This window comes from Polyangium jinanense (assembly GCF_028435265.1).
In the GTDB taxonomy this organism is placed as follows: Bacteria; Myxococcota_A; Polyangia; order Polyangiales; family Polyangiaceae; genus Polyangium; species Polyangium jinanense.
In genome coordinates, this window is record NZ_JAGTJK010000014.1 from 1 (window position 1) to 57,671 (window position 57,671).

Sequence of the window (57,671 nt, forward strand, 5' to 3'; positions counted from 1 at the left end):
CTGTCCGCCCCCGGCACCCCGGACCAGGCCCGGCCTGGACCGAGGGCGGATAAACCGCGCGATGCGCGGTTTATCCGACGGGCCCGGGGCAAGACCACGAGCGGCGTTGCCAGCCGAGACGAGTAGACACACCAGCGCTGCGGTTTTGACTGGCGGGATCGTCGCCGGTCTTGACTCGGCCTGTTCGATGAACTGCGCATCGCGCAGTTCATCGACCCCGGGTCCAGCGCTTGCGCTGGTCCGGGTCCAGGGGTGGATAACCCCTGGTCGGGGTCCGGGGTGAAACCCCGGCGCTACGCTACGGGTTACGCCCGGACAACCTCGATGACGACCGGCGGGCGGGGGCGCGCTGCATTGCGCTGCCCGGTCTTCGCTTCGTGCCACGCTTCGAGCGCGCGCACTGCGTTCTTCGGCCCGACCGAGTCCACGAAGGCGCGCGCCGCGCCGAATGCTGACCAATCGCGCTCCCGGTGCGTCACGGCGTAGGGGCCTCGGTCATCGAGCCCGCCCTCGTCGAACGCCTGGAACACCTCGATCATCCGGCCGTCACGAACGCTCTTGCATCCGAACTTTGCGAGTTCCTCGCCGGTCGGCAAAGGCCCCACGAGATATGTCTCCGTGACGAGCGTCGCGCCACAGAGAATTGCCCCCGATACCTTCGAGATGGCGTCGAGCCATGCCGCCGAGGCGGCTGCCATCTCGTCCTCTTCGCCGCCCCCTTCGAGCTCTGCCACGAGTGCCTCGAGGTCGTCCCGCTCGATCCGGCCCCACCGCCGTACCCACTTCTCACGACCGCGGCGGGGCTTACGTTGACCATCGGTCGGATCGGCTGATTTGGATCGCATCGCGGGGTCTACCTGCTCCTCTGCACGATCCGAGCCCCCGGGGTCGGGGCGAAAGCGCCACACGGGGACGAGCTCGGAAGATCGGGCGGGCGAGCCTCTAGCGGGAATTTTTGACCACCGCAAGTGTTCTTTCACGGACGGGACCTTCTCGCCCGGGACACACTCGTTCTTCCCATCCGCCCGGGACCATGTGTAGAACGGCCGCCGCCCGATGCGTACCTCCTCGTTCGAATGGATCGCCGATGACGGCAAGCCGATCTTCGTGCACGTCTTCTCCCCCGACGAGGGCATGCGAGCCCTGGGCGTCGTCCACGTGTCGCACGGCATGAGCGAGCACGGCGCCCGCTACACGCGCCTCGCCGAGGCCTTCACCACGCGCGGCCTCGTCGTCGAGGCCCACGACCACCGCGGCCACGGGCGCACCGCCAAGTCCGGCGACGAGCTCGGCTACTTCGGCCCGGGCGACGGCTTCGGCCGCGTCGTTGCGGACCTGCGAGGCCTCCTCGCGCGCGCCCGCACCGCCTACGCGGGCCTTCCGCAGGCGCTGCTTGGCCATTCGATGGGCTCGCTCATCGCGCAGGGCGTCCTGCCCGAGGAGGGCAAGAAGCTCGCCGCCGTGATCCTTTCGGGGACCAACGGACCGCCGAGCATGATGGCGCGCGCGGGCGTGCTCGTGGCGAAGGCCGAGCGCGCGCGGCTCGGCGAGCGCGGCAAGAGCGCGGTGATCCAGGGGATGTCGTTCGACGCGTGGAACCGCACCTTCAGCCCGAACCGCACGCCCTACGACTGGCTGTCGCGCGACGCGGCCGAGGTCGACAAGTACGTCGCCGACACGCTGTGCGGCTTCCCGGCGACCACGACGTTATGGGTGCAGCTCCTCGGCGCGATGCCCTCGCTCGCGCACCCGGACGCTCTCGCGCGGATCCGGAAGGACCTGCCGGTGTTCGTGGTCGCGGGCTCGGAGGATCCGGTCCACGAGCGGACGAAGAACCTGCGCGGGCTGCTCGACGCGTACGCGAAGGCGGGTCTTTCCGATGTGACGTACCGCGTCTACCCGGGCGCGCGTCACGAGCTGTTCAACGAGACGAATCGGGACGAGGTGACCCGCGACGCTGCGGAGTGGCTCGCCCGCAAGCTCGCCCGGTAGTCAGCGCACGAGCACCGCGTCCCCCTCGATCACGATGTCGTCGAAGGACCGCGCGGTCGGGTGATCCGCGAAAGGCGAAGCGCCGTCCCGCGCGAGCCCGACGCGGAGCAGGCCGGCGGCGCGCGCGGCGTCGAGCTCGGCCTTCACGTCCGACAGGAAGAGCACCTCGTGTGGTGGGGCGTCGAGCGCGGCCGCGATGCGCGCGTAGGACGCGGGATCGGCCTTCTTGCCGGTCGTCGTGTCGAACCAGCCGTCGAAGAGGCCTGAAAGATCCCCCTCGATCGTGTGCCCGAAGAGGAGCCTCTGCGCGAGGACCGACCCGGACGAGAACACCGAAAGCCCGATCCCGCGCGCCTTCCACCGCGCGAGCGCGCCGGGGACGTCCGGGTACACGTGCGATCGATACGCCCCCGCGTGATAACCTTCCTCCCAGATCATGCCCTGGATCGCCTTGAGCGACGTCGCCTTGCGATCCTCGTCGATCCACCGGAGCCAGAGCGCGACCACGGCTTCGTCGGACAGGTCCGGTTGCCCCGCCTCCGCCCGCGCCGCATCGAGCGCCGAGGTGACGCGCGCCTCGCCGAGGTGCGTCCGGACGAACGCCGGGAGCGCCCTTCGCGCGTGAACGAAGAGCGTGTCCGTCACGAAGGCGATCGACGTGGTGGTGCCCTCGATGTCCGTGACGATGCGCCTCACCACGGCGCGCCTCGCTCGAGGGTGTCGGCGTCGGGGAAACGCCGCGCGATCTCGTCGCCCGTGAAGTTTCCGATCCAGCCCGCGGGCGTGCCGAAGAAACGAATCGCGCAGAAGTCGGGCTGCGTGCCCATGTCGAACCAGTGCCGCGTGCCGGCGGGGACCGAGATCAGATCGCCCCGCTCGCAACGCACCGCGAGCACCTGCCCGGCGAGGCGCAGGTAAAACACGCCGGCGCCGTGCACGAAGAAGCGGACCTCGTCCTCGTCGTGCGTGTGCTCCTCGAGGAACTTTCCGCGCGCTGCCCGAGCCTTCTCGGCCGAGCTCGGATCGTTCGGCGCCGGCGAGAGGCGGGCGACGTCGACCGAAGGATAACCGCCCTCGCGGCAGAGTGTTTCGATGGGCTCGCGGTAGGCCGCGAGGATCTCCTCCGCGGTGGCGGAGGGCGTGAACGAAAAGGAAGCCTCCCAGGCCTCGAAGCGGACGCCCACGTCGCGCAGGATCGCCGCGATCTCGGCGTGGTCCTGCGAGGCGCGGACGAGCGCTCCGGGAGCGTTTTCCCGAAAAACGTGGATCGAGCTCACCCCTGGAGGATCGACCCAAACCGATCCTCGCTGCAAGCCCGTTCACGCGCTCAGTAATTCACCTGAATCTGCAAGCGAACGAGACGCCCGCTCTCCTGCGGGTAAGGCGGCTCGGGGTAGGTGCGCTCGGCGATCGTGTAGGCGGCCGTGGCCTCGACGGCCGGGATGGGCTGCCACTCGAGGCCCATTTCCAGCTCGCGGACCTTGTAATGGGGCGCGTTCGTCTCGAACTTGCGTCCGCCGTCGTAGAGCACGCCGCGCACGTAGGGCAGGAAGCTTCCGATCTTGGCTATGGCCATGACGTACCCGCCGTGGAGCGGCCGCTCGACGACGCGATCGCCCACGAGCTCCGGCCCGCGGCCGATGTTGTATTCAGCCTGCAGGCCGATCGGCTGCGGATACAGGACGAACGAGGCGTGGGCGCGGATGTCGCGGATCTCGTCGGGCGCCGTGACGTCGTCCGAGGTCTTCACGACGAACTTGCCGGCATAGCCACCGGCGCCGATCTCCACGATCTGCTTGCCGATCTGAAACGGCCAGGTGACACGACCGACGACGTGCGGCGTGTCGTTCCGCTCCTTCTGGTTCGCGGTCTGGCCATTGTAGACGCCGAGCGCGACGACGCCGTAATCACCCGAGCCCTTGAGCCCGTCGTCGACGAGCGACTTGAACCGCTTGCGAATGCGCTCGGGCGCCCAGTAGAAGAAGAGGCCGAGATCCCGCTCGTCCTTGACCGCGCTGTTCAATGCGTCCGAGCGATCGAACGGCGCGCGGTTCTGGCTCGACTGCATGTTCTCGAAGCCGTACGGCACCTTCGACTGCCCGACGCGGAAGCGGAATTCTTTTTTCTTGTCGAGGGCGATGTCCGCGTACCAGTCGCGCAGCGTGGGGACGTGGTACTGGTCGGAGACGACGCTCGCGAAATCGGGCTGGATGTACACGAAGACGCGCTCGTGCACGTCGCCCTGCAGGATCAGGCGGGCGCGGCGGATCAAGAAGCCGCCGTCCTTGCCGATCGAGCGGTCGCCCTGGGTGTTGACGAGCCGCTCGTTCGTCACGCCGAGCTGGTTGTACCGGACCTGCGAGTAGCCGCGGATCTTGATCTTGTCGTACCAGTGCTGCGAAGCCTTGCCCGCGCTCTCGCCGGGCTTCGGCTTTTCGGACTTGGCCGCGGGCTTCGGCGCGGGTTTGACCGCGGCGGGCTCCGCGGGCGGGATCGTGGCCAGCGCGATCTCCGATCGGGGCGCGGCGGGGACATCCGCCGCGGCGACACGCGGGAGCAGAGGAAGACAAAAAACCGCGCCGAAGACCGAACGCGCGGCCAGACGTGCGAGCGACATGGGAAGGATTCCGGGGGCGTCCCGGCCTTTCTCGTGTGCGCTCCACGCTAGGCGACTCGCGTGACGAACTCGTTACGACTCGGTCGCGACGATGTTACCGTTTCGTTTGCTTCCATTACAGAACTGCGAAGATTCCATGACGGAAAGAGACGGCGCGCCGGGAGAACGGCGAGGCGCGCTCACCGCTTGCCGTGCAGGACGCACTCGAGGAGGAACTCGATCGCCTCCACGTGCCGCGCCGCCTCGGTCGGCGTATCGCCCCACGTGTAGAGTCCATGCCCCGCGAGGAGGTAGCCGTAGACGCAGTCGTCGCCGCCGAGCTCCGCGTCGACCTGCGCGGCGAGGCGCGGGACGTCCTGATCGTTCGGGAAAATGGGCAGGCGGATCGAGGTCTCGTGCGTGTTCACGCCGACGAGGGCCTTGAGCATCTCGAAGCCGGAGAGGACGACGTACCCCTCCGCGACGAGCGCGCGTGACAGGACGGTGGCAGCGACAGAGTGCGTGTGCGCGACGGCCGTCACGCGCGCGCGGCGCCGGTAAATCTGCGCGTGGAGCGGCGTTTCGGCCGAGGGACGGCCCTCGGTGAGGGCGTTTCCTTCGAGGTCGACGACGAGCAGGTCCTCGGCCCGAAGCGCGCCCTTGTCGAGGCCACTCTTCGTGATGACGAAGCGATGCGCGTCGAGGCGGACCGAAAAATTACCGCTCGTCGCCAGGGCCCAGCCTCGCGCATGGCAACGACTCGCGAGCGAGAGCAAGGTGGCCGCAGCGGACTCGGGGAGGCGATGTTCCTGCACGCTCGACCCTACCCGGCCGGGGCAACGCGAGCAAGCCCTGGCATGCCCGGCGCCGGGGAGCTCCTCGCTTGTCAATCCCGGTCGACTTTGCTGGCCTCGCTGCGTCCACGCAGAGATTTCCACAGGAATGGGGCGGCCCCCGGTCGCTCGGCCGCTCTTGCCGATTTCCACGCTCGAAGCCCTCCCAAAGCGTCGCATTCCGTGGCTCGCCGCGTTGTTCCTCGGGATCTCCCTCGCCGGTGTCCACCTCGATTCGCCGACGATGGACGAGCCGGTCCACCTCGTGCGGGGCCTGTTGTACGGGTGGATCGGCGACACGAGGCATCGAATACGAGCACTTCCGCTGCGGCGAGCGCCCCGGCCCCGGCGTCGCTCCTCCCCCCTCCCCCGCCGAGCCTGAGCATTGGTCTCATCGCGAGGCGTCGCGCCGGGGCGCTGCCCCGGGCCCCGCGGGGGCTGTTCGCCCCTCGACCCGAACCAGGGCAAGCCCTGGACCGTTCGTGGAAGAACTGCGCGAAGCGCAGTTCTTCCAACAGGCCGCTGGCAAGACCATGGAGGTGCGTTCCACGCCGGCGACGGGCACGTTGCCGTTGAATCGTCAGCGCCGCAGTCTTGATGGGCAGGGTCGTCGTTGGTCTTGACCTGGCCTGTTCGATGAACTGCGCATCGCGCAGTTCATCGACCCCGGGTCCAGCGCTTGCGCAGGCCCCGGGTCCAGGGGCGGATAGCCCCGGTGGGGCCTGGGGCAACGCCCCAGCGAAGCGGCTCCCAGATGAGACCCATGCTCAGCCCGCCGAGCAGCGCCTCCCGACGACGAGGACTGAATCAGCAAGCGTCCGCACGAGATCGCTTGACAGGTCGACCTTGGCCCTGTATCGATATTGAACATCACTTTCATTTTCAACGAGCACCGACACCCGAGCCCAGACCCCAGGAGCACGACCATGTCTTGTCCCGCGAAGGCCTCTCCTTGCGCCCCCGTGACGCTCTCGCGCGGTCCCGTCGCCCGCGTCGACCACTGCCCGCAGTGCAACGTGATCTCGATCCACCTCGGCGCGACCTCGATCCGGCTCGAACCCGCGGCCTACGAGGCGCTCTGGGGCACGCTCTCCCACGCGCTGCGCGTGCTGCGCGGCCTCACCGAGGCGCCCGAAGCCGCGCCGACGATGTGGACGTCGTCCGGCGGAAGCGCCTAGAAACCTAGGTCGTCCGACATCCGCCGGCCCGTGGGCTTCACGGGCGGCGATGCCGGCGCGGTCGGCTTGCGCTGCCCGGCCCACGGGTCTTCAAGCTCCAAGCTCCGGGTCGGAGCCACAGGGGGCGAAGGCGGCGGAATCGACGGAGAAGCCGGAGCGGCCCCCTCCACCGCTTCGAGCTTCGTCCGCCCGTTCTTCACCGTCGCCTTGATCTGACCCGCGTCGATCATCGCCTGCGCCCGCGCCACGATCGTCTGCGGCGACTCGGCTGCCGCGCGCGCGCGCTCGCGCTCGATCCCCGCCCGCTCGAGCCGCTCGAGGTTCTGCGCGACCTCGTCCTGCCTGCGCGAGACCAACTCCGCCTTCGCCGCGGCCTCGCGCCCGACCTCGCCGATGACGCCCGCGAGGTAGGAGAGCTGCTGCCCGACGTACATCTGCCGCCCCTCGAGCGCCGCGAGCCGCGCCTCGGTCGCGCGCGTCTCGGCCTTGAGCTTCTGCACCTCGGCGAGCGCCATGTCGCCCGCGGTGTTCTCCACACACCCGACACACGCGAACGAGAGCGCCCCCGCGAAGGGCACGAGGAGGCGAACGAGGATCGCAGAGTGGTGCTTCGAGGACATCGGCGACGTGATGCTAACCCGCCCCGAGCATGCAAGGAAAGGCTTCGTGCTGGCTCGCTCACGGCCCTTCCCTTTACGCCTCGACGCGGGTCGGGCATCCTCGGGGCCGGCGCGCTCCGTGGATGCACCCCGCGGCGCTCGTCACGAAGACCCTTGGAGACCCTCGACCCGGCCCTTTCGAGCCTGATCACGCGCCCCCCGGAGCAGAGGCGCATCGGCCCCTTCGTCCTCGTCGAGCAGCTCGGCGCGGGCGGATACGCGCCGGTCTGGCTCGCGCGCGAGACCTACGGCAAGGCCGAGCTGCGCACGGCGGCCGTCAAGCTGTTCTCGCTCGACGTGAACGCGAACGATCGGAGCCGCATCCTCGAAGAGGCGCGCGCGCTCTGCCGCGTCGAGCACCCGAACGTGGTGCGCTTCTACGCGCTCGCCGTCGACGAAGCGGCCGGGGTCATGGGCCTCGCGATGGAGCATGTCGCCGGGCGATCGCTGGAAGACCGGATCGAGGCCGAAGGAAAGCTCTCCGTCGACGAGACGCTGCGCGTCGGCGTGGCCATCGCCTCCGCGCTCGCCGCGGTGCACGGTGCAGGCCTCGTGCACCGCGACGTCAAGCCGAGCAACATCGTCGAGGAGGCCGGCGGCGCGTACAAGCTCATCGATTTCGGCATCGCGTCGGCGTCCTCGACCCCGGCCGCCGTCGAGGACGTGATCCCGGCCGGGCCGGACAGTGGCATGACGCCACGCGCGCTCGCCGCGACCGCGCGGATCTCGGGCCGCATCACGGGCACGTACGGCTACATCGATCCCGCGGTCTTCGGCGCGGGCGCGCCGCCCTCGGCCGCGAGTGATCTCTACGCGCTCGGCGTCACGCTGCATCGTTGCCTCTCGGGCGCGCTGCCCGCCGAGCGCATCGGCGACGAAGGCGCGCTCGATCCCGGCGTGCTCACGGGGTACACGCGACCTCTGCCGCTCGCCGCGCGCATCGAGGGCGTCCCCCGCGCGCTCGCCGCGCTCATTGATCACCTGCTCTCGCCGCGCCCCGAAGACAGGCCTCCGCGGGCCTCGTGGGTCGCGCACCACTTCGAGCAGATCCGTCGCGATCTCGCGGGCCGCGCGCGCGTCCTGCCCGACGAGGACGAAGGCCCGTTCCGGGGCCTTCGCCGCTTCGAAGCGCGCGATCGCGACGTCTTCTTCGGCCGCACGCCCGAGGTCGCGGCGGCGATCGAGCTCTGCCGCGGCCGCGGGCTCGTCGCGCTGGTCGGCCCCTCGGGCAGTGGGAAATCCAGCCTCGCGCGCGCGGGCATCTTGCCGGCGCTCGCCGAGGGCGGGATCGTGGGTTGGCCCGAGGTGTGGGACACGGCCATCGCCGAGCCTGGCCGTGATCCGCGCGCCGCGATCGCCGCCGCGCTCGCGCCGTTCCTCCCGAACGCCGCCACGCTCGCGCCGGGCCCGCTCTGCGAGGCCATGGCTCGGCGCGCGAGCGAGGAGGAGCGGGGCATCGTCCTCTTCGTCGATCAACTCGAAGAACTCGTCACCACCTCCTCGGGCGAGAGCCGCGAAGAAGCGGCGGCCCTGCTCGTGCGCATCGGCACGCAGCCCTTGCCCGGCGTGCGCGCGATCGTCGCGGCGCGGAGTGATCTCTTGCATCTGCTCCTCGCGATGGGGGATCTCGGCAACACGATGGCCCGAGGCCTTTGCCGCGTGGAGCCGCTCTCGCCGACGTACTGGCGCGACAGCGTCGAGCGCGCGCTCGCGTCGTACGGCTACGCGCTCGAGGACGCCGCGCTCGCGGAGGAGCTCTTCGCGGGGATCGACGCGACGGCGGGCGCGATGCCGCTCGTCGAGTTCGCGCTGACCGAGCTCTGGAACGCGCGCGACAAGGGAAAGAAGCTGCTCTTGCGCTCGGCGCTCACGGCCGTGGGCGGCGTCGAGGGCGCGCTCGAGCGGCATGCCGAGGCGGTGCTCGCGTCGATGGAGCAGGCCGAGGAGGGCTCGATCGAGGCGGCGCGCGCCGTCTTGCTCGCGCTCACGACGGCCGAGGGAACGCGGCGTGTGATGAGCGTGGACGAGCTCGCGGCGATCGCGGGGACGCGGGCGCGCCGCGTGATCGAAGCGCTCGGCGAGGCGCGGCTCGTCGTGCCGGCCGAGGGGCCCGGGGCCTCGGTCACGCTCGCGCACGAGGCGCTCCTCTCGCGCTGGGGGCGGCTCGCGTCGTGGATCGCCGAGGCGAAGGGCGATCGGATGCTCGCCGAGGAGATCGAGCATGACGCCGCGCGGTTCGCCCGCGACGCGGAGAGCGCCACGCTCTGGCGAGGGCGAAGGCTCGAGTTCGCGAAGGAGCTCCAGCGGACGAACACGGTCCGGTTGTCGGCGGCGGCCGAGCGGTTCATCCAGGCGAGCGTGCGCGTCTCGCGGCGCGGCAGGGTGCTCGCGGCGACCGCGGGGGCGATCGTCGCGGCGTCGATCGTCGTCGGCGGGCTCGGGTACGTGCGGGCGGTGCGCGCGGAGGAGCGGGCTGCTCAGGAAAAACTCGAGCGCGAGCAGATGGAGCGCGCCGAGGCCGAGCGGAACGACAAGGAAAAGGCAAAACTCCTGGAAGAGGTCCGCGCGACGGCGGCGCTGAACAAGGACCTCGAAGAGCGCATCCAGAAGACGCTCTCCGGGCCCACGCAGCCCGACCCGCAGGCCGCCACGTCCCCGTCCACGAACCCCGCGTCCCAGCCCGTCCTCGCGAACGTGGCGCAGGGCGGAAGCCCGATCCCGAAGCCGGCCTCGCCCACGCCGGCGGCCACGACGTCGACCCCGACGCCGGCGAGCACGTCCGCGCCGGACGCGACCGCGTCGACCCCGACCGGCGCCCCGGTCCCCGCGACCTCGAAGGCGGACGCGAAAGGCCCCGTCACGAAACCGGACGACGAATTCTAGTGATGCGCGCCTCCCGAAACGCCCTCGGAATCGGCCTCGCGATGCTCCTCGGCGCCGCCGCGCTCCTCGCCCCGCGCCCCGCGTCGGCCTGCGGCCCCTACCCGCCGCCGCGCACACTCTCGCCCGCGGACAAGGCCCATGCGCAGAAGCTCTTCCAGGAGGGTCGCGCGCTCGAAGGCGAGGGCAAACTCGAACGCGCGCTCGCCCGCTACCTCGCCTCCCGCGACATCCTCCCGCGCAAATCGAACACGAAAAACGCCGCTGTTTGCCTGGACAAGCTCGGCCGCGCGGCGGAGGCGATCCCGCTTTACGAAGAGGTCCTCGATCGATTCCGCAGCGAGCTCACGCCCGAGGAGCAAAAAGCGCTCATCGACGACGTGCGGCGCCTGCGCGGCCTCGTCGCCACGCTCCACGTCGTCGACGGCGAGGGCGCCCTCTACGTCGACGGACGAGAAATCGGCCCCCTGCCGCGCGAATGCCCACTGTACCTGCCCGCCGGCCGCCACACCGTGCGCGTCAACCGAAGGGCCGTGCTGCTCGATCACGACCTCCCGGCCGGCGAATCGCTGCGCATCGTGGTCGGCGCGGGGCAACCGCCCCCGCCCCCTGCGCGCTCGCAGGGCTGGTTCGCGCAGGCCTTCGGCGGCCCCACGCTTGGCGGCTCCATGGATAGCAATGCCGAGCGCGACGCCCAGAGCGTCTGCACGGACCATTGCCCCTTCGCGAGCGGATTCCTCACCGGCGCGCGCGGCGGCTACATCACGGCGAACAACGTCTCCGTCGAGCTCTTCACCGGCTTCTTCTCCGTCGAATCGACGTTCGAGCGCACGCTCACGCGGGACGTCCCGGTCCCGGACGGGATCTCGACCGTCACGTACACGCTCTCGCACAGGCTCTCCCTGCGCGGCCCGTTCATGGGGCCGGCGGTCGGCTATCGGCTCGACCTCGGGCCGCGGTGGAAGGCCGTCTTCCGCGGATCCCTCGGCCTCGTCGCCGCGCAATCCTCCGATCCGGTGAGCGGCGTCGGCCGCGACGATCGTGGCCATGCCTCGCCGCTCATGTTCACGGGCACGAGCACCGTCCTCCGCTCGGCGCCCACGTTCCTCATGCCGGAGGTCGGTATCGAGGCGAAGTTCGGCGGAATCCGCGTGGGTTTGTCCCTCGGTTACATCCTTTTCCTGGCGCAAGGAAATATCTTCAATGGTCGCGCCTTCGACGCGCAGGCGTCCTGCCCGCCCGCCGGCGACAATGGCGTCGCCTGCGCGCCGGAGACCGTGGCCGACGTGTCCGGGCAAGGGCTGCAGACCGCGCACGGCCTCATGCAGCTCTGGATCCCTCAGCTCACCTTCGGCTTCTTGCCCTGATCGCCGCGGCCATCCCGACGATCACGAACAGCCACGCGCCTCCCCCGTCCTCCTCGCCGCCCCCTGCCGCACACGAATACATCTGCGGCGGGCCGTCCGGCACGAGCGTGGGACCGCAGAATCGTTCCTTTTTGCAGACGAGGCTCGCCGGGCAATCGACATCCGACGAGCAACGCTCGTAGCACTGCGAACGACGGCAGACCCCATCGACGCCGCACGCGGTCCCGTCCCCCTGGCATTGATCGGGGAGCTGCACGCAGAAGCCCTCGCCGCTGCACGTATACGTATGACCGTCCGAAAGCCGCGGATTGCACTCGTCGATCCCAGGGATCCGACTGCACTTGCACTTGCCGCCGTTGCACGACCCACTCGGACAATCCGTGTCCTCTTCGCAATGCGGCGGCGCCGGCAAGCAATCCTTGTCCGGGCAGATGTACCCGCAGTCGCAGAGCTGCGTGGGGTTGTTCTTGCAACGCCGGATCTCGCCCTCGCAGAGCCCGCCGCTGCCGCCCGCCCCACCCGCCGGGGGCGTCTCCGGCCGGAGCGACGCAGGCTCAGGAGCGCCACCCGCGCCGTCCCCATACGCGCCGAGCAGCGCGCCCAAGCTGAGGAGCCCGAGGATCACCCGCTGGGAGAAGCGCCCCCGTTCCGCCATCGCCCCCCCTTACCTCTTCCTCGGCCGCGGCAGATCGTACTCTTCCAGCCGGGACACGAGCGTCCGCCGCGAGATCCCCAGCATCTCGGCCGCGCGCGTCTGGTTGTGGGCGCATTTCTCCAGCGCGTCGAGGATCCGCTGCTTCTCGTCGAGCCGCTTCTGCGCCTCGCTCACGTCGAGCTCCGTGATCCGCTGCGTCGCCATCGGCACCTCCGCAGCGGGCGTCACGGCCCTGCCCGACGGCGGCCCCGACGACCGCGCGATCCGCGGCGGCAGGTGCTCCGGGAGCACGGTGTCGCCCGCGCAGAGCACCGCGGCCCGCTCCATCGCGTTCTTCAGCTCGCGCACGTTGCCCGGGAACGCGTGCCGCTCGAGCAGCTCCCGCGCCTCGTTCGCGATGGAAGGCACGCCCTTGCGCTCGAGCTTCTTCCACGCGTCCTCGAGGAAAAACGCGGCAAGCTGGGTGATCTCCGTCTTCCGCTCGCGCAGCGGCGGCACGACGAAGGTGATCCCGTTCAGCCGGTAGAAGAGGTCCTGCCGGAACGTGCCGCGCAAGGCCTCGGCCTCGAGATCCCGGTTCGTGGCCGCGATGAACCGCACGTCGACAGGCCGCGGCGCGACCGCGCCGATCCGGAGCACCGCGCGATCTTCGAGCACGCGCAGGAGCTTGACCTGCACCGAAGGCGAGAGCTCGCCGATCTCGTCGAGGAGCACGGTGCCGCCGTCAGCCGCTTCAAAAAGCCCCTTCTTGTCCTCGGTCGCGCCGGTGAACGAGCCCTTCTTGTGCCCGAAGAGCTCGCTCTCGAGCAGGGTCTCGCTGAGCGCGGCGCAGTGCACGGCCACGAACGGCTTGCCCCGCCGCGGCGAGGCCTCGTGAATGGCCCGCGCGAGGATCTCCTTGCCGACGCCCGTCTCGCCGAGCAAAAGCACGTTGAACGGCGATCCCGCAGCCCTGCGCGCCTCCTCATGGAGCGCGCGCATGCCAGGATCCGCGACGACGACGTGGCTCGTGGCCCCACGCCGCGCCTCGTCCGTGGCCTTCGGCCCCTCCTCGTGCCGCGCGCGCCGGACGACGGCGATGACGGAGCCAAGGACGATACAATCCCCGAGCTCGACAGCGAACGTCTCGCCGGGCATGCGATGCACGCGGCGGGTCTCGACGGCGCTGCCCTTGTCCTCGCTCTTGCGCACGAACGTGCCGTTCGCGCTGCCCTTGTCCTCGATGCGAAGCGAGGGCCCAACGTGGAGCACAGCATGCCGGCGCGAGACAGACGCATCATCGATACGCACGTCGTTGCCCTCTCCACGCCCGATGGTGACGCTGCCCATCTTCGGCAGGACGGTCGCCGCGGCCTCGTCCCCCGCGGCATACACCACGAGCTCGAGCGTCCCTCGTTGCTCCTGCCGATCCACCTGACCCATCCTGTTCGTGTTCTCCGAAGAAGCAGGCTACGAGAAAACGAAGGCCGGAGGAAGCGGCGCGTCAGCATCGAGAGGCGTCGCGCCGGGGCGCTGCCCCGGACCCCGCGGGGGCTGTTCGCCCCTCGACCCGAACCAGGGCAAGCCCTGGACCATTTGGGGAAGAACTGCGCGATGCGCAGTTCTTCCCACAGCCCGGTGGCAAGACCATGGAGGTGCGTCCACGCTGGCGACGGGCACGTTGCCCTGTTCGATGAACTGCGCATCGCGCAGTTCATCGACCCCGGGTCCAGCGCTTGCGCTGGTCCGGGTCCAGGGGCGGATAGCCCCGGTGGGGCCTGGGGCAAAGCCCCAGCGCGGCGCCTTCCCGTTGTTTAGCGAGAGGTCCCTACCGCTTCGGCGTCAGACGAAGACGGCCGAGGCCCGGAGAGCAGCGTGACGAGCAGTCCTCCGATGGGCGTGAGGATCACGGAGAAAATCAGCGCTCCCCATACGCCGATACGTCGTTCCCTCCCCAGGAGACCCACGGCGAGGACCTTGATGACCGGAAAAACGTAATCGAAAAAGAACGAGGACGTCTTCATGCCTGCCCGAGGGGCTGCTTCTCTGGGTGCTTCCGGGTCAGGTCCACGATGCGCGCCATCCTACTACAGGATGAAGTGGGCGTGTGGTAGTTCGTCCACCGTGCTTCAAGCGCTCCTGTTGTTCTTCTTCGTCATCGCCATGGGGCTCGAATGGCACGTGGGCCGCACGCGTGGGCGGCAGGTCTTTCGCGTGTCGGACGCGACGTCGAACTTGCTGCTCGGCATGGCGCAGCTCGCCCCCGCTGTTCTCCTCTTTGGCTTCCTGCAGGTCACCTACGAATTCATCTACAAGCGTTCTGCCGCCTTCGAGATCAAGGCAACCTCGCCGATCGCGTCGATCGGGCTGCTCATCGGTGTCGACTTCTGTTACTACTGGTTTCATCGTTTCTCGCACCGCGTGCATGTCGCCTGGACCTCGCACGCGCTGCACCACCAGGGTGAGGACTACAACCTCACCCTCGGGATCCGTCAGCACCCGACGCAGGGGTTCTTCGAGCGTGCGTTCTACCTGCCTCTCGCGTTCATCGGGTTTCCCCCCGCGATGGCCGCCACGGCAGTCACCATCAACGCGGCCTACCAGCTCCTCCTCCACACCGAGCTCGTCGGCAAGCTCGGCCCGCTCGAGTGGGTGCTGAACACGCCTTCGCATCACCGCGTCCACCACGGCATCAACCCCCGCTACCTCGACAAGAACTTCGGGGGGATGCTGATCATCTGGGATCGCATGTTCGGCACGTTCGCGGAGGAGGATGAGCAGCCGGTGTACGGCACGGTCGAGCCGGTCGCGTCCTTCGACCCGGTCCACTGCATGTGGGCCCCGCTGGACGGTGCGATGGAACGCGCGTCGCGTACACCGGACTCCCTGGATGAGCTTGGTGTCTGGATCATGCCCCCCGGCTGGCGGCCGAAGAGCATGGCGAAGGCCGACACCCAGGTCAGCCTCGATCGGCCCAAGTACGACGTGAAGCTCAGCCGCGAGGCGACGCTTTACTTGATGGCCATGACGGGGCTCACGATCGCGATGATGATGCGCTACCTCTTCACCAACGACCAGAACCCCCGGCCGCTGGCGACGCAATTCGTGTTCATCACGTGGGTCGCCGTCGCTCTCGTCGGGCTCGGCGGCATCCTCGAGGGGCGCCCATGGGCGAAATACGTCGAGGCGCTGCGGCTCGTCGCCACGCCGTTCGTCGTGATGACCCTGGTTTGAGCCTTCGCCTTCCCTTCACAGTCTCCCCAAGCAAAACCGGTTTACATCTCCCCTTCCCTCCACCGTCCCCCTCTGTAAACCATCTTTCATTCACCCTTCCCTCCACCGTCCCTCTCTGTAAACCATCTTTCACTCCCCCTTCCCTCCTCCGTCCCCAGTTGTAAACCATCTTTCATTCCCCCCTCCCTCCACCGTCCCCCTCCCCGATCCCGTTCTGTTCGTGCCTTCCCTCCCCCGAGCCCTTGTGCCTCCAACGAACATCCATGTACAGTCCCTCACTCTTCATCCCTACATCCAGCCGGAGCCCCCCTCATGGCCGACCCCGATCTCCAGAAAGCCTACGGCAAGTATCTCCTCGCGGCGAAAGCCCTGCCCGCCGCCGACATTCTCCCGTATCGCCTCGACCCCGATCTCGCCCTCGTGAACGTCACGACCTGCATGAAGGTCGTCCACGACCACCAGGCCGCGATTCCCACGCACTTGCCCAAGATCGACCTCGCCTCCCTGCTCGCCCTGCCCGAGCTCGCCCTGGCCACGAAATACGCAGCGCTCATCGCCGCGCAAGAAGCGCCGAGCGAATCGCAGGTTCTGGCAAAGCTATCCCTCGCGCGTGACCTGCGCGTAAAACTCCTGTCCGCAGCCAAGGCCATCGCCGAGAATGGGCTCGTCCCTCAGGCCGAGGTCGACGCCATTGCCGCCGGGCGCGGCGTCCGTGATCGCGCCGAGGACTGCGTGTCCCTAGCCTCCCTCTTCCGCAAACACGCCGCGGCCATCAGCGGCAAGCACCCCGTGACAGTCGCGCAAATCGACGAGGCCGCCGAGGTCGGCTCCTGGCTCGTCGCGAACCTTCGGCCCGCGGACGCCCCGCCCAAACCCTCGACGGGCCCGACCGAGGCCGTGGATCTTCGGAATCGCTTCGCCACCTTGCTCGCTCGAGCCCACGCGCGCCTTCAAGTGGTCGCCCATTACTTCCACGAGGACGATTGGGAAGAACGAGCGCCCGCACTCGGATCGAGGCGGCTGAAGCCAAAGAGCAGCGACAGCCAAGAGAGCACGACCGCCGCGCCAGCAGGCTGACCGGTTTGTCCCCGGAACGGGACTGTCCAGTGTTGGCAGGCGCGACCCCAGGGCCCTAGGTTCGGGGTATGCCGGGGCAACCCAATCAGGCGCTTTTGCTCCGCACGCTCGAGCGTCTGCTCGAAGTCCCGTCGGCCGACCTCCCGACGGCGCTCGCGTTCGCCTGCGACGCCGTCGCCGACGCAATGCACGCCGACAAAGTAGACGCGTTCCTCCTCGATCCGACGAAGAACTCGCTCGTCGCCATCGGCACGAGCAATCAGCCGCTCTCGAGCCTGCAGCGGAAGGTGGGGCTCGACGTCCTGCAAATCGCAAACGGCGGGCGCGTCGTGCAAATCTTCGAGACGAAGGCGCCCTTCCGCACAGGTCGGCTGATGGAGGATCCGGGCGAGCTGAAGGGCGTCCGCGAGACGCTGAAGATCCAATCGAAGGTAGGCGTCCCGATCGAGCTCGGCGGCGAAGTTCGCGGCGTGCTGATGGTCGCCTCGTTGAAGCGCGATTTCTTCACCGAGGACGACGAGCGGTTCGTCGTGTCGATCGGTCGCTGGGTCGGCACAATCGCCCACCACGCCGAGCTCGTCCAGGAGATCGGGCGCAACGCAGTCGAGCAAGGGCGGCGCGCAGTAGCCGAGGAGCTCATGACGGTGCTCGCCCACGATCTACGCAACTTCCTTTCGCCCATCAGCGGCCGCCTGCACCTGCTCCGGCGTCGCGCCGAGCAAGAGCAACGCGCAGCCGACGTGCGCGACAGCGAAGCAGCCCTGAACGCAGTCGGGCGACTGGCACGGCTCATCTCGAACATCCTCGACGTGGCGCGGCTCGACCAGGGCGTCTTCCGTCTCGACCTCCAGCCAGTCGATCTCACAGCGTTATGCGCCGACATCGCGCGCACGCTCTCCACGCCGACGCACGAGGTCATCGTCACCGCACTGGACCAGGAGGTCATCGTCCGCGCCGACCCCTCCCGCGTGAGCCAATGTCTCGAAAACCTCGTCTCCAACGCCATCCGCCATTCGCCGCGAGGCTCCCCCGTCGTCATGTCCATCAGCAAGAAACATCTGGACAACGGCGACATCGGCTGCGTCGAAGTGGTAGACGAGGGGCCAGGCGTGCCCGCCGAAATCCTCCCACGAATCTTCGACCGTTTCTATGCAGGCAAGACCTCGACCGGCCTCGGCATGGGCCTCTACCTCGCGCAGCGCATCGCCGTGGCCCACGGCGGCAATCTCTCCGTCGAGTCACCCCCAGGCAAAGGCGCGCGCTTCTGGTTGAGCATACCCATTTACACGGACGATTGACGAATCGTCACGGCGCGAGCGTCAGGGAGCGATCGGCCCGTCTCTGCTGAAGTGTCAGGGAGCGTTTCTCGAGCCGGTTGCATAGGCTTTCGGCGCAGGGGCAAGATGGGACGCTCCACCACGTTCACCCGGGATACATGGTTCCAGGCCCTCACGCTCGGGGTCGTGTATTTCGTGGTGGCGAAGATCGCCAACCAGTTCGCCTTCCCGCCTCATCCGAGCTCCGTGCTTTGGCTACCGAGCGGGCTCACCCTCGCCGCCTTGCTGCGGAGCCCACCCCAGCGTTGGCCCGCGCTGCTTTCCGCCGTCTTCATCGCCGAGGTCGCCTCGGTCCTGGTCCATGGCTTCCCCATACCTCTCTGGGTGTCCAGTCTGTGGGGCCTGGCCAATTGCCTGCGCGCAGTGGTCGGCGCGTGCCTCATGCGGCATTTCGTGGGCACCGACATACGGCTCGCCCGCCGCTGGGAGATCGCCGGGTTGCTGCTCTTCGGAGGCCTTTTGAGCCCCCTTGCCAGCGCCACCCTCGGCTCGCTCGGCTACACGTTCTCGAGGGCGCCTTCTTCCTTCCTGGGTGACTGGATGAACTGGTGGCTGAGCGACGGGCTCGGCACCATCGTGGTTGCCCCGCTGCTGCTCACCTGCACGCCCGCGAGCCTTCGCCCGAAGTGGTGGCGCCGCCTCGCGGAGCTTTCGGGGATGCTGGCTCTGACCGCGCTGGGCGCGCACGCCATTTTCAGCGATCCCGCGCCCGAAGGTGTCCGCGCTTCGCTCGCCTACGTGAGCTTTCCCTTCGTCCTGTGGGGGGCGCTGCGCATGGGTCCCATCGGCGCGGCGAGCACCTCGGCCGTGGTGGGGATGGTCGCGCTCTGGCACACCACCCTGGGGAAAGGTCCCTTCGGCGCCCTGGCTGCGTCGTTGCCCGAGAAGGTGCTCGCCCTCCAGATGTTCCTGGCGATCGTCAGCCTGACGGCCCTGACGCTGGCCGCGGTCGTCGCGGAGCGATGGCGGACGGAGGAGCTACAGCACTTGCTGGTGGAGGCAGGCACGGTGCTCGCGTCGTCGCTCCATGTCCACGAGACCTTTCCGCGTGTGGCCCGTCTGGTCGTGCCACGGGCGTGCGCAGGTTTTGCCGTATGGCTTGCGCGCGAGAATGGGCAGAAGCCGGAGCTCATGGGTCAGGCAGGGTGGAGCGCCGCCCGGCAGGCGCGTCTCACGGGTCACCTGCCGCCGCTGCCGACCACATCGAAATGCTGGAGCACCCCGGAAGGCACGGCGGTGCTCGTTCCGTTGCGGGTCCAAGGGCAAGTGCAGGGGGCGCTCGTGCTCATGAGTGATGACCGAGCCCGCTTCGCTGGAAAAGCGGTCCTCGCGCTGGCCGAGGATCTGGCTCGCCGGTGCGGCATTGCGCTGGAGATCGCACGCCTCTTCGCGGAGGCGGAGCAGGCCATCGAGGCGCGGAACGAGTTCATCGTCCTGGCCGCCCACGAGCTGCGCACGCCGCTCACGTCCCTCACCCTGCACATGCAGAGCTTCGACGCGCTGCTCCGCCGAGAGGGCGCCTCGGAATCCGCGCGCGAAAAAGTCCGGGCGATGTCGCGCCAGCTCGCGCGGCTAGGTCAGCTCGTCGAGCGCGTGCTGGACGTGGGACGCATCACCACGGGCCAGATGGAGATCCACCGGGACGGGGTGGATGTGGTCGAGATGGTGGAGCAGGTGGCGGGCGCCTTCGCTGAGGATGCGAGCCACGTCGGGAGCGAGCTCCGGGTCGAGGTCGAGGCGGGCTTGACGGCGTGGTGGGACCGAGGCCGCATCGAGCAGGCGCTCGCCAACCTCCTGACGAACGCGCTCAAATTCGGGGCTGGGCGTCCCATCGAAATCCGCGCCTCTCGCGAGGGAGGCGAGGTGCGCATCGAGGTGAAGGATCACGGCATCGGCATCGCCCCCGACGCGCTTACGCGCATCTTTCAGCGCTTCGAGCGGGCGGAATCGTCGCGCAGGTACGGGGGGCTCGGCCTGGGGCTGTTTCTCACCCAGCGAATCGTCAAGTCCCATGGTGGGACGATTCACGTGGAGAGCCAGCTCGGAGAGGGAGCGACCTTCGTGCTGCGACTCCCGGTGGGCTGAGCATGGGTCTCATCTGGGAGGCGCTGAGCTGGGGCGTTGCCCCAGGCCCCACCAGGGGCTGTCCGCCCCTGGACCCGGACCAGCGCAAGCGCTGGACCCGGGGTCGATGAACTGCGCGATGCGCAGTTCATCGAACGAGCCGGGTCAAGACCAACGACGACCCTGCCCATCAAGACCGCGGCGCTGGCGGTTCACCAGGCGACGTCACCAGCGTGAAACGAGCCTTCGCGGTCTTGCCACCGGCCTGCTGGAAAAACTGCGCTACGCGCAGTTTTTCCACCTGAGGTCCAGGGCTTGCCCTGGTTCGGGTCGAGGGGCGAACAGCCCCCGCGGGGCCCGGGGCAGCGCCCCGGCGCGGCGCTCCTCGATGAGACTCAGCCCCCGTCACCGCAAAATGAATTCGTCCCGAGCGGCGGGAAGGACTCCCCCGGCTTCCAGTCGAGCGCGCATAGAAGCAGCGCTGGATCACACTTCACCTTGAAATCGGGGTGGATGCCGGAGCCGAAGGGCCTGCCCTGGTCTGGATTGGCCTTGGCGCAGCAGCGCGTGTCGTCGGGCATTCCCGTCCCTTGACCCATGGCGTCCACCGCCTCGCAACCGACGGCGGGGAACAGCGCGCTCGCGATGTATGTCGTGGTGCACGTCTCGCGAGCGCCCGTCACGGGATCTTCGCTCTCCCGCGTGATGGTCACCTCGCCTGTCGCGGCGTTGCCCGGCGTCGCGAATGCCATGTGCACGCGCACGTCGCGCCATTCGTAGGCGAGCCGCGTCTCGGGATAGATCGCCGGATTGCCGTCCGCGTCCGTGTAGGCCGTCTCCGGGATGTGCTGCTCGGCGACGGAGAGGTCCGAGGCCGCGCAGAAATCGTTCGCGTCCGGCCGCGCCGTGTAATTGCCGAACGAATATTGCTTGTGGTTCGGGTCGGGATCCGTCGCGCTCGCCGTGGCCTTCGCCGTGTCCGCCAGAACGCCCATCGAGGATGCCTGGATCGCGACCGTCGCCCGGAGGGCATCGATTTCTCTGTCATCTCCCTTCGGCGGATTGTACACGGACATGCCCACCCGTTCCCCTGGCAGCATGAGGCAATCGTTACCGGCCTCTTTCGGGAAGTACTTCACGGCATAGGCATCACTCGCAACCTCGCACAGGATCGGCGGCTGCTCGCACGACGTGCCGAATGCGGCCGTGAACAGGAGCGCAGAGGCCCCGAGGGCGATCGACTTGAGGGAGTCGTGGCGATTCATCATTCGTCTCCTCGTTCACGCGATCAGAAGGTCAACCGGACGCCCATGCGGATCGTCCTCGGGCTCTGGTACGATGTGGGGCTGCCGTAGTTGGGGTTTCGGTTGGCGGGATCAAAGGGCGAGCCGTCCTCGAAATTCACGAGTTTGTACCCGCAACCAGCGCTCGTGGCGCATGCCGACTCGCCCTTCTCCGGCAGATCCGACGCGGTTCCGCCCTCGATGGGCCGGACGTACCCGTACGTGAAGGATTGGTCGCGGCTCGTCTCGGCCTGGAAATTGAACAGATTGAACACGTCCACGTTCACGGAGAGCGTGCTGTCCTTGCTGATCTTGTAGCCGATGGCGAGGTTCGAATCGATGCTGTGGACCCAGGGCAAGTTGCCCCCCGAACCGCGCGGCAGGATGAACGCGGCGCCCCGGCCGTAATAGGGATGCGCGCCGAGGACATCGAGCGGAGCGCCCGACGTGCCGGTGTAGCTCATTCCGATGTTGATGCGAATGTTCTTCGGGAGCGCGAACTCCTTGGCGCCGTAGACCTTGGCCGTATGACGCCGATCCCCGGGGAGCGGGCCATCGCGGTTCGGCAGGAGCGAGAGCAGGTCGAAGTCCGAAAGCGTATGAGGGGACGGATAGTTGCCCGAGGCGAGCCCGGGATAGTTCCCGCGGAGAAACGACGCCGTGTAGCTGGCGAGCGCGAGCCACCCCTGGGAGAACGACTTCTGGAAGAACAGCGTCAACGCATCGTAATCACGTCGCGCTTCGGGGAAGTCGGAGGCCGCGCCGTGCCCGGGATTGCCCACGAGAAACGATGTCCCTTCATCCCGGCTCATGTTCTCGATGACGCGATGGATCGACCGGTGCGTGTAGTTGAGGCCCACGCGCGCATCGTCGAAGACCTGGTACTCGCCGCCCGCCGAGATCTCGTCCATCGACTGCGCCTCGATCTCCGGATCCACCGGCGCGCGATCACCGTAATAAAAACCCCATTGCCGGTTCGGCGAGTACGGCGTCCCGATCGTGAGGCGGTTCTTCGGGTCCAGGCAGGCCTCGACCTTGGTGGGATCGGTCGGGTCGCACACGGATTTCGACACATTGGACACGGTGAACGGTCGCTGGACGAACAGGCCCTCGGCGAGGCCCAGGGGCACGTTTTCGTAATAACGCGCGTAGCTGGCGAAGATCTTCGACCGGCCCTGACCGGTGGGATCGTAAATGGCTCCGACGCGCGGAGACCACTGGTTCGGCAGCACCATGCCCACCCCTTCGCTGCTCGACATCAACTGCGCGTCGTACCGCAAGCCCGCATTCACCGTGACCCGGTCCAGGAACGTGAAGCTATCCTGCACGAACCCACCGACGATGGTGGAGTGCGTCGTGGGAGACTGCAAACTCGGCACGTACACGTCGTCCGGGTTCGTCAGGTTTCCGATGCGCCAGACCTGCCAGGCCGAGCCGTCGTACGTCTCCGAGAACCACACGTTTCCGGTATTCGCCCGAGCGAACAGGCTATTTGACACCTCGAGGTCGATCCCCGCCTTGATGACGTGTTGCCCGAGCGCGTTCAAGAGGTACGTGAGGACGGCTCGACCCTGAAAGCGGTTCGTGATGGATTCGTTGACGTTCCCGGGTCCGCCGGTCAGGTAGGCGCGCACGGGGCAATAGATGACCTTCGTCGATCCCTTGGGCTCGCAGCCGCTCCCTGCCGGGAGATTCTCGAAATCGGCGATGGTGTGCGGGCTACTCCGCGTCCACGAGATGCCGGGCACGGTATCGAGCCCCTGGCCGCTGCCGATCCCCGACCCGTCGACCGGCAGGCGGTTGGAGTAGGCGTGGTGATATCCGAGCGTCGTGTCGAGCAGGAGCTTCTTGTTCAGGAAGGACGACGAGAGCTTGAGCGAAACCGTATTGATCCTCTGCTCTTCCTTCCGTCCGAAGGCCGCGTATTCTCCTTCCAGCAAGCTCGTGTTGATCGTCGTGGTCGTGCCCGTGACCCCGTTGAGCGAGATGCGCCCATCACCGCCGGACGACGTGGGCGAACCGAACACGGAGAGCGTCAGCGTGTGCGAGGGGTTGATGAGCCAGGTCAGCTTGCCGATGTATTGAAGCGTCTCTTTGGACGCGATGTATCGACGCGTCCCTCCTTCAATGGGCGAGGTGAGCTGAAATCCGTACTCATCGCGAAGGCTGATGGGGTTGCCCTTCGCGTCCAGCACCAAGGATCCATCGGGGTTCGTCTCGTACCGCAAACGGTTGAGCGAGCGCACGATGTCGAGGTCCTGCATGGCCACGTTCAAGCCCGCGTAGAACCACAGACGATCCTTCATGATGGGTCCGCCCAGCTCGAAACCAAAATCACGCATTGCGCCGAGCTTCTGGTCCACGGCGACCACCGTGCCCGCCGCGCGCACGGGCTTTCGTTGTCCCTCGAATGCGCCCGGCGTGAAGCTGCCGAAGACCGACCCATGAAACTCGTTGCCACCCGACTTCGTGACGACATCGAACACGCCGCCGGTCGTTCGTCCGTACTCGGGCATGTATCCGCCCGTGGCGACGTTGACTTCCCGGACGAACTCGAGCGAAAGCGGCGTATCGTTGATGCCGTCCGACGCGCTGCCCACGGAGACGCCGTCGATCTGGAATCGGTTTTCGGGGGCCGACGAGCCATTGATGGCAAAGCCGATGGGGGTCGGCTGCGCGCCGGGCGCGAGCGCTGCGAGGCTCTCGAACGATCGCACGGCGGACGCTCGACCTCCCGGGGGTGCCACCGCGAGACGATGTGAAAGGTCCGAATCGACGATCAAGCCTGTCGTCGTCGATCCGATGTCGATCGTCGGGGCTTTGGCGACGACCTCGATCTCCTCTCGCAGCTCGTCCGGCATGAGCTCCAGGTTTGCGCGGAGCGTGCTGCTCGTGCGGAGCGTGATCCCGCCGCGCGCGAGGGGCTTGTGCCGATCCCCGTCGAGCCGGATCGTGTATTCGCCCGGTGGGAGCTGAGGGACGCGATAGTTGCCGGCCGCGTCGGTCACGACGGTCTGCTCGCCCTGCAGCGCGGGAGAGGTCACGGTGACAACGATGTTTGCGATCGGCTTTTTGGTTGACGCGTCGAGGACGGTCCCGGTCAAGACCGAGTTTCCAGCGGCGAAGGCGGGGGGCGCGACGAGCAGCCCGAAGCAGGTCGCTCCCAGGAGAAAGCATCGTGTGGCTCTGGAGATCAAGCGCATGTCAATCCTCTATTTTTGGTGCACTTCAGGGAGTCTTCTGCTTCGAGCATTCGGTCGACTCGCTCCCCCCGAGCAACACCCGTACCATGCTCGATGCAGCCTATCATGCCTGCGCGTCGAGACGACGACGTCAGGCGCGCGAGCGCCGGTGTCACGCGCGCGTGACACTGACACGACGCGGTGACACCTCCGCTTCGACGACCGTCGCACGGACGTGACAGTTTGCATCGGCGATGGGCGTCCCCTCTTCACGACGCGCGGGGAAATGCGCACGGCATGGTCATTGCTGTCCGACCTCGGCCCCATCGAGGCCATCTCGACTTCCCCCCGAGGCATTCGCAACCATGAGCATCACGTCCCGCATCCTCTCTCGTCCCATCGCCGTACGCGCCGCCGTGCTCGTCGCATGCGCTTCCGTCGTGGCATCGGCTGCCTATCGATGGTCCGATGACCTCGTCGAAGGCATCGCGCACGCGCAGACCGCCCCTCAAACGAGCACGGACATGCTGACGGGCTTCGATGCGGACGCCATGGCCACGTTCGTCGCCGACACCACGAGCTGCCCGGCCATCCCCGCCAGCGGGCTTTCGGGCCTCTTCAAAGAGCGATTCTACTTCCTGAGCGAGATTGGCTGCGAGAACCTCCCCTGCTTCCTCGCCAAGGTGAAGAATAGCGTGCACGCGAATGCGACCCTCATCGTCGACGAGCAGTGCACGGTTCATCAGCCGATCCAGATCCCGGCCCGCTTCACGCTGGCGGGCGTTGGTCCCGCTGGCCAGGGCGTACTCGCCTTCGAGGATCTGCCCGACCATGCGCCTGCGCTCAGCGTCGAGTCGGTGCTCCCGAGTGGTGTCTCCGAGAATGTCATCCGGGACCTGTGGATCGTCCGAGCGAGCGGCGGCACCTGGAACACGGGAATCAACGTGTCGGGTGGCAATATCGTTCGGCTCGAGAACGTCCGCGTCTCGGGCTTCGCCGTGGGGCTCTTCGGCAAGAGCGCGTATTCGGTGGTCGTCGAGGGGTCGACGTTCTACGGGAACGCGTTCAACGTCATGATCCACAGGGATGCCAATCACTGGCGCTTCCGCGATAACACCTTGGGCCTCGCCACGTTCTACAGCGTCAAGGTCTTCGGCCCCTCGGACGGCCCGGGCACGTGGAACAACGATCATCTCTTCTCGGGCAACCGCTTCGAGGGGAGCCTCGTCGGCGCCATGATGCTCGGCTCCTACGCGACCATCGTCGAGAACAACCGCTTCGAAAGCAATGGCTACAACGGCGTGTACATCACGGGGTCGGCAACGGAGACGCGGGTGCACTCGAACGTCTTCTCGACGGACGTGGTCAACGACCAGGGCCAGGGAACGAGGTGCGACTTGAACATCCCGAACAGCGCTTGTCCAGACAACTGAGGCGCCCGGCTCGCGCCCGTGAAGGAATCACGGGCTCGGCGGTTCGAGCGGCACCCGTATCGGGGCCTTCGTCACTCTCTCTCCGCCACCGTCGATGCCGCATGCGTTGCCCGGGAGACTCCCCCAGCCCCACAGGGAGTGATCTTCGCCGAGCGCGAACGTGCAATAGCTGCTGGACGCGATGTGGACGATCTTCGGCAATCCGGGGACGAGCACGCCCGAGGGCGAGCTCCTTTGCACGTCGCTCCCGAATCCCCCCGAGTTGCCGTCACCGAAACAGTAGACATTGCCTTGTTTATCGAGAGCGCAGCGGTGCTTGAAGCTGCCAGCCACCTCGACGATGTCCGAGAGCCCCTGGATCCGGGTCGGCGGGAAATACCCTCTCGTCCTGAGGGGCCGGCCCACGGTGCCGCGCTCCGCGCTCCCCCAGGAGAAAACCTCCCCCTTTTCGGTCCAGGCCGTGGCGTCATGGTTGAACGGCGCGACGTCGACGACCCCCGAGATCCCTCGTCCATCGGGGAAGATCAGATTGCGGGGCGGCGGGAGCTTCAGCTTGGCCGCGACCGGAGCTACCTTCGGGCCGTAGTCGTGCTCCTTGCCTGCCGCGAGAGACGCGAGCGTATCGCTGCCGAAGCACCGCACCTCACTCGTCGCGAGCAACGCGCAGGCCTGATGGTGCGACATGCGGACACGCTTGACGCCGGCGAGCCCTTCGACCTTGCGCGGATCCGGCGCGGCCCCGGGCTGCGTCAGGTCTTTCGCCATTCCCCACCGGAGGACGTCTCCGCCGCGGGTCCAGACCAGGGTGGTGTTATCCGACACGACCACCCCCACGGCGTCCTGAATCCCAGGGACCTGCGTGGGCCGCTTCGTTTCGGTGCCGATCGCGCTCGCGCCCAGGCCGAGCTGCCCGCTCTGGTTATTGCCCCAGCAAAATACGCTTCCCGCGGCGTCCACGGCGCACACGTGCCAGACGCTCACCGCGACATCGACGACGTTCGAGATCCCCGGGACCCGGGCGGGGCTCGTCACGTATCCATGCCAGTCCTGCTGGAGACGGTCGTTGCCCCAGCAAAAAAGCTCACCCGACCCGACGATGGCGCAGGTGGCGGAACGGCCGAGCACGAGCTTTTTCACGTCGCGAATGCCCTGGACCCAGGCCGGCGTCGTTTCGTCACGGGTATGGCCGCGGCCGAGCTGGCCGGAGGCGTTGGGCCCACCCCAGCACTGGAGCATGCCGTTCTCGAAGATGGCGCAGGCGCGATCATTGTCGTTGCCGACGACGCGCGTCACATGCCCCGGAGGAGCGAGCTTTGGCGAGGGTGGCGGTACGTCCGGCGGAGGCGAAGGCTCCGCAGGCGTTGCGGGGGCCGAAGGCGACGTCCGAGGCTCTGGTGTGGTCTCGGCGGGACGCGCTTCAGCGACGCGTCTCGGTGCGGACTCCGACGTCGCTCCACACGAAAGGACGAGCGGGAGCGTGACGAGCACCCTGGGTAGCGATCGCATTCTCATGAGGAAGGACCGGAATCTACCCGAAGGGTCGGCGCTCATGCAACCGCGGCGCCCCCGCAATGAGGTCAGATGCGAAGACGCAGCCGGCTTTTGCCTGGGTGCTTTGGGCGAGGACGGCCGAGCAGGCGCCTGCCCGCGTCGAGCAGGTGCTCGCGCAGGGTATCGTCGTCGACGCCTGCGAACTCGGGAGCGCCGCCGGCCATCGCGAGCCCCGCGGACATGACGTGCACGGTGATCGCGTCGGCGAGGCCCGGATCGGCACCGGCGAACACCGTTCTCAATTTCGTCTTGAGGTCCTCGTCCCGCGCCTGCAACGTCCGCTTGATGAGACGCTGAAGCCCGGGGTCGCTGTTGAACAGGCCGACCAGCGTGCGCTCGCGGACGATGAGGTCGACGAACCCGGCGAGCGCGTGATCGATCTGCGCGCCCCGGCTCCGTTTCGTGCGCGCTTCATCGAGGATCTGATCCATCTCCTGCAACGCGGGTGCGGCCACGGCCTCGGCGATCTCGTCCTTGGACTTGAAGTGGTAGTAGAGGGCGGCCTTCGTGACGCCGAGCTCGTCGGCGATCATCTGCATCGACGTGCCCTCCATCCCGTGTTCGCCGAACAGCTTCAGCGCGGTGGCGAGCAGTCGTGATCTCGTGTCGTTGACAGCGGTGCCGGCAGTCATGGCCCTCCTCGGGAACCGAGACAGTACCCCGCTCCTCGTCGTTCGGCATGCTTTCCGATCCGCCCATCCAACTTACCGTTTGGTAAGTCACATCCTGACCGATCGGCTTGCCATGAACTTACCGATCGGTTAGTGTGGATCTCGAACCGAGGAGGACCCATGACTGCCGACGCCATTCCGCTCGCCATCACCAGGACCTGCCCTTTCGCGCCGCCTGCGCAGCATCAACAGCTCCGAAAAGAGGCGCCCATCGCCAAGGTGAAGCTGCCTTCGGGCGCGACGGCTTGGGCTGTCACGAGGCACGAGGACATTCGGACGATCCTGTCCGACCCGCGGTTCAGCGCCAGCCGGCGCAATCCTGGCTTCCCCCACCTGACCGAAAAAACGCCGCCGCCCCTGACTGCCAAGCCGTTCCTGATCGAGATGGACGGGCAAGAGCACTCGGCTGCACGAAGGGCCGTGGTGGGAGAGTTTTCCGTCAAGCGGATGGCCGCGCTCGCACCGCGCATCCAGCAAATCGTGGACCAATCTATCGACGCAATGCTGGCCGGGCCCCGCCCGGTCGACCTGGTGCAGGCGCTCTCCCTGCCGGTGCCATCGCTCGTGATTTGCGAGCTGCTCGGCGTGCCTTACGCGGATCATGAGTTTTTCCAGGCACGCTCCGCCAAACTGGTGGGTCGTACGCCGACCATCGAAGAGAAGGCGGGCGCCTTCTTCGAGCTCGTGGGTTATCTGAACAAGCTGGTGACCGACAAGGAGGAGAATCCGACCGACGACTTGCTCGGCCGCCAGATCGTCAAGCTGCGCGAAGAGGGTGCTTACGATCACGAGACCATGCTCAACCTGGCCTTCATTCTCTTGATCGCGGGTCACGAGACCACGGCGAACATGATCTCGCTGAGCACGCTGATGCTGCTGAAGCATCCCGAGAAGCTCGCGGTCCTTCGGCAAGATCCCGAAAAAACCCTGGCGGCCGTCGAGGAGCTCTTGCGTTACTTCACCATTGCGGAAGCCGGCATCGGTCGGGTCGCCACCGAGGACGTGGAACTCGGGGGTGTGCTCATCCGGGCCGGGGAAGGCGTCGTCGTGCTGGCCAACGTGGGCAATCGTGATCCGGAGGTCTTCGAGAACGGAGACGAGCTCGAGGTCGAACGTGGCGCCCGGAACCACATCGCCTTCGGCTTCGGCCCACACCAGTGCCTCGGTCAGAACCTGGCCCGGCTCGAATTGCAAATCGTGCTCGATACACTGTTCCGGCGGATCCCCGAGCTACGCCCTGCCGTGCGCGAGGAGGAGCTGTCTTTCAAGGACGACGCCACCGTGTACGGCATGTACGAGTTCCCGGTCACCTGGTGAATGGCCTTCCCGCCCGATCGATCGGCGCGCGCCCTCGTGCTATGAGGCCGCCGCTGGAGGCACTCCCGGATGGGAACACCATCGAACGCGCAGAAGGAAGAAGTACTGAAGATCGCGGCCGAGGTCGCTACGGGGAAGCGGGACAGCGCCGATCTGCCACACGGCATCACGCTCGGCGAGCCGATCTCCGGCGAGGAGGCCAAAAGGTTGCTCCTCCAAGAGCTCGAGGCCCAAGCGAAGGCCGACGAAAAGCGGGCAGCGCATCTCCGGGTCGCCGAGGCCCTCTGGTCGAAGATGGAAGCCGAAGGGGTGCAGGAAGGCACGCGGGGGCGATTCGAAGCTCTCTTCGTCTCGAGCGATCGAGAATCGGCCGCATCCCTCGCCGCCGAGCTTGGTGGTGACGAAGACTGGGAGGCCAAGGTCTCGGAGGACAGCACCGGGCAGCTTCAAATCAAGGTCCTCACCCGACCTCTCGTGCTCGGCCTGGAAGTCGTGGTCGAACTCGCGAACCAGATGGACATCCACGCCCGCGAGTTCGGCTGCGACTTCGTCAGCCTTCAGCCGACGCCCACGAAAGCCCGGCGTCCCTGGTGGAGATTCTGGTCGTAACGGCTTTGCGTGGCAATCAGCGGGGAGGTGCCTGGATGTCTCGCGTCCCCCTCGCCGTCAATTGTCCATCAGACAGTCGATGTCACGGCCCAGGCTGAAGCACGAGGGACAGACCCCATCGAGGCAGAAATCCGTCTTGGCGTCCTCGACCCACGACGGGATTCGCGAGCATGTCGCGTCAGGCCGAACCACGAGCGCCCCCACGATGGTCCCCCCTGCCAGCGTACAGCGATAGGCGCGGGGCGTATTCGTCACGTAATTCCGCAGTCGGGCCGTACGCACCGAGAGGCAGCCGAGCTTTCGCCCGACGTTCCAGCACGACTGGCAGGAGCCTCCCATACAGTACAACTCCGACGCACCCGCGATGTGCGTACTGTACCGGGTACACGTCCCGTCCTCATTCGCGATCAAGGACGATCTCCGTGCCCCCGCCATGCTGCACTGATAGACCCCGGTCGTGATCCTCTCTTCAGCCTCGACAATCGCTCCCTCGTCGGACTCCCCTGCCCCGCCTGCAGGATCCATCGCCGTACAGCCGCCTACGAGTGTAAAAATGCCCATGAGCGCGAGCCCGGCCCCGATGGCGCGCCTCGCGCGATGCGTGTTCCTCATCGTCGCCTCCATGGTCGATCGTGCGCTGAATGTCGATCAACTCGACAATCGCTCGACGTTCCAGCTTTTTTCGTTCCGAAGGGGGACGCTTCACGCCCCCCCTCCTCGACGCCGCCAGCGAGCTCGTATGACCTGGCCTCAGTTTTCCAGAATACAGCCAATATCCCGGGCGAGGCTATAACACGAGACGCAGGCGCCCTGCGGACAGTACCGATTGGAGGCACCGGCCAGCGTCGTCGTGAATCGCCTGCACGTCTCGTCCGGCCTGACCAGGAGCGACCCCATCACGCTCCCGCTCCCCAGGGTGCAGCGGAAGATCCCGGTATCGATGGCGGATGCAGCTTCCCCGGTGGTCCCTTCCTCCGCGGCTGCCCCATCACGGCTGGGATGCGCCAGCGCGCTGCCGCTCATCATCGCGAACGACGCAACCAGGGCGAGCCCAAAACCGGTCTTCAGGATTCGAGACATGGAATGGATGGACATACCTTCTCTCCTTGTGATCGAGGCATGGTTCCCCACGAGCCGATGACCTCTGGCGTGTTCATGGGACCGCCCGCGACGTAGAGAAAGCCCGCCCGGAACGAATCGTTTCCGCCCGAGTCACTGCTTTGTATTGCCATCCGAGATCCGCACCAGGAGCTCCGATGGCAACGCAAGCCCTCTACGGAACGTGAAATTGGGGTCGGTGCCTCACACACGCAGACGGAAGGAATGCCCCGGCTGTCGTCCCGCGAGCCGCCAGCGCGAAAGCGGGATTGTAAAAACGCTAAAGCTCCGGCGGTCGATACATCGGACCGCCCGAAGCCCGCGCGGTCGCCGTCGCGGGCGTGCTCGGATCACGCTTCGTCGTCGCCGTATTCTTTCCCGCCTTCGACGAGGCGGGCGCCACACGCGCGGACTCCGTCGCCAGAGGAGCGGGCGCCTCGGGGGGGCTCGCCGGGGGCGGCGGCGCGGCGGCGGCGCTCGGCGTCGTCGCGGCCGCCGGGGAATCGATGGACGGCGCCGGTGTCGACGACGCCGCAGGCGCGACCTCGTTTGTCCGCGGAGGACGAAGCCCCCAGAATGCGCCGGCGGCGAGCGCGACAGTCGCGACGACCGCCATTGCGAGCGTCGCCGGCCGCATGCGCCTGCCCCGGCTCTCCTCCGGCGGCACGATGACGGCCGACGCGCTCTCCGCCGCCTTCACGTCGGAGGGGCTCGAGACCCGCGCGCGCCCGGAGCTCGGATTCTCGATTCGTGTCGGAACGAGCGCGGCCTGGCCCTCCTCGCTGCTCTTCGAGCGCAATTCGACGAGCGGCGTGTGGATCCCCTGGGCCCGGATGAACGACGCGACGGCGCGCGGCGTCGCGAGTTTCATTCCCATGCTCCGGACGGCGTCGTCCAGGGCTTCGGCGAAATCGGCCGCCGTGGCATATCGCACGTCCGGATTCTTCTCGAGCCCGCGCATGCACACGGCGTCGAGCGCCTCCGGCACGTCGGGGTTCACGGAGCGCGGGGACGGCGTCTCGCTCGCCACGACCTTCGCGAGCATCTCGGCCTCGCTGTCGCCGCGGACGAGCCGCTCGAGCGCCATGAGCTCCCAGAGCAAGACGGCGGCTGCGTAGACGTCCGTCCGCCGATCGACCGGCAATCGACCGGCCTGCTCGGGCGACATATAACCGATCTTGCCCTTGAGCTGCGAGCCGTGCGTCGTAGAGATACGCGCCTCGGCCCGCGCCACGCCGAAATCCGTGATTCTCGCGACGCCGTCCACGCCGATGAGGACATTCTGCGGCGAGACGTCGCGGTGCACGAGGTGGAGGGGCAAGCCCCGCGGGTCGGTCAGCTCGTGCGCGGCATGCAGCCCGGCGAGCATGTCCAGAAATACGCGGAGCGCGATGTCGAGCGGAAGCGTGGCCCCCTGCTTGTACAGCGCGCGCAAGAGCTGCTGCAGGGAAGCCCCCTCGATGTACTCCATCACGATGAAGACGCCGCGATCGTCCTGTTGGACGTCGATCGTACCGACCACGTTCGGGTGGCGGATCTGCGCGGCGAGGCGCGCCTCGTCGAGGAACATCGCGACGAATTCGGGTTCGTCCGCGAGGTGCGCGTGCATCGTTTTGATCGCCACGAGCCGCTCGAAGCCGCCCATGCCGAGGGCGCGCCCGAGGTGCACGGTCGCCATTCCGCCCGATGCGATCAATTGCAGGATCTCGTATCGCCCTCCCCGCAGCTCCATCGCCTGCTCCTCAAGGCTCGTTTCCCCAGACGAGGACGCCCTTGGAATAGAGCGTGACGTTCGCCCAGTCGGTGAAGGAGGTCTTCGTCGGATCGAACGAGTAGTCGCCCGCCTGGTTCACGGTCGTGAAGTTCTGCGTGTGCAAGCGCGCCTGGATCTCCCCGCTGTCGGAGTTGGCGGTGAGGATACCGGCGTCGGTCGTGAACGATATTGCGGCGTACGTGTCGGCTTTCACGCCCGACGTGTGGCCGAACGCACCCGACGTATGAATACAGTTGAACGGGGCGAAGTCGCAATCGTAAACGAAGCTCCCCCCGCCGTCGTGCGTGAACCAGTAGCGGATCTCGAAGTCACTCAGCGGCACGTTCTCCTGGGTGCCGTTCACGATCTTGAAATGCGGCTGTATTTGTATGTCGTCGACCTTCGGATTGGCGTTCTTGTACTGCAAGCGAAAGCCGGTCGGGGGCGCGCCGCCTGCGCCCCCTCCACCACCGCCCATTCCACCGATGCCCACGCCCCCCGCGCCGCCATCTCCGCCGGCGCCGCCGGCGGAGGGACCCGTCGCCCCGGGCTCGCCGCTCGATGCAAGCCGCGGATCGTAGCCCTCCCAATCGAAGCTACACGCGCTGACGCTGCCGAAGGCCGCGAGGGCGGCGACGACGAGCCGTGGAGACGACGCGGGACCACGCCTACGGATCGAATGCATTCCCCCTCCTAAAAAGCGACCGTGCAGTGGACGCCCGCGCCCCCCGGCGACATCGTGAAGCCCGCGCCCACGACGGGGCTTTGGGGCGCCACGATGCTCGTGCCGGAAGGAGCCGAGCGCGCAGCAGGGCGAGCGAACGACGGCCCGCCGAACAAAATCATGAGCCCCCCGCCGACGATCCCCGCCGCACCGATGGCGAGGCTGGTATTGGCGGCCGTCGTCAGCGCCATGCCGCTGTCGACGACGTCGGCGTATTTCAGATCGGTACAGCGCGTCGCGTGGCATTCTTCTTCGAGCGTCGCGAACCGGCTCCGGGCCATGAGCCCCGTGACGCCGAAGATCGCCATCCCCGCGACGCCGATGCCCGCGACGACGAACCCCGCCGTCCGCACCGCGCCACCCGTCCGCAGTTCGTCGCCGCCCGGCGGCTTCGGGCCCTCCACGCGCACGGGGCCCGTCGGCTCGATCTTCTTGGGCCCGACGTCCGGGAACACCAGCGAAACCCGCTCACTCGCGCCCGCCTCGACCGTCTGCTCCTGCCGCGCGACTCTCCCGTCCGCGCGCGTCGCCGCGACGACGACCGTCCCGGGGTCCACCGCGAAAGCAACGCCGAACTTTTCCGGCGGCACGCGCGATCCATTGACCGTCACCTCGACGCCCGCGGGATCCGCGATCTCGACGACGAGTTTTCCCACCTTCGACTCGAGGAGCGCGACATGCTTCGCGGCGGCGTCTCGTGTCGGTACATATTTCGGCTCGGTCTCCGCGCGCTTCGTGGCCTCGCGCAGCGTCGCCGACATCTCCTCGTAGGCCTCGGCCGTCCTTCCGAGCGCGACGAGGCAATTGCCGATCATGATGCGCGCGTTCGGGCTGCCCGACGCGTTATAGGCGTGGCGAAAGCCGACGAGCGCTTCGGCGAAATGGCCCTGATCGAAGAGCTTTTGCGCCGACACGTAGAGGTCCTGCGCGGAGGGCGGGCCCTGCGGTTCCCCGGCGACCGCGGGCGCCGCAGCGCTCACGAGCAGGGCGGCCACGAGCCACGGGAACACGCGATTGCGGCTGCAGGTCATTGACCTCTCCCCCCTGGAAGCTGTAGCGGTTCGTCGACGGGACCCCTCGACGCAGGGTCGTGGCCGCCCGACCGCGAAGAGCACGCGCCGGAGGATGGTGCTGCCCCTCCGGATGCTGCGATCACGCGCAGCGCCGCGTCTGTCTCCCCGCAAAACCCCATCGCCGGAACGTACAGTACATGAAAGGTTCGTCCGTCGCGACGGTGTTCATGGTAAAATATCTTTGTTTACTGAGCGGCGAACGTTGCGCGGAGCGTCAGTGGCGAAGGCGGGATCGGGGCGGCGTGGGCCTCGGCCCCCTCGTCACTCGGCGGCATGCAGAGAGCATGTTGCTCTAACGGTTTCCAGCTTCCGTGAAAGGATGCGGGCGCGACAGATCGAGCCGAGCCCGCCGTGACGAGGTCGGGTCGGACAACCCGCCTCCGCATCGCTCCCCTTTCCGCATCGCTCCCCTCCGCCAGGGCGCCTTCGCCGGATCATGGCGCCTTGCGGCCCTCCCCGACGCGCATCAAGTACGTCTGCGAAAAACCGGAACGCCAAGGGAGTTCGTCATGGCCGAGATCATGATCAGCATCCTCGATGGATCGACGTTCGTCACGTCCAGTCGAACGGGGGACATCGACGCCACGCCGGATCAGCCGCACGGACTATTCTACAAGGACACGCGCCACCTCTCGCGCTGGATTCTCCGCGTCGATGGAAAGCCCCCCGACGTGCTCACGGCGGACAGCGTGGAGTATTACTTTGCCCAGTTTTTCCTGTTCCCTCGCACCGCGAGCATCTATGAGAATCCCTATGTCTCGATCATCCGGCGCCGTCACGCAGGCGAAGGCTTCCGCGAGGAAATCGAGGTCATCAACCATTCCACGAAGCCGATCGCGATCAAGCTCCACATCGACGCGGCTGCCGACTTCGCCGACCTGTTCGAGGTCAAGGACGCGCTCGCCAAGAAGGGGGAACTGTACCGCGAGGTACGGGAACACGAGCTCCTGCTCGGCTACCGGCGAGAGGGCTTCGTACGGCAAACCCTCATCGGCTCGAGCCAACCCGCCGAGGTGAGCGAGGTCGGTTTCGTCTTCGAGCTCGAGATCCAGCCGAAATCCTCGTGGACGACGATCATGTCCGTACGCCCGCTTTCCGGCCACGTCACGGCGGCCGACCCTTCGAAGACGCAGCAATGGCTGAGGCCAGACCGGCGCGAGGACGTGACGCGATGGATCGAGAGCGTGCCGCTCGTGAGCAGCGAGCCTCCCATCATCCAGCAGGTGTACATGAGGAGCATCATCGACCTCGCGGCGCTTCGCTTTTACCCCTACCCCGACATTTTCCCGCAATACGCGCTTCCCGCCGCCGGATTGCCATGGTTCATGGCGCTCTTCGGCCGCGACAGCCTGATCACCAGTTATCAAGCGCTGCCCTTCCTCCCCGAGCTCGCCGCAACCTCGCTCGTCGTGCTCGGCGGGCGGCAGGGCCGCGAATGCGACGATTTCCGCGATGAGGAGCCGGGGAAGATCCTGCACGAGCTGCGCTTCGGGGAGCTCACCGCCTTCGCCGAGCGACCACAGTCGCCCTATTACGGCACCGCCGACGCGACGCCGCTCTTCCTGATCCTGCTCGACGAATACGAGCGATGGACCGGCGACGCGGCGCTCGTACGCCGGCTGGAAAAGGTCGCGCGCGCCGCGCTCGACTGGATCGACCGGTATGGCGACCGCGACGGAGACGGGTACATCGAATACGAGCGGAGGGCCAATACCGGCCTCGAGAACCAATGCTGGAAGGACTCCTGGAACTCGATCCTGTTCGCGGACGGCACGCTCGCGGAGGGGCCGCGCGCGACCTGTGAGCTCCAGGGATACGCGTACGACGCCAAGATCCGGTGTGCGCGACTCGCACGATCGATCTTCCGTGATCCAGCCCTCGCCGAGCGATTGGAGAGCGAGGCGGCCGACCTCAAGGCGCGTTTCAATCGAGATTTCTGGATTCCGGAGCGAGGCTTCTTCGCGCTCGCGCTCGATGGGCGAAAGCGCAAGGTCGACAGTCTCACCTCGAATATCGGACACCTCCTGTGGAGCGGGATCGTCGAGGACGACAAGGTCGAGTCGATCGTCCGCCACCTCATGGGCCCGGCGCTTTTCTCCGGCTGGGGTGTCCGCACCATGGCCGACGGCGAAGCAGGGTACAACCCGATCGAATACCACAACGGTACGGTCTGGCCCCACGACAACGCCATCATCGCCGCGGGCCTGGCACGTCATGGTTATCGCGAGGAAGCCAGCCGCATCTGTACGGCTCTCTTCGACGCCGCGAGGTTTTTCCGCTTTCGCCTGCCCGAGGTCTTCGCCGGGTACGAGCGTAAAAGGACCGGCTTCCCCGTCGAGTACCCCACGGCGTCGAGCCCGCAGGCCTGGGCCTCCGGAGCGCCCCTGCTCGCCATCCGCGTCCTTTTGGGTCTCGAGCCGAAGGGCGACGAGCTGACATCGGCGCCCGCCCTGCCGGACAACATCGCTTCGCTCTCGGTTCGCCGTGTCCCAGGGCGATGGGAGCCCGCCGATGTCCACGCGGAGCGTCCGGACGCCCGGACGCCCATGGATGTGCTTCGGGATTGGCTCGCCGAGAGGGAGGCGCTCCGGAAGGCAGCTTGATGGCCTCCTACCCGCCGAGGCAGCGCGCGGTCATGCGGCCTTCTGGCCCTGCTGCAGCGCCGCCTCGAGCTTCTCTTCTGCGTCCTTGGAGAGCGAGGTCCGCAGCACCGTTCCGCCGTACTTGGCGAGCTCGGGGATGACCTTGTCGGCCGTGACCTTGCGGGTGAGCGTGAAGATCGCCGAGCTCCCTGGTTTCATCTGCTCGGCGAGCCGCTTCATGAAGGCATCGTCGATCCCATAGTCCGATGCTTTGCCCGTGAGCGCTCCGGTCGCCGCTCCAACGGCCAGGCCGAACACGGGGGCGAGGAAAAACAGGCCGATCAACATACCCCACAATCCGCCCGACAACGCGCCGGCAGCCGTGAGATCCTTGCTCTGGTGGAGTCGGACCTTTCCTTCCGGCCCCTTGGTCACATAGCAGGCGTCCTCGAGATCGACGAGGTTTTCGCTGCTCATTCGGTTGATGGCCAGCATGACCTCGGCTGCGCGGTGTTCGTCCGGGTATGCGATGACAACCAGATCGCTCATGACGTGCTCCTTTCGAGGCTCATCAAAGCAACGGCCGTGCCCGATCTTCATTTCGTCGAGGCACGTCCGGGACGAGGGCGCCCGGCGTTCGCCGGGAGAAACACCGCTGCGGTGAGGCCGATCAAACCGAACAGGCCCACCGCTGCCAAAGCCAGACCCATCGCTCGGTCCCGGGCCTCGGCATTGATCCTGGTCACCTCCTCCACGACGGCCTGGGGTTTGCCCTGCAGCGCCTTGCGGACCTCCGCGTCGCTCACGGCGCTGACGCTGTGTTCGAGCGCCGCGGACAGCCGCTGCTTTTCGCCCGCGGACAGGACCGTGCTCTCGGCGACGCGAGAGGCAATCCCGGCGTGGAGGGCCGAGATCAGCACCGCGCCGGCGATCGCGGTGCCGAGCGACGAACCGAGATTCGACACGCTGCGCGAGATGCCGGAGATCTCGCCCTGGTCCTCGTCCGGTACGCTCGACTGCACGAGGTTGACCGACGCCGTAAGCATGATACCCGCGCCAAACCCGATCAAAAAGAGCCCGGGGATGAAGGTGAGGACGCTGGATGTGGCGTCGACGAGCAAGAGCAAGAGGGCGATGCCCGAAAGAGCCGTCACGAATCCAGCGCGAATGATCGAGCGCTGGGGGTACTTTCGTGTCATCTTCTCCATTCGCGTGGATGCAATCAGGATCCCGAGCGTCGCCGGCGTCACGAGGACGCCGGTTCGAATGGCGTCGTACCCCCGGCTGACCTGCAAGAAGACGGACACGACGAAGAACGTGCCGATCATCATGAACCATTGCACGTGCTGCGTGACGAGCCCCAGATTCACGGTCCGGCTCTCGAACAGCCTCGTCGACAAGAGCGGTCTGCCCGAGCGCTCCCGGCGCCGCACATGCAGGAAGAAAAACACGAGCAGCGTGATACCCATCGTCGTGAACAGGACGACCGGCGAGACGTCTCCTCGCGCGAGGACCACGGCCGCGCCGATCACGAAATCCTTGCGCGCGCGGAGCCAGCCGTACGTTCCCGCTTGGAGAATGCCGATAACGGTGAGGGCGAGGCCGGCCGCGGACAGCACAGCGCCCAAGAGGTCGAACTCGCGTTTCGGAAGATCGGCTTTGGGCTCGACAATCCGACGGCTCGCGTAGAGGATCACGAGGGTGGTCAATGCCTCGGCGAGGAACGAGGCGCGCCAGGTGATCGTCGTCGTGAGGAACCCGCCAATGAGCGGCCCGCTGGCCGAGCCGAGCCCTCCAGCGGCGCTGACCAGCGCGAACCCCTTCGCGCGCGAAACCGGGTCGGCGAACGAGACCGTGATCAAGATGTAAATCGGAGGAATCATGAGCGCCGAGCCGATTCCTTCCAGCAGCGAAAAACCGGTGATCATGACCGCCAGCGCGGGCGAGAGCGCCGTGACGAGCGCGCCTATGCCGTACATGGCGATCCCGAGCCTGAAGCAGCGCTTGCGTCCCCAGAGGTCGCTGAGCTTGCTCCCCGGGATCATCAGCGCGGCCATGGTCAACGTGAAGAGCGTGATGACCGTCTGAACACCGGTCACCGTCGTCCCGAGGTCCTCCGTGATCCGGCTGATGGCGACGTTCATGCTCGAGGCGTCGTAGCTCGCGAGGAACTGCGCCAGCGCAAGGGGCACGAGCATCGACCGCGTGGCGCGGGCATCGAGCTCGTTCAGCCCGTTCGCGTCGCCACCACGCCCGGGGTTGAAATCCTTCGGCTCGGGGGCCATGCCTCTTCCCTCCTCCGATCTCCGGAGCAGCGCCGCCGCACGCGGCTCGTAACGCTGGCCGGCGCCCGTCGCAAGGCCGGTTTTTCCTGGCTTACGAGCGCATCGAGCGGCCTCCGCGCGGAGGCGAAGAAGGCGGACCCATCCGAATCGGGCTCAGCCTGGAGCGTCCGTCGTGTGATGCATGAGCGCCCTCCAGACGCCTTCGCGCTGCTGCCATACCGCGCTGAACGCGAGGAGTTTTTCCAGACGCACTCCACCCCGTAGCTCGACCCGCCCCAGGTATACCCCCGTGATCAGCGCGATGCGCTCGGCGACGATGCGCACGTCGAACCGCCGGAACTCCTCGGTATACGACGTCACGTCCTGGATGAGCACCCAATAATCCTTTTTGCCGCGCTGAGCGCCGGTGGAATCGATGTACTCCCAGCTCTCGTCGACGTGCCGATCGAAATACCCCGCGTCCTTGGCGCCCACGGCCGCCGTCCACTGGTGCATGAGCGCGAGGAGCTCTTCTTTTGCTCGTTCGGGGCGAAGAATGTCTGTCATGGCGTGTCCCTCCGACGCATCCTACCGCATCGGGCCGCCCGATGGCGGCCAAAGGGGCATCCCTTCACCCGCGGACGAGCACGAGCGCGCGGGACAGGATCATGAGCCCGAGCGCAACCAGGACGATCGGTAACGCCACGCGGCCCCAACGTTGGATACGATGTCCCAGGAGCGCATTGTGGACGAGATGATGGCCGACGGCGCAAAAGACGCCGGTCATCACCATGAACACGCTTGCGTAAAGCGGGATGAGCTTCGGTGCGCTCGAAAAGAGGGGAATGTACACGCCCAGGTTGTCTCCGCCATTCGCTACCGTGACACCGGCGACGGCGAGCACCTTGGAACGCAGGATCCCGGGGCGCGGTTCGGGCTCCGAGGCATCCGCGTCTTCCTGGCCCCGCCAGAGGGCCCACAGGCCGCGAAGCCCGAGCCCGAGCGGCAGGAGCCCGAGCAGCCCGATGAAGCCCTCGGGCACGACGAGCGCGAAGAGCGCGCACGCAGCGCTGACCGCAACGAGAGCGGCGATGCCGAGGAACTGGCCGGCGACGACGTGACGCGGCTCGAAGCTCGGATCCGAGAAGAATGCCGCGAGCAGCAAGAGATCGTCGACGTTCGTGGAAACGAAGACGACGAGGGCCACGCCGAGCGCCGAGAGTACGTCACCCATGCGGGAGCCGATCAGCTCGACATCTCGGCGCTCGTCGCTCGCAGCGAGGCTCGCTCGCGTATCGAATCGGCGAGCCGATCCTCGATGTGATGGTCCACCTCGATATCGATGTGCCTCGCCTCCGGAATGACGGCGCGTACGGCCACCTCGATATCGTCGATTTCCTTGCTGATGGCGAGGAGCGCACCATCCGCCACGACCCGCAGCGTCCTCTCGCGCTCCGCGCCGGACAGCGCGCCGGGCTGCGCGGGCAACGTCAGATCGAGCCGGGCCGCGAGGAAAGCCGCGTCGAACGTGACCTCGGCCTTGAGCTTGTAGACTTCCGGCGTGATCCGCCGGCTCTTCACATCACGCACGCCGCGGACGCTCGGCCGCTCGCGTAGCACCCGGACGAACGCCTCCTCCACGCCGTCGGGCACGGCCATCCCGATCAGCAATTCGCGATTCTGGGTGACGAGGTGGATCGCGACGAACCCGAGGAGCAAGCCGACGAGGATGGAGGCAATCGCGTCCCAGACCGGGCTGCCCGTGTAATACGAGGCCACGATGCCTATCGCCGCCAGGAACAGGCCCAGCACGGCGGCACCGTCCTCGAGCAGGATGGCCACCGACGCCGGATCCGCTTTCTCGCGCACATACCGAAAGAAAGGCATGCTCCCGCGCTGCGCGGCGATGCTCCGTGCGGCGAAGACGAGCGCGCTTCCTTCGATGAGGAACGAAAGGCCGAGGACGACGAATGTCACCACGTTGACCGAGGTCGCGTGGGGATGACGTAGCCCCTCGATGCCGTGATACACGGTGACGCCGCAGCCGACGAAGAAGATGCCGGCGGCCGAGAGCAAGCCGAACACGAAGCGCTCGCCGCCGTAGCCATAAGGGAATTCTTCGTCCCCTTGTCGCGCGCCGCGCTTCAGCCCGATGAAGAGGAGCAGCTGGTTGCCCGTGTCCGCGGCGCTGTGGATGGCCTCGGAGAGCATCGCGCCCGAGCCGGACAGGAAAAAGGCCACGAACTTGAGGAGCGTCACGAGCGTGTTCGCGGCGAGCGCGGCGATCACGGCAGGCAGGGAGGAAGGAGTCGCCATCGTGGGTCCCCTGCATCCCAGCGCGGGACGGGCCCCGGGTCAAGTCATGCCTTACTGGCAGCGTGTCGTCATGCCATCGTCGACGCACGTCTTGGCCGAGTCCGCGCAGTCGACCGCCACCACGAAGCGGGGGGCGTCCGCGGGCTGGATGAGCTTCGGGCGGCACGTCAACCGGACGTTTCCGTCGCACGATTCCTCGAACGTGTCGTCGCACGAAGCTTGCGGCGCACGCGCGCAGTAAGCCTCGCCCTCCGTGGGCTCGACGCAGATTTCGTTGGGCGCTTCGCAAGGCGTATCGTGCACCTTTCGGTTGACGACCTGGTCCGGCCCCTCGCCGCAGGTCTCCAGGACGTTGCCATTGCATTGTTTCCTGAAACTGCACTCGTTGCCGCACCCGTTCATCACCAGGAGCGCCGCCGCCGTCAGAAAGATGCGCTGCATGATCCGAGAGATGGCCCAGAGGGCAACCGTACACAAGCGCTTTTTTGCGCGGACCCGTGCCCGCCACGGAGGAGCTCGGTCGGGCTCCCCGAGGGCCGCTCTCGATCACCCGACAAGCGAATGGAAATCTTCCGGCTCGTTGGAGGCGGGCCCAGGGTAGAAAAAATGCAGTGCTACCCAGGGCGCAGGAAGGGGAACGGACGATGATTCTCGTGACCGGAGCGACAGGGAACGTTGGCAGCGCAGTGCTCGAGCAGCTCGTCGAGGCGGGCCAGAAGGTCCGCGCGCTCGTGCGCGACCCGGCCAAGCTGGGGGAGCTCGGCCGGAAGGTGGAGGTCGTGAAAGGCGATCTCGCGAAACCCGAGACGCTCGACGCCGCGTTCGCGGGCGTGGATAAGGCATTCTTGCTCTTCACGGGGGACGATCTGGCGAAGCTCGCAGCCAACGCGGCGGAGGCGGCGAAAAAGGCAGGCGTCACGCACATCGTGATGCTTTCGTCGTCGACCGTCGTCCAGGCGCCCGAGATGCAGATCGGTCGCTGGCACGTCGAGGCCGAGGCGAAGATCAAGGCATCGGGGCTCGCCTGGACGATCCTCCAGCCGGGAGCCTTCGCGTCGAACACCCTCAACTGGGCCGGCTCGATCAAGAGCCGTGGCGCGGTCTTTCAACCCACGGGCGACGGGAAGGCGGCGCCGATCGATCCGCGCGACATCGCGGCGGTCGCCGTGAAGGTCTTGATTTCACCTGGACACGAAGGGAAGTCCTACATGCTCACCGGGCCGGAGGCGCTGAGCGCGGCGGAGCAGGTGGCGAAGATCAGCGCGGCGATCGGAAAGCCCGTCGCGTTCGTCGACGTGACCGAGGACGCAGCCCGCGAGGGAATGGTGAAGGCGGGTTTGCCCGAGCTATTCATCCGCGCCATCCTCGAGGCGCACGCAATGGTCAAGGCCGGGCTTGGGGCGCACATCACGAATACGGTCGAAGAGCTCCTCGGGCAGAAGGCGCGGACCTTCGACGATTGGCTGAAGAGCCATGGAAAGGCGTTCCAGTAGGCCGAACCGCGCCGCAAGGGGCTAGCCCGCCGTGGCGGGCCTGGAGAGGATCTTCATGGCGTGCCGCAGCCCCTCGCGGACGTCCGCACGGGTATCGACAGCCGACAGGTCGATCCCGAGCGTGACCATCGTCTGCGCCACGGCCGGCCGGATGCCGGTGATCACGCATGCCGCTCCAAGGAGGCGTATCGCGTCGACGATCCTCAAGAGCGCCGTCGCGACCGCCGCGTCCACGACGGCGACGCCGGCGAGATCGAGGATCACCACGGCGGCGCGGTGCGCTCGCACCGCCGTGAGCATCTCCTCCGCGAGCTGGGCCGCGCGTGGGCTGTCGAGCGTCCCGATGATCGGGGACAGGAGGACGCGGTCATGCAGGGGAAGGACGGGCGTCGAGAGCTCCCGAATGGCGGCGTCCTGGCACCGTATTCGCTGAATCGCCTGCTGGAGCTCGGTGGTCTGCGACATGAGCCTCTCGTTGACCTTCGCGAGCTCGGCGCTTGCCGCATACGCCATCGCCGCCTCCTCCTCGGCTCTTCTCGTCGCGGCGTGGATGGCGTCGAGGCTCGGGATCGCGAGCAGCTGCGGCAGGACCCGATACCGCAGCAGCACGGCCGTCGAGATGGATACGAGCGCCGTGGCGACCTTCACCTCGCCCGTCAGCCAGTAGAGCGGCCGCCAGACCACGAGGACCTCGAGCGCATGCCCCACGCCGCAGAGGACGATGAAGGCCGCGAAGCAAATGAGGGTCCAGTTGACCGGGATGTCCCGCCGAGCGCGCCACAACATGAGGAGACTCATGGGAATCCAGGCGTACGAGAACGCGATCACGAAATCAGACACCACGTGAAGGCCGATCAAGGTTCTCGGCCATACGTCCGATCGTACACACCCGAGCACGGGCGAGAACGTGGGCAACAAAAACACCACGATCGCGGCGGCCGTTCCCAGGCCGATGGCAAGGAATCGATTCATCGCAGTCCCCCTCCCCCTGTCGATGCTCCCCACGGCCATGATTGCCTTGCCGTTTGCCGGATACAAGAGCTCCGTTGTGGTGCCTGGACTACCCAAAGCCCATTTTTCCAAAGTATGTTGCCGTCCCGGTCGATATCCATTTCGAGCAGAAACCCGAGCGCGAGCGCCCTCGGTTCGCACCTCGCCCCGCCGTACGATGCGGCTTGCCAACGGAATACTCTTTCGCCAACGCGTTGGCGCCGCGGCCTCACGCGCCGCACGTCGCGTGCACGATGGACGCCATGACGAAGCTCCGGATCGGCATCCTCATCGGCACCACGCGCGCGACGCGGTTCGGCCACAAGCCCGCCCAGTGGATCTTCGATCTGGCCTCGCGGCGTGACGACGTCGACGCCGAGATCCTCGACCTGCGCAATTTCCCCATGCCCTTTTTCGACGAGGTGGCCTCGAACGCCTGGGCGCCGAGCAAGAACGAGGTCGCCCAGCGCTGGCAGAAGAAGGTGGCGGAATTCGACGGCTACATCTTCGTCACGCCCGAGTACAATCGTGCGCCGCCCGGCGTGCTCAAAAACGCGCTCGATTACGCCTACGTGGAGTGGATCCGGAAGGCCGCCGCCTGCGTGGGGTACGGGAGCGTCGGCGGGGCGCGCGCCGTCGAGCAGCTACGTCTCATTTGCGTCGAGCTGCAGATGGCGCCGACCCGGACCGGCGTTCACATCCAGGGCGCGGACTTTTTCGCGGCGAAGCAGGGGAAGAGCCTCGCGGAAATCGAGCACCTGCAGAAAAACGCCACCGCCATGCTGGACGAGCTCGTCTGGTGGTCCTTGGCGCTCAAAGCCGCGCGCGAGAAGGCCTGAACGGAGTCATTCGGCGGCGCCTGTGGGACGCGCCCACTCGACGATGTGGAACGGGACCCCTTGCGGCGATTTGAGCAGCGCGAAACGACCGACACAGGGGAGCTCCTGCACCGGAATGCAGAGCGACGCGCCGAGCTCCACGCCGCGACGCACCGTCTCGTCGGCATTCGTGACCGCGAAGGACATGCCCCAATGCGGCGGGACGTCCCCCACGTGCGGCAGGGCCTGCATCGCGCCGGCAACGGGGACACCGTCGAGCTTAAAAAGTGTGTACGTCATGCCGGGCACCGGCTGCTGCTCCTCCGGCGTCCAGCCGAAAAGCGTTGCGTAAAACGCCGTCGCTCGGCCGACGTCGCTCGTGATCGTCTCGAACCAGCTCGGCGCGCCGTGCGCGTGGCTGTCGACGTCCATGCCGGCCTCCTTTTTCGGCTGCCACACGGCGAAGACGGCGCCGTTCGGGTCCGTGCACATGGCCATCCTGCCATTTTCGAGCACATCGAATGCCGGCTCGGCGCGCCCGCCGAGCGAGGTGACCTTCGCGACGGCGGCGTCGGCGCTCTCGACCTTCACCATGACCCCGATGACCGGCGGCGTGCCTTGCGGCATGTTCGCCGCTGCAAGATCCATCAGCGCGCCGGCCGTGCGCTCCCCGACAAGGATGAGCTGCCCCCCGGGGACACCCGGCATCTCACCGTACGTCCAGCCGAACAGCGCGCCGAAGAACGCGCGCGCGCGCTCGGCCTCCGGGGTCATCAGGTTGATCCAGCAAAAATCGTGCGTCTTGCGCGTACCCGTCGTCATCGTGGTCTCCTTGTCCACGTAGACCGGGCCCGCGCCGAGAACTCATCGATCGCGCGAAAAAAAATTTCTCCGAGGCACCTAAGCTCGTCCGCCGAGCAGGTGCGTGCGCATCTCGTCGAGCATCTTGCCGAGACGCACCGCCGCCGCTTCCACGGCTGCGCAATCCGGCGGATCGGGCCTCTCGAATGCGTCTCGTACCGTGGTTGCCAGGATGTCCGCCTGCCGCTCCAGCGTGGGCGCCTCGTGCGGCTGCAGCTTCGTGAGCAAAAACGAACCCGCCAGGATGGCCTCGATGGAATGCGCCTGGTCGGCGAGCGAGCGATCCAAGCGCAAGAGCCCGTGCTCCCTGAAGGCCTGCAACATCCGATGGAGCAGGTCCGTGAGCCCGAGGGCGCGCGCCAAGGACGGCGTCGATCGGTCCGGCGCGAGCGCTCCCAGAATGTCGGTGTCCTCTCCGAAAATGGCCCTGGCGAGCGGGCGCCCGGCGTGGAGCAGGAACATCGAGCGAAGCATCCGGTGCGGCAAGACCGTCCTCGGATCCCCTCGCATGTCGTCGAGCTGCGCACCGAGCATGGAAGCCATCTCACGACGCAGCAGCTCCATGAAGAGCGCTTCCTTCGACTTCCAGTGGAGGTAGATGGTGCCCTTTCCTACACGAGCACGACGCGCGATGTCGTCGATCGTGACCCGCTTGTAGCCCCACCCGAGAAGAAGCTCCTGTGCTTCCGCGAGGATCCGCTCGCCGCGCGCTCGGTGTTGTTCGTCATCGCACGCTGCCATCACGCCGTACTCTACAGCGGTCCCCGACCGAGAACCAAGAGGTGCTGGTACCGGATGACCAACTTTCCCAGATGGTCAGAGAGTACTGGACGTCCAGGGTCGGAGCCCGTAGCCTCGGAATCGTCATGCGTTCGTAACGAGATCGTCACCATCAGGACGAGGTGAAGGCAATGAAGGTCCATCCGATGTTCGCCGATATCAGGTTCGAGCCGCCCGGGCCCGGCCCCTGGGAGATCGAGAAAACGCATTTCACGCGCCCTGGCTCGCGATTTGGCGCCGACGCGCTGACGAGGGGCCTCCCGGTAGGGTTCGCGAAGGGAATGGAGCGATACGGGCTTCCCATGAAAGGGATGACCATGGCCATGGTGAATGGCTTCGCCTACGCTCAGATGGTGCCGCTCGGCATCCCTGCGGGCCTGGCCTCGCGCCTGGGCAGCGGGCCGCCGCCGAAGCCCGTGATGTGGCTCCTCTTCCGCCTGCATCCCGACATTCGTGCGCGCTTCGAGCGATGCGAGCGTGTCTTCGAAACGAAACTCTGGCGCACGGACCTCCAGCACTGGGATCGGGTCGACAAACCGCGCGCCATCGAGAAGCACCTGGCCCTCCAGGCGATCGATCCGGCGACGCTCGATCTCCAGGCGCTTCGTGCGCACGTAGAGCGCGCGCGGGCGCACATGGCGGAGATGATCACGCTCCACCACACGTACAACTTCACGGGCATGCTGCCGACGGGGGATTACCTCGCGCACGTCTGCGAATGGACGGGCGTGAGCACGGGGGAGGCGCTCTCGCTTTTGCGAGGAACGTCGCCGCTCGCCCGCGGAATCGCAATCGACGAGCTCGAAGCGCTGGCGAAGGCGCTCCGCGCGAGTGAGGAGGGCCGCGCGGTGCTCGCTCGGCGGGGCCATGCGCAGAGCGTGCTCGATGCGCTCGTGGCGATGCCGGGCGAGGTCGGGGTGGCGGCGCGTGGGTATCTGGATCTCGTGCGCTATCGGTCGATCGGCTACGACGTTTCGGACAAGACGGCGGGCGAGCTGCCGGACATGCTCGTCCGAGCGATTCGAGCGACGGTCGAGCAGGATCGCGGGCAGGAGGCGCTCGCCGCGCGCGACGAAAAGGAGCGGGAGATCCGCGCACGCGTGCCGGCGGGACGACGGGCGCAATTCGACGAGCTGCTCGGCGAGGCGCGACTCGTGAACCGGCTGCGCGACGAGCGAGGCATTTACGCCGATAGCTGGGGGACGGGGCTCGCGCGCAGGGCCGTGCTCGAGGTGGGGCGCCGGCTCGCCTCCGCCGGGAAGGTCGAGGATCGCGAGCACGCCGCAGACCTCACGGTCGACGAGATGTTCGCGCTTCTCGAAGGCCGAAGCGGCCCCTCCGCGGCAGAAATCGGCAAGCGCACCCTTTATCGCGCGACGATGACGCTCGAACACGCGCCTCCGTGGTTGAATGCGCCGCCCGGCGAGCCCCCGCCCCTCGACGTGTTCCCAGCCGCAGCGCGCCGCGCGATGAAGGCCATGAACATGCTCATGGCCGACATGACCGCGGACCATGCGGACGTGGGAAAACCGCCCGAGACCGAGAGCTCTGCCGTGCGCGTCAAGGGGCTCACCATCAATGCGGGCGTGTACGAAGGAACGGCGCGTGTCGTCCTCGACCCTGCGGATTTCGGGCGAATCCAGAAAGGCGACGTGCTCGTGACGCGGTCGACGTCGGCTTACTTCAATGTCGTGCTCCCGCTGCTCGGCGCGATCGTGACGGATCGAGGCGGGCAGCTCTCCCACGCGGCGATCGTGGCCCGCGAATATGGCATTCCCGGTATCGTCGGCACGAAAGAGGCGACGACGACGATCCCCGACGGCGCGCGCGTGCGCGTTGACGGCGCGACCGGCGAAGTGACGGTCCTCGCCGCGGCGCCCTCGTTCGTGGCGGAGGTGGCGTTATGATCGCGGCGCTCGACGAACACCTTCCGGAGGCCGATTTCGGCGGAAAAGCCGCGCAGCTCGGGCAAGCGCACCAAAGCGGCCTGCCCGTACCGCCGGCGTTCGCGCTCTCGTCCGAATGCGTGGATCGCGTCGTCGCGGGAGACGAGGCGCTGCGCGGCCGGCTCTTCGACGCATTCGCGACGCTCGCCGGGCCCGTGGCGGTGCGGTCCTCCGGGATCGGCGAGGACGGCGCCGCGGCGAGTTTTGCCGGGCAACATGCGACGGTCTTGAACGTGCGGAGCGTCCGCCAATTGCTCGATGCGCTCGCGACCGTGCACGGCTCGGCGCGGACGGCGTCGGCGCTCGCGTATCGACGCAAGCTCGGGCTCCCGCAGGAGCCTCGCATGGGCGTCGTCGTGCAGAGGCTCGTCCACGCCGATTGCGCGGGCGTGCTCTTCACCCGCCACCCGACGACGGGCGCCGACGAGCGCGTCATCGAAGCGACGTGGGGCCTCGGCGAGGCGGTCGTCGCGGGGATCGTCACACCGGACCATTATCGCGTGGCCCGCGGAGGTCGTGTTCTCGAAAAGATGCCGGGCGAGAAGGACTGCGCGATCCTGTGGAGCGAGGAAGGCGGCACGGCCGAGGTCCCCGTCCCCGCGCACAAAGTCTCGGCGTTGTGCCTCGACGACGCGCACCTCGCCGCGCTCGACGCGCTGGCCTCGACCTGCGAGGCGGCCTTCGGTGGGACGCAGGATCTGGAATGGGCGTTCGCCGCGGATCGCCTCTATCTGCTCCAGAGGAGAGCGATCACCCGTGGCTGAGCCCCGCCCCCGCATTCCCGCGCGGCTGCTCGTCGCGATCGCGCTGTCGGCCTCGCTCGCGCCGCTCAACTCGACGATGGTGGCCGTCGCATTGCCCGAGATGTCGCGCGACCTCCACGCCGAATCGAGCGTGCTCCGGCAGGGGCTCGTCTCGAGTTATCTGCTCACGAACATCGTCCTGCAAAGCCCGGGCGGCAAGCTCGGCGATCGGCTCGGGTATCGGCGGGCGATCGCGCTGGGCCAGGTCCTCTTCGCGCTCGGCGCCGCGCTCGCTTACGTCTGGCCCCGGCTCCCGGGGCTCACGGCCGCGCGCATTCTCATGGCCGCGGGTGGCGCGATCCTCGCTCCGAGCGCGTTTGCCCTGCTCCGCACGGAGCTCCCGGCGGAGGTGCGAGGACGCGCATTCGGCACGCTGGGCGCCATTCTGGGCCTCTCGGCAGGCCTCGGGCCGAAGATCGGGGCGCTGCTCGTCACGCATTTCGGGTGGACCTCCATTTTCCTCGCGAACGTACCGGTCCTGCTCGTCTCGGCCGCGGTCTTGCACCTCGGCGCGTCCGCGACGTCACGGCCGAACGAGCCCGCCGTGGCGCGACCGCGCTTCGACCTGCTCGGCTCCGTACTGCTCGGGGCCTCGCTCCTCGGGCTCGTGATCGGCCTCGAAAACAAGGACCTCCGATGGGCGGCCGCGCTCGGCGTCCTCGGGTTCGTCCCGTTCGCCTTGTGGGAACGGCGCGCCGCGGATCCCATCATCGATTTCTCGTTGTTCCGGCGCCGGACGTTCGTCGCGGGGAGCTTGCTCATTGCGATCCAGAACTTCGCCATGTATTCGACGCTGTTCGAGCTGCCGCAGGTGGCGGGGCGGCTCTTCGGCGCCGGGCCACGTGACGTCGGCAATACGCTGGTCACGATGATGGCCATGATGATCGTCGCCTCCCCCGTCGCGGGTCGAGCGTCCGAGCGCTTCGGCGCGCGCGCCGTGGCACTCGCCGGCTCTGCGCTCGCGCTCGGTGGAATGGTGCTGCTCGTGCTCCTCCCCTTCCATTCCGTGACGGACGCGGTGCCCGCGCTCGGCTTGCTCGGGCTGGGCCTCGGCCTGACGTCGGCGCCGTCGCAAGCCTCGTCGATGAACGACGTGCCCCGAGAAAAAAGCGGAATGGCGGCGGGCCTCACGTCCACCATGCGCTACCTCGGCGGCATTGCCGGCTTGACCGTGCTCGGCCTGGTCCTCACGGAGAGCAAGGTCCCCGAAATCGCCAGGCACGAGCACGCGACTTCGATCGTGATTTTTTGCGTATCGCTGGTCGTGACCCTCGGCTGCGCGCTTCTCCTGCCCGGCCGTCTCCCGACGCCCGTGCCCTCCGCGGAAACGCGCTAATCACGCCGGGAAGGCGTGCTCACGTCCAAGGAACGTGCAAGGAAACGGCCGATTCGCTCGATTTCGAGAACGGCTCCGGCTGGTAGACGCCGGTGATTTCCTGCCACCCGTGCTGCTCCAGCCTGAACAGGTGCGACACCCGTTGATTGACCAGCAGGGTGACGTCGAACGCTTTCTCGGCTGGAAAACGGCTCATGACAGCCTGCATGACCGTCCGCAAGAAGTGCATCGAAGACTGCGCGGCCGCCTCCAAGCTCCCGGCCTCCTGCAGGAGGCGGCGGCGCTCTGCGGTGAGCGGGGCCATCTTCGGCGAATCGGGCTCGTCGCGATCGAGCTGCCAGGTCGCGAGGACGTTCTCGGCGAGCTCGGCGCCATGGGGCGAGGCCAGGCCATGCAAATAGGGGAACGTGACGATGCCGTAGCGAATGTCCTCGTCGGCGTCGACCACCTCGTCGTTGAGCTGGCGCATTCGCCGTAAAGCAACGAGCGCCGGGGCGAACTCGGGTGGCAATGCTCCCTCGGCGAGCAAAAAAGCCCACTCGATCGTCACGGGAAAGAAGATGGAGGACAGGAGGCGGCTATGGCCTTCGAGATACTCGTTCAGCGTGGCCGCGGAGACGGCGTCGGGCAACCGATAGCGCTCGCGTTCCTCGCCCCAGAAAAAGTGATACATTTCCTGGGTATGGCGAAGGAAGCAGCCTTCGACGGCTGCTTTCGCATCGACCTTTCGGAGCTGCTCGAGCCCGAGCGCATAGGATGCCAGGACGAAGAGCCACGTGTGTTTCGTGGAGGGCGCCCCCGGCAGCGCGTCCATCATCCGATCGATGGCCATCACCGGAATGCCGTACCCCAGCGTGTATGCACGGGCGAGGTCTCGATGACGCGCGTCGAGTCCGCCGAGCGCCTGACCGAACACGAAGAGCGGGCAAACCTGTTTCCAGATCGTGATCGGGTCGTAATGTGCCGCCCACTGCTTCGCGAAGTGCTCGGGCTGCTGACGGATCAGGGTCCCGTCGGTCCGAATGGCCTCGTAAAGATCGAGGAACAGGTGCCGATACCGCGCGGCGAGATAACGGTAGGTTTCGCTGTTGTAGGAAGTCGGGTTCCGGGGGATGAGCCGCGGGTCGAGGGAGGCGTGGTCACCCGCCGCCCGCCAGCTTGCCGTCGAATATTCGAACCATTCATCCAGCCCGTGAAAACGCGTCATCGCTTCACCCTCCTTAGGGCGTAGGAGATCCCTTCTCGGACGGTGCTGAGAGTCATGACGGTGCTCAGATCGGCATCGAGCTCCACCAGCGTCTTGGCAATACGCGGCTGAATGCCCGTCAGGATCGCCTGCGCGCCCAAGAGCTTCACGGCCTGGGCGGCTTTCACGAGCGCGCTCGTGACCTCGCCATCCATGACCTGAACGCCGGTGATGTCGAGGATGGTCATTCTCGCCTGATATCGCGTGACGCCCTCGAGCAATGCCTCGAGCACGGCCTGCGCGCGCACACTGTCAATCGTGCCCACGAGCGGCATGACGATGATGTTCTCGGCGACGGGGATCAGCGGGGTCGACAGCTCGCGGAGCGCCTGCTTCTGTGCGTCGATGATCTCCTGCTTGAGCGCCAGCCGCTCCCTTTCGCCCTCCCAGCGGTCGGTGATGTCGTGCAGGAAGCCGAAGATGTGGTCGAACGACCCGTCGGGACGGTAGACACCCTGAATGAGAATATTCCCATACATGATGCTGCCGTCTTTGCGCACGAAACGTTTGTCGAGGCTGTATCGATGAATCTCGCCTCGGACCAGCTTCTCGAACAGCTCCTTGTCGAGGGAGACATCATCGGGGTGCGTGAGGGATACCCAATTCGTGGTCTTCAGCTCTTCCGGCGAGTAGCCCAGCTGTTCGCACAGCTGCTGATTGAACTCCACCCAGCCGGTTTCGAGCGAGGTCACCGTCATTCCGATCTGCGCATAATCGAAATAGCGACGGTAACGAAGTGCATCCTCTCGGGCCGCCACGACTTCGTTGGTGCGAGCTTCGAGCTGCTTCTCCAGATCCGCAATATGCTGTCGCAACGAATCGACATCGGTGTCGGGGGGGACCGCGAATTGAGAGGGGTGCGTGTCCATGTGCTACGAATGAGCCCTCCTTGACGATAAAACGACCACAAGTCTCGTTTCCAAGCCAGCACAAAACGCGAGCGCGCTCCAGAAACCTCGACGAGCCGTGAATTGGCCTACACGGGTGGTGAGGCGCCTTGCCAGGCGCTGCGGTATGCCAGGTACTGCCCCTCAGGCAGTCCTGTCGCCAGGGCCACACGATCTCTCCCGAACCGGCTCGCTGGCCGTCAAACCTCCGACGCTCCGATTTTCTGAGCAAAGCCCGCACGTGACCTTAGGTTTTTCCGCATCGGGGGGCGCATGCAGGCGGGGGACGTCATCGACGATCGATTCGTGATCGAGCGGGTCGCCGGCTCGGGGGGAATGGGCTCGGTTTTCCAGGCCCACGACCGCCTTTCCGGCGGGCCGGTGGCCGTCAAGGTGCTCCATGACCGGGAGCCTCGCGATATCGCGCGATTCGATATCGAGGCGCGTGTGCTCGCAGGGCTCGATCATCCGGGCATCGTCCGGTATGTGACGCACGGAATCACCAGCGCGGGCGAGCCCTTCCTCGCGATGGAATGGCTCGCAGGCGAGGAGCTCGGCGAGAGGCTCGCGCGCGGGAGGCTCACGGTCGAGGAAAGCGTCGGCGTCATCAGCGCGGCGGCCTCGGCCCTCGCGACGGCGCATGCGCGCGGCGTGGTGCACCGCGATATCAAGCCGAGCAACGTCTTCCTCGTGGACGGCGCGCTGGATCGGGTGAAATTGCTCGATTTTGGCCTCGCGCGTATGCCGCTTTCGCCACGGTTCACGCGGACGGGCGTGGTGCTGGGGACGCCGAGCTACATGGCGCCCGAGCAGGCGCGTGGCGCGCCGTCACTCGACGCGCGCGTCGATGTGTTCGCGCTCGGCGCCGTGCTGTTCGAGTGCTTGACCGGGCAGCCCGCATTCCAAGGCGAGCACGTGATGGCCATTCTGGCGAAAGTCCTGCTCGAGGATCCACCACCGGTGCGAAAGCTCCGGCCCGAGGTGTCGGTGCGGCTCGAAGCGCTGGTCGCGTGTATGCTCGCGAAGGATCCGGCCGATCGGCTCGTCGATGCCGGGGAGGTCGCGGAGGCGCTCGCCTGTCTCGATGCACGTGACACTTGGTCGTGGCTTTCCGAGGTGCCGCCCGCGGAGGCCCTGACGAGGAGCGAGCAGCGGTTGCTGAGTATGGTCGCTGTGAGCGCGACGGCCGAGGGCGTCGACACCGAGCACACGAGCGCGCGCCGAGAGGCGCTGGAATCGGCCGCGGAGCCATTTGGCGCACGTGTCGAATGGCTGGCGGATGGCTCGATGCTGGCGGTTTTCATGAATGCCACGAGTGCCTCCGATGCTGCGGCGCGGGCCGCACGGTGTGCCTTGCGGTTGCATTTGCGCGCCCCGGAAGCGGCCATAGCGGTCACGACCGGTCTCGGCGAGCTCGATGAGCGACTCCCGGTCGGACAGGTCCTCGATCGAGCCGCCACGCTCCTGCGCGCCGCGGACCGCTGGGTCCTGGTCGACGAGGTGACCGCGGGGCTCCTCGAAGCGCGCCTCGTGGTGGCACATGGGCCGGGCGGGCTCGAGCTTCGGCACGAGGAGGAGATCAGCGCGGCGGCGCGCACGTTGCTCGGCAAAGCAAGCCCGTTCGTGGGTCGCGGACGAGAAAAGCGCGCCCTCCTCGACTTGCTCGACGAATCCGTCGGCGAGGGCATCGCGCGTGCGGTGCTCGTGACCGGGCCGCCCGGAATCGGAAAATCACGCCTTCGCCAGGAGTTCGTCCGCGCGGCCTTACAGCATCATCCAGCGGTCGACGTGTGGATCGGGCGCGGCGATGCGATGAGCAAAGGGTCGGCGTTTTCCCTCGTTGGCTCGGCCCTGCGTTATGCATTCGCGGTCGCCGGCCACGAGCCGATCGAGGAACGGAGGCGCAAGCTCACCGAGCGGGTCGCGCGCCACGTGGCCGAGCCCGAGGTGCGCCACGTGACGGGGTTTCTCGGCGAAATGACGGGCACGCCCTTCCCCGACGACGAGAACGCCAAACTCCGCGCCGCGCGCCTCGATGCGCGGCTCATGGCCGATCAGATTCATTTTTCCTTTCGGCAGTTCATGGCCGCCGAGTGTGGTGCGCACCCGGTGTTGCTCGTCCTCGAGGATCTGCATTGGGGCGATCTGCCTTCGGTGAAGCTCGTCGATGCGGCGCTGCGGGATCTCGCTGGCAAGCCGCTCCTCGTGGCAGCCTTTGGCCGTCCCGAAGTGCATGACGTTTTTCCCAAAGTATGGGCGGAGCGTGGTTTGTCCGAGATTCGCCTGGGCGAGCTGACCCCACGGGCAGCGAAGGAGCTCGCTCGAAGTGCGCTCGGGGATGGGGCCGATCCTCGGACGATTGCGCAGATCGTCGAGCGCGCCGCGGGGCATCCGTTTTTCCTGGAAGAACTCATCCGAGCGGTGGCCGAGGGCCGCGGAGAGCAACTGCCGGAGACCGTGTTGGCCATGGTCGAGGCGCGCCTCGCCGCCCTCCCCGCAGGCGCGCGGCGCGTGCTGCGCGCGGCCAGCGTATTCGGAGATGTTTTCTGGTGCGGCGGCGTGGAGCACCTGCTCGGCGGCGGGGACGAGGCGCTCGGCGCGCACGAGTGGCTCGAGATGCTGGCCACGCGCGAGGTCGTGCAGCACAGTGAGACGAGCAGGTTTCCAGGCGAGGAGCAGTATACATTCCGGCATTCGCTCCTGCGGGAGGGTGCTCATGCGATGCTGACGGAGCCAGACCGCACGCTTGGGCATCGGCTTGCCGGGGAGTGGCTCCTGGAATGGGGTGAGTCCGACGCATTGCGCCTGGCCGAGCATTTCGAGCGTGGAAAGAGTCCGGAGCGCGCGGCGGAGTGGTATCTCGCGGCGGCCAGGCAGATGCTTCAGGGGGCGGATCTGCGTGCGGCCATTGCCTGCGCAGAGCGAGGCCTCGGCTGTGGAGCCTTGGGCGAGCTGCGCACGTCGCTCTTGTTCGTCCGCAGCGAGGCGTACGGGTGGACAGGGGACTGGGCCTCGCTCGCGAGGGGTATGGTGGAGCTCCTGCGGCTGGCCACGCCGCACACGCCGCTCTGGATCAAGGCCATGGCGTGGAAGCTCGCGAGCGCGCCGATGCTCCCAGCGTCCACCGGGCTCAGGGACGACGTGCAGGCGCTCGTCGACCTGGTGCCGTCCCCGGAAAGCGTGCGGGAGCTCGTGTATGCCCTCGGGCTCGTCTGGGATACGCTGATTCAACAAGGCAGGTTGGACCTCGCAGAGCTCTGCGCGGCACGGATGGAGCAGCTCGGCAGCCCCCTCGCGGCGCACGATCCCGAGATTCGGGGCAGGCTGTACGAGTCGAAAAGCACGATGCTCGAATTCGAGGGTGACCCCTGGGGAAGCCTCGAGGCTGCGAAAGCTGCCGTGGCCAGCTACCAGGAGGCCGGCGAGCGGCGGCATACGGCGAAGGCTCGCCTGAACGTCGCTGTGGATTACCTGTGCCTCGGGGCGTATCCACGCATGGAGGAGGAGCTCTGCAAAATGGTTCAGGGGGACGAGGAGTCCGCCATTTATGCGTCGTGGGGGAAGTGGTTCCGGGCCTGGTCGCTCGTGGCGCGGGGGGCTCTGGAGGATGCGCGGCCCTTGGTAGGGAGCCTCCGGAACTCCGAGGCGGCGCGCAACACCCCCTATTTGCTCGGGCTCGTCCATGCGACGCTGGCAATCATCCTGGGGCGCTCCGGAGATCTCGACGCAGCGGAGCGCGAGGCGCGCGCGGCTGCCGAGGTCCTCTCGGGCACCACGCCATGGCATGCGGTGGCGGTGGCGACCCTCGGAGACATCCTCCTCCAGCAGCGGCGTGCGGACGAGGCGCTGCGCCTCGCCGAGGACGCGACCATGCAGCGCGATGCGAGCGGTCGGGGCGGCCCCTTTGAAATGCACCTGCGCCTCGTCCACGCCGAGGCGCTGTACGCGACGGGCAACCACGCCCGCGCGCGGGCCCTGCTGCTCGAGACCCGCGACATTTTGCTCTCGCGCGCCGCGAAGATCGACGACCCGGAGCTCTGCCGAAGCTTTCTCGAAAACGTCCCCGAGAACGCGCGCATCCTCGCCCTGGCTGCCGCCGGGGAGCAAGTCGCCGCTTAGCCCAGTCCGCCTCGTTGCCACAAACGTGCGCATACTTTCCATTTTACAGACAATCCTGGTCCTGACTGGGTAAGCGGGGATAGTCAGCTTGCCGAACCAAGATCGGCAGGACAGACAGCGGCTGCTCCCGCTCGCTCCCGAGCCCGTTCGCGCCGCTTTGTAAGTGCTCCCGCCGTCGGGTATGTATCGGGTATGTAGAAGAGCCGTTGGACCGCTTCGAGGGAAGGATTGACGACGTGCACGGTACAGCGAGCGACTTGGACACGCAGACGGCGGGGAGCACGTTGCGCGAGATGTTCAGGGGAAATGGGAGTGGTCTTTCGCTCCTCGACAGCCTCGGGGCCATCGTCTGGCTCGCCGACGCGGCCGACCTGTCGCTCTCCTTCCTGAACCGAAGGGCCCGCACGCTGTTCGACCTCACGAGGAGCGACGTTCCGCCACGCGCGAGCGTCCTTTCCCACGTTCACCCCGAGGATCAGGCGCACCTCCGCGACGTATGCCACGCCGTAGCAGCGACCGGCCAAAGCCGCCCGGTCGATTACCGCGTCGTTGCCGACGGCGGGCAGTTCGTCCCGCTTTCGGGCCACGTGCACGCCCTGCGAGCGGAGAACGGCGAGGCGCTCGACGCGCTCGCCTTCGTGGGGCTCGCCGCTCCCGAGCAGGAGCCGGCAATGAGCCAGGACGG

The 57,671-nt window shown here is 67.1% G+C and carries 47 protein-coding genes (1 of these 47 running past the window's edge); 19 read left to right on the forward strand and 28 right to left on the reverse strand.

Annotated features, from left to right (window positions below; genetic code table 11):
• Window positions 1–305: 305 nt before the first annotated feature.
• The gene (locus tag KEG38_RS24395; RefSeq protein ID WP_272422283.1) at window positions 306–734 is read right to left on the reverse strand and encodes a hypothetical protein; all 429 of its coding nucleotides are present in this window, start codon (window positions 732–734) and stop codon (window positions 306–308) included.
• Window positions 735–1,056: 322 nt separating this feature from the next.
• Between KEG38_RS24395 and KEG38_RS24400 the strand changes: the two genes are divergently transcribed.
• Window positions 1,057–1,992, forward strand: a complete 936-nt coding sequence (locus tag KEG38_RS24400; RefSeq protein WP_272422284.1) for an alpha/beta fold hydrolase — start codon at window positions 1,057–1,059, stop codon at window positions 1,990–1,992.
• Here KEG38_RS24400 and mtnC read toward each other — a convergent pair whose 3' ends face one another.
• The 4 genes from mtnC to KEG38_RS24420 all read right to left on the reverse strand — a co-directional run bounded on the left by mtnC (window position 1,993) and on the right by KEG38_RS24420 (window position 5,403).
• Window positions 1,993–2,691 carry an acireductone synthase gene (mtnC, locus tag KEG38_RS24405; protein WP_272422285.1) on the reverse strand — a complete coding sequence of 233 codons (699 nt, stop codon included), beginning with the start codon at window positions 2,689–2,691 and terminating at the stop codon, window positions 1,993–1,995.
• Window positions 2,685–3,269 carry a 1,2-dihydroxy-3-keto-5-methylthiopentene dioxygenase gene (locus KEG38_RS24410; protein WP_272422286.1) on the reverse strand — a complete coding sequence of 195 codons (585 nt, stop codon included), beginning with the start codon at window positions 3,267–3,269 and terminating at the stop codon, window positions 2,685–2,687. Before KEG38_RS24410 ends, mtnC begins: the two co-directional genes overlap by 7 nt.
• A gap of 50 nt (window positions 3,270–3,319) precedes the next feature.
• Window positions 3,320–4,609 carry a porin gene (locus KEG38_RS24415; RefSeq protein WP_272422287.1) on the reverse strand — a complete coding sequence of 430 codons (1,290 nt, stop codon included), beginning with the start codon at window positions 4,607–4,609 and terminating at the stop codon, window positions 3,320–3,322.
• Between the two features lie 179 nt (window positions 4,610–4,788).
• Window positions 4,789–5,403, reverse strand: coding sequence for a methylthioribulose 1-phosphate dehydratase (locus KEG38_RS24420; protein WP_272422288.1), 615 nt, complete (start codon window positions 5,401–5,403; stop codon window positions 4,789–4,791).
• 944 nt (window positions 5,404–6,347) lie between these two features.
• Here KEG38_RS24420 and KEG38_RS24425 point away from each other — a divergent pair.
• Window positions 6,348–6,599 (forward strand): hypothetical protein, encoded by a 252-nt coding sequence (locus KEG38_RS24425; RefSeq protein ID WP_272422289.1) that lies wholly within the window; start codon window positions 6,348–6,350, stop codon window positions 6,597–6,599.
• Here the strand turns inward: KEG38_RS24425 and KEG38_RS24430 are convergent.
• Window positions 6,596–7,219 (reverse strand): hypothetical protein, encoded by a 624-nt coding sequence (locus tag KEG38_RS24430; protein ID WP_272422290.1) that lies wholly within the window; start codon window positions 7,217–7,219, stop codon window positions 6,596–6,598. The two genes, KEG38_RS24425 and KEG38_RS24430, sit on opposite strands and share 4 nt — an antisense overlap.
• A 153-nt stretch (window positions 7,220–7,372) precedes the next feature.
• On the opposite strand from KEG38_RS24430, the gene KEG38_RS24435 reads away from it, so the two are divergent.
• Both KEG38_RS24435 and KEG38_RS24440 read left to right on the forward strand, forming a co-directional pair.
• On the forward strand, window positions 7,373–10,141 hold the full coding sequence (locus tag KEG38_RS24435) for a serine/threonine-protein kinase (protein ID WP_272422291.1): 2,769 nt from the start codon (window positions 7,373–7,375) through the stop codon (window positions 10,139–10,141).
• A 2-nt stretch (window positions 10,142–10,143) separates the two neighbouring features.
• Window positions 10,144–11,505: a tetratricopeptide repeat protein gene (locus KEG38_RS24440; RefSeq protein WP_272422292.1), complete on the forward strand. Its 1,362-nt coding sequence runs from the start codon at window positions 10,144–10,146 to the stop codon at window positions 11,503–11,505.
• On the opposite strand, the gene KEG38_RS24445 is transcribed toward KEG38_RS24440, so the two are convergent.
• Both KEG38_RS24445 and KEG38_RS24450 read right to left on the reverse strand, forming a co-directional pair.
• Window positions 11,483–12,160, reverse strand: coding sequence for a hypothetical protein (locus KEG38_RS24445; RefSeq protein WP_272422293.1), 678 nt, complete (start codon window positions 12,158–12,160; stop codon window positions 11,483–11,485). The genes KEG38_RS24440 and KEG38_RS24445 overlap by 23 nt on opposite strands.
• 9 nt (window positions 12,161–12,169) lie before the next feature.
• The gene (locus tag KEG38_RS24450; RefSeq protein WP_272422294.1) at window positions 12,170–13,582 is read right to left on the reverse strand and encodes a sigma 54-interacting transcriptional regulator; all 1,413 of its coding nucleotides are present in this window, start codon (window positions 13,580–13,582) and stop codon (window positions 12,170–12,172) included.
• 681 nt (window positions 13,583–14,263) lie between these two features.
• On the opposite strand from KEG38_RS24450, the gene KEG38_RS24455 reads away from it, so the two are divergent.
• From KEG38_RS24455 to KEG38_RS24470, 4 genes are all read left to right on the forward strand, one after another.
• Complete coding sequence (locus tag KEG38_RS24455; protein WP_272422295.1) at window positions 14,264–15,373, forward strand: sterol desaturase family protein; 1,110 nt, start codon at window positions 14,264–14,266, stop codon at window positions 15,371–15,373.
• Window positions 15,374–15,685: 312 nt separating this feature from the next.
• Window positions 15,686–16,450: a hypothetical protein gene (locus KEG38_RS24460; protein ID WP_272422296.1), complete on the forward strand. Its 765-nt coding sequence runs from the start codon at window positions 15,686–15,688 to the stop codon at window positions 16,448–16,450.
• Window positions 16,451–16,518: 68 nt separating this feature from the next.
• The gene (locus KEG38_RS24465) at window positions 16,519–17,748 is read left to right on the forward strand and encodes a GAF domain-containing sensor histidine kinase (RefSeq protein WP_272422297.1); all 1,230 of its coding nucleotides are present in this window, start codon (window positions 16,519–16,521) and stop codon (window positions 17,746–17,748) included.
• A gap of 105 nt (window positions 17,749–17,853) precedes the next feature.
• Complete coding sequence (locus tag KEG38_RS24470) at window positions 17,854–19,872, forward strand: sensor histidine kinase (protein WP_272422298.1); 2,019 nt, start codon at window positions 17,854–17,856, stop codon at window positions 19,870–19,872.
• Window positions 19,873–20,246: 374 nt separating this feature from the next.
• Here KEG38_RS24470 and KEG38_RS24475 read toward each other — a convergent pair whose 3' ends face one another.
• The gene (locus tag KEG38_RS24475; protein ID WP_272422299.1) at window positions 20,247–21,119 is read right to left on the reverse strand and encodes a hypothetical protein; all 873 of its coding nucleotides are present in this window, start codon (window positions 21,117–21,119) and stop codon (window positions 20,247–20,249) included.
• Between the two features lie 20 nt (window positions 21,120–21,139).
• The gene (locus KEG38_RS24480) at window positions 21,140–24,337 is read right to left on the reverse strand and encodes a TonB-dependent receptor (protein WP_272422300.1); all 3,198 of its coding nucleotides are present in this window, start codon (window positions 24,335–24,337) and stop codon (window positions 21,140–21,142) included.
• Between the two features lie 344 nt (window positions 24,338–24,681).
• Here KEG38_RS24480 and KEG38_RS24485 point away from each other — a divergent pair, with 344 nt between their 5' ends.
• Entirely contained in the window at window positions 24,682–25,749 is a 1,068-nt protein-coding gene (locus tag KEG38_RS24485; RefSeq protein ID WP_272422301.1) for a right-handed parallel beta-helix repeat-containing protein, read from the forward strand.
• A 27-nt stretch (window positions 25,750–25,776) separates the two neighbouring features.
• Here KEG38_RS24485 and KEG38_RS24490 read toward each other — a convergent pair whose 3' ends face one another.
• Both KEG38_RS24490 and KEG38_RS24495 read right to left on the reverse strand, forming a co-directional pair.
• Entirely contained in the window at window positions 25,777–27,042 is a 1,266-nt protein-coding gene (locus KEG38_RS24490; RefSeq protein WP_272422302.1) for an RCC1 domain-containing protein, read from the reverse strand.
• A gap of 284 nt (window positions 27,043–27,326) precedes the next feature.
• Window positions 27,327–27,932 carry a TetR/AcrR family transcriptional regulator gene (locus KEG38_RS24495; RefSeq protein WP_272422303.1) on the reverse strand — a complete coding sequence of 202 codons (606 nt, stop codon included), beginning with the start codon at window positions 27,930–27,932 and terminating at the stop codon, window positions 27,327–27,329.
• Window positions 27,933–28,091: 159 nt separating this feature from the next.
• On the opposite strand from KEG38_RS24495, the gene KEG38_RS24500 reads away from it, so the two are divergent.
• On the forward strand, window positions 28,092–29,288 hold the full coding sequence (locus KEG38_RS24500; RefSeq protein WP_272422304.1) for a cytochrome P450: 1,197 nt from the start codon (window positions 28,092–28,094) through the stop codon (window positions 29,286–29,288).
• Between the two features lie 69 nt (window positions 29,289–29,357).
• Window positions 29,358–29,897 carry a hypothetical protein gene (locus KEG38_RS24505; RefSeq protein ID WP_272422305.1) on the forward strand — a complete coding sequence of 180 codons (540 nt, stop codon included), beginning with the start codon at window positions 29,358–29,360 and terminating at the stop codon, window positions 29,895–29,897.
• A gap of 57 nt (window positions 29,898–29,954) precedes the next feature.
• Here the strand turns inward: KEG38_RS24505 and KEG38_RS24510 are convergent, their stop codons facing one another.
• The 5 genes from KEG38_RS24510 to KEG38_RS24530 all read right to left on the reverse strand — a co-directional run bounded on the left by KEG38_RS24510 (window position 29,955) and on the right by KEG38_RS24530 (window position 34,503).
• Window positions 29,955–30,509, reverse strand: coding sequence for a hypothetical protein (locus KEG38_RS24510; protein ID WP_272422306.1), 555 nt, complete (start codon window positions 30,507–30,509; stop codon window positions 29,955–29,957).
• A 138-nt stretch (window positions 30,510–30,647) separates the two neighbouring features.
• Window positions 30,648–30,992 (reverse strand): hypothetical protein, encoded by a 345-nt coding sequence (locus KEG38_RS24515; RefSeq protein ID WP_272422307.1) that lies wholly within the window; start codon window positions 30,990–30,992, stop codon window positions 30,648–30,650.
• A gap of 283 nt (window positions 30,993–31,275) precedes the next feature.
• Complete coding sequence (locus KEG38_RS24520) at window positions 31,276–32,727, reverse strand: serine/threonine-protein kinase (protein WP_272422308.1); 1,452 nt, start codon at window positions 32,725–32,727, stop codon at window positions 31,276–31,278.
• Between the two features lie 10 nt (window positions 32,728–32,737).
• Window positions 32,738–33,433: a cellulose binding domain-containing protein gene (locus KEG38_RS24525; RefSeq protein ID WP_272422309.1), complete on the reverse strand. Its 696-nt coding sequence runs from the start codon at window positions 33,431–33,433 to the stop codon at window positions 32,738–32,740.
• 8 nt (window positions 33,434–33,441) lie between these two features.
• A complete protein-coding gene (locus tag KEG38_RS24530) occupies window positions 33,442–34,503 on the reverse strand; it encodes a hypothetical protein (RefSeq protein WP_272422310.1) in 1,062 nt (353 codons plus the stop codon).
• 551 nt (window positions 34,504–35,054) lie between these two features.
• Here KEG38_RS24530 and KEG38_RS24535 point away from each other — a divergent pair.
• Entirely contained in the window at window positions 35,055–37,148 is a 2,094-nt protein-coding gene (locus KEG38_RS24535; RefSeq protein WP_272422311.1) for an amylo-alpha-1,6-glucosidase, read from the forward strand.
• Between the two features lie 30 nt (window positions 37,149–37,178).
• On the opposite strand, the gene KEG38_RS24540 is transcribed toward KEG38_RS24535, so the two are convergent.
• The 6 genes from KEG38_RS24540 to KEG38_RS24565 form a co-directional block, all read right to left on the reverse strand.
• Window positions 37,179–37,676, reverse strand: coding sequence for a DUF1269 domain-containing protein (locus KEG38_RS24540; RefSeq protein ID WP_272422312.1), 498 nt, complete (start codon window positions 37,674–37,676; stop codon window positions 37,179–37,181).
• Window positions 37,677–37,723: 47 nt separating this feature from the next.
• A complete protein-coding gene (locus KEG38_RS24545; RefSeq protein ID WP_272422313.1) occupies window positions 37,724–39,412 on the reverse strand; it encodes an MFS transporter in 1,689 nt (562 codons plus the stop codon).
• A 153-nt stretch (window positions 39,413–39,565) separates the two neighbouring features.
• Window positions 39,566–39,958, reverse strand: a complete 393-nt coding sequence (locus tag KEG38_RS24550) for a nuclear transport factor 2 family protein (protein ID WP_272422314.1) — start codon at window positions 39,956–39,958, stop codon at window positions 39,566–39,568.
• A gap of 64 nt (window positions 39,959–40,022) precedes the next feature.
• Complete coding sequence (locus KEG38_RS24555; protein WP_272422315.1) at window positions 40,023–40,625, reverse strand: cadmium resistance transporter; 603 nt, start codon at window positions 40,623–40,625, stop codon at window positions 40,023–40,025.
• An 11-nt stretch (window positions 40,626–40,636) separates the two neighbouring features.
• Window positions 40,637–41,707 carry a cation diffusion facilitator family transporter gene (locus KEG38_RS24560; protein ID WP_272422316.1) on the reverse strand — a complete coding sequence of 357 codons (1,071 nt, stop codon included), beginning with the start codon at window positions 41,705–41,707 and terminating at the stop codon, window positions 40,637–40,639.
• Between the two features lie 51 nt (window positions 41,708–41,758).
• Complete coding sequence (locus KEG38_RS24565; RefSeq protein ID WP_272422317.1) at window positions 41,759–42,148, reverse strand: hypothetical protein; 390 nt, start codon at window positions 42,146–42,148, stop codon at window positions 41,759–41,761.
• Window positions 42,149–42,351: 203 nt separating this feature from the next.
• Between KEG38_RS24565 and KEG38_RS24570 the strand changes: the two genes are divergently transcribed.
• On the forward strand, window positions 42,352–43,200 hold the full coding sequence (locus tag KEG38_RS24570; protein ID WP_272422318.1) for an SDR family oxidoreductase: 849 nt from the start codon (window positions 42,352–42,354) through the stop codon (window positions 43,198–43,200).
• Window positions 43,201–43,221: 21 nt separating this feature from the next.
• Here KEG38_RS24570 and KEG38_RS24575 read toward each other — a convergent pair whose 3' ends face one another.
• Window positions 43,222–44,172 (reverse strand): STAS domain-containing protein, encoded by a 951-nt coding sequence (locus tag KEG38_RS24575; protein WP_272422319.1) that lies wholly within the window; start codon window positions 44,170–44,172, stop codon window positions 43,222–43,224.
• Window positions 44,173–44,453: 281 nt separating this feature from the next.
• On the opposite strand from KEG38_RS24575, the gene KEG38_RS24580 reads away from it, so the two are divergent.
• Window positions 44,454–45,029 carry an NADPH-dependent FMN reductase gene (locus tag KEG38_RS24580; protein WP_272422320.1) on the forward strand — a complete coding sequence of 192 codons (576 nt, stop codon included), beginning with the start codon at window positions 44,454–44,456 and terminating at the stop codon, window positions 45,027–45,029.
• A gap of 6 nt (window positions 45,030–45,035) precedes the next feature.
• On the opposite strand, the gene KEG38_RS24585 is transcribed toward KEG38_RS24580, so the two are convergent.
• Window positions 45,036–45,830 (reverse strand): VOC family protein, encoded by a 795-nt coding sequence (locus KEG38_RS24585; protein WP_272422321.1) that lies wholly within the window; start codon window positions 45,828–45,830, stop codon window positions 45,036–45,038.
• 78 nt (window positions 45,831–45,908) lie between these two features.
• Window positions 45,909–46,610: a TetR/AcrR family transcriptional regulator gene (locus tag KEG38_RS24590; protein WP_272422322.1), complete on the reverse strand. Its 702-nt coding sequence runs from the start codon at window positions 46,608–46,610 to the stop codon at window positions 45,909–45,911.
• 341 nt (window positions 46,611–46,951) lie between these two features.
• Here KEG38_RS24590 and KEG38_RS24595 point away from each other — a divergent pair, with 341 nt between their 5' ends.
• Genes KEG38_RS24595 through KEG38_RS24605 form a run of 3 tightly spaced genes read left to right on the forward strand, consistent with a single transcriptional unit; the run spans window position 46,952 to window position 50,734 of the window.
• On the forward strand, window positions 46,952–48,556 hold the full coding sequence (locus KEG38_RS24595) for a PEP-utilizing enzyme (RefSeq protein WP_272422323.1): 1,605 nt from the start codon (window positions 46,952–46,954) through the stop codon (window positions 48,554–48,556).
• Entirely contained in the window at window positions 48,553–49,359 is an 807-nt protein-coding gene (locus tag KEG38_RS24600; protein ID WP_272422324.1) for a PEP/pyruvate-binding domain-containing protein, read from the forward strand. The genes KEG38_RS24595 and KEG38_RS24600 overlap by 4 nt, the downstream gene beginning before the upstream one ends.
• The gene (locus KEG38_RS24605) at window positions 49,352–50,734 is read left to right on the forward strand and encodes an MFS transporter (RefSeq protein WP_272422325.1); all 1,383 of its coding nucleotides are present in this window, start codon (window positions 49,352–49,354) and stop codon (window positions 50,732–50,734) included. The genes KEG38_RS24600 and KEG38_RS24605 overlap by 8 nt, the downstream gene beginning before the upstream one ends.
• A gap of 19 nt (window positions 50,735–50,753) precedes the next feature.
• On the opposite strand, the gene KEG38_RS24610 is transcribed toward KEG38_RS24605, so the two are convergent.
• On the reverse strand, window positions 50,754–51,941 hold the full coding sequence (locus KEG38_RS24610; protein ID WP_272422326.1) for a hypothetical protein: 1,188 nt from the start codon (window positions 51,939–51,941) through the stop codon (window positions 50,754–50,756).
• The gene (locus tag KEG38_RS24615; RefSeq protein ID WP_272422327.1) at window positions 51,938–52,849 is read right to left on the reverse strand and encodes an STAS domain-containing protein; all 912 of its coding nucleotides are present in this window, start codon (window positions 52,847–52,849) and stop codon (window positions 51,938–51,940) included. Before KEG38_RS24615 ends, KEG38_RS24610 begins: the two co-directional genes overlap by 4 nt.
• A 291-nt stretch (window positions 52,850–53,140) precedes the next feature.
• Between KEG38_RS24615 and KEG38_RS24620 the strand changes: the two genes are divergently transcribed.
• The gene (locus KEG38_RS24620; protein ID WP_272422328.1) at window positions 53,141–56,986 is read left to right on the forward strand and encodes a serine/threonine-protein kinase; all 3,846 of its coding nucleotides are present in this window, start codon (window positions 53,141–53,143) and stop codon (window positions 56,984–56,986) included.
• 236 nt (window positions 56,987–57,222) lie between these two features.
• Window positions 57,223–57,671 carry the 5' end (the start) of an ATP-binding protein gene (locus tag KEG38_RS24625; RefSeq protein WP_272422329.1) on the forward strand. Its footprint extends 2,566 nt past the window's final position, so the window shows 449 of its 3,015 coding nt (coding positions 1–449); it begins with the start codon at window positions 57,223–57,225; its stop codon lies off the right edge, out of view.

Coding starts and splice junctions, on each gene's coding strand:
- KEG38_RS24400 (WP_272422284.1), top strand. CDS start 1,057: ATGCGTACCTCCTCGTTCGAATGGATCGCCGATGACGGCAAGCCGATC.
- KEG38_RS24415 (WP_272422287.1), bottom strand. CDS start 4,609: ATGTCGCTCGCACGTCTGGCCGCGCGTTCGGTCTTCGGCGCGGTTTTT.
- KEG38_RS24425 (WP_272422289.1), top strand. CDS start 6,348: ATGTCTTGTCCCGCGAAGGCCTCTCCTTGCGCCCCCGTGACGCTCTCG.
- KEG38_RS24430 (WP_272422290.1), bottom strand. CDS start 7,219: ATGTCCTCGAAGCACCACTCTGCGATCCTCGTTCGCCTCCTCGTGCCC.
- KEG38_RS24440 (WP_272422292.1), top strand. CDS start 10,144: ATGCGCGCCTCCCGAAACGCCCTCGGAATCGGCCTCGCGATGCTCCTC.
- KEG38_RS24445 (WP_272422293.1), bottom strand. CDS start 12,160: ATGGCGGAACGGGGGCGCTTCTCCCAGCGGGTGATCCTCGGGCTCCTC.
- KEG38_RS24450 (WP_272422294.1), bottom strand. CDS start 13,582: ATGGGTCAGGTGGATCGGCAGGAGCAACGAGGGACGCTCGAGCTCGTG.
- KEG38_RS24460 (WP_272422296.1), top strand. CDS start 15,686: ATGGCCGACCCCGATCTCCAGAAAGCCTACGGCAAGTATCTCCTCGCG.
- KEG38_RS24465 (WP_272422297.1), top strand. CDS start 16,519: ATGCCGGGGCAACCCAATCAGGCGCTTTTGCTCCGCACGCTCGAGCGT.
- KEG38_RS24470 (WP_272422298.1), top strand. CDS start 17,854: ATGGGACGCTCCACCACGTTCACCCGGGATACATGGTTCCAGGCCCTC.
- KEG38_RS24475 (WP_272422299.1), bottom strand. CDS start 21,119: ATGATGAATCGCCACGACTCCCTCAAGTCGATCGCCCTCGGGGCCTCT.
- KEG38_RS24480 (WP_272422300.1), bottom strand. CDS start 24,337: ATGCGCTTGATCTCCAGAGCCACACGATGCTTTCTCCTGGGAGCGACC.
- KEG38_RS24485 (WP_272422301.1), top strand. CDS start 24,682: ATGAGCATCACGTCCCGCATCCTCTCTCGTCCCATCGCCGTACGCGCC.
- KEG38_RS24495 (WP_272422303.1), bottom strand. CDS start 27,932: ATGACTGCCGGCACCGCTGTCAACGACACGAGATCACGACTGCTCGCC.
- KEG38_RS24500 (WP_272422304.1), top strand. CDS start 28,092: ATGACTGCCGACGCCATTCCGCTCGCCATCACCAGGACCTGCCCTTTC.
- KEG38_RS24505 (WP_272422305.1), top strand. CDS start 29,358: ATGGGAACACCATCGAACGCGCAGAAGGAAGAAGTACTGAAGATCGCG.
- KEG38_RS24510 (WP_272422306.1), bottom strand. CDS start 30,509: ATGAGGAACACGCATCGCGCGAGGCGCGCCATCGGGGCCGGGCTCGCG.
- KEG38_RS24515 (WP_272422307.1), bottom strand. CDS start 30,992: ATGTCCATCCATTCCATGTCTCGAATCCTGAAGACCGGTTTTGGGCTC.
- KEG38_RS24520 (WP_272422308.1), bottom strand. CDS start 32,727: ATGGAGCTGCGGGGAGGGCGATACGAGATCCTGCAATTGATCGCATCG.
- KEG38_RS24525 (WP_272422309.1), bottom strand. CDS start 33,433: ATGCATTCGATCCGTAGGCGTGGTCCCGCGTCGTCTCCACGGCTCGTC.
- KEG38_RS24530 (WP_272422310.1), bottom strand. CDS start 34,503: ATGACCTGCAGCCGCAATCGCGTGTTCCCGTGGCTCGTGGCCGCCCTG.
- KEG38_RS24535 (WP_272422311.1), top strand. CDS start 35,055: ATGGCCGAGATCATGATCAGCATCCTCGATGGATCGACGTTCGTCACG.
- KEG38_RS24540 (WP_272422312.1), bottom strand. CDS start 37,676: ATGAGCGATCTGGTTGTCATCGCATACCCGGACGAACACCGCGCAGCC.
- KEG38_RS24545 (WP_272422313.1), bottom strand. CDS start 39,412: ATGGCCCCCGAGCCGAAGGATTTCAACCCCGGGCGTGGTGGCGACGCG.
- KEG38_RS24550 (WP_272422314.1), bottom strand. CDS start 39,958: ATGACAGACATTCTTCGCCCCGAACGAGCAAAAGAAGAGCTCCTCGCG.
- KEG38_RS24555 (WP_272422315.1), bottom strand. CDS start 40,625: ATGGGTGACGTACTCTCGGCGCTCGGCGTGGCCCTCGTCGTCTTCGTT.
- KEG38_RS24560 (WP_272422316.1), bottom strand. CDS start 41,707: ATGGCGACTCCTTCCTCCCTGCCTGCCGTGATCGCCGCGCTCGCCGCG.
- KEG38_RS24565 (WP_272422317.1), bottom strand. CDS start 42,148: ATGCAGCGCATCTTTCTGACGGCGGCGGCGCTCCTGGTGATGAACGGG.
- KEG38_RS24570 (WP_272422318.1), top strand. CDS start 42,352: ATGATTCTCGTGACCGGAGCGACAGGGAACGTTGGCAGCGCAGTGCTC.
- KEG38_RS24575 (WP_272422319.1), bottom strand. CDS start 44,172: ATGAATCGATTCCTTGCCATCGGCCTGGGAACGGCCGCCGCGATCGTG.
- KEG38_RS24580 (WP_272422320.1), top strand. CDS start 44,454: ATGACGAAGCTCCGGATCGGCATCCTCATCGGCACCACGCGCGCGACG.
- KEG38_RS24585 (WP_272422321.1), bottom strand. CDS start 45,830: ATGACGACGGGTACGCGCAAGACGCACGATTTTTGCTGGATCAACCTG.
- KEG38_RS24590 (WP_272422322.1), bottom strand. CDS start 46,610: ATGGCAGCGTGCGATGACGAACAACACCGAGCGCGCGGCGAGCGGATC.
- KEG38_RS24595 (WP_272422323.1), top strand. CDS start 46,952: ATGAAAGGGATGACCATGGCCATGGTGAATGGCTTCGCCTACGCTCAG.
- KEG38_RS24600 (WP_272422324.1), top strand. CDS start 48,553: ATGATCGCGGCGCTCGACGAACACCTTCCGGAGGCCGATTTCGGCGGA.
- KEG38_RS24610 (WP_272422326.1), bottom strand. CDS start 51,941: ATGACGCGTTTTCACGGGCTGGATGAATGGTTCGAATATTCGACGGCA.
- KEG38_RS24615 (WP_272422327.1), bottom strand. CDS start 52,849: ATGGACACGCACCCCTCTCAATTCGCGGTCCCCCCCGACACCGATGTC.
- KEG38_RS24620 (WP_272422328.1), top strand. CDS start 53,141: ATGCAGGCGGGGGACGTCATCGACGATCGATTCGTGATCGAGCGGGTC.